The organism is Myxococcus sp. CA005 (assembly GCF_006518205.1).
Taxonomy (GTDB): Bacteria; Myxococcota; Myxococcia; order Myxococcales; family Myxococcaceae; genus Myxococcus; species Myxococcus xanthus.
In genome coordinates this window covers 1-48,338 of record NZ_SRLV01000067.1, presented here as the reverse complement: position 1 = coordinate 48,338, position 48,338 = coordinate 1, and the positions used below count along the sequence as shown (strand labels likewise).

The 48,338-nt window shown below is 69.3% G+C and carries 41 protein-coding genes and 1 pseudogene; 20 read left to right on the top strand and 22 right to left on the bottom strand.

Annotated features, from left to right (window positions below; translation table 11 throughout):
- The 5 genes from FMQ63_RS25960 to FMQ63_RS25940 all read left to right on the top strand — a co-directional run.
- Positions 1 to 1,384 (top strand): AAA domain-containing protein (locus tag FMQ63_RS25960; RefSeq protein ID WP_141276759.1); only part of this gene is annotated, 1,384 nt, incomplete at its 5' end.
- A 213-nt stretch (positions 1,385 to 1,597) separates the two neighbouring features.
- Complete coding sequence (locus FMQ63_RS25955; protein WP_225888111.1) at positions 1,598 to 1,777, top strand: hypothetical protein; 180 nt, start codon at positions 1,598 to 1,600, stop codon at positions 1,775 to 1,777.
- Positions 1,778 to 1,854: 77 nt separating this feature from the next.
- The gene (locus tag FMQ63_RS25950; RefSeq protein WP_011555923.1) at positions 1,855 to 2,709 is read left to right on the top strand and encodes an alpha/beta fold hydrolase; all 855 of its coding nucleotides are present in this window, start codon (positions 1,855 to 1,857) and stop codon (positions 2,707 to 2,709) included.
- 230 nt (positions 2,710 to 2,939) lie between these two features.
- The gene (locus FMQ63_RS25945) at positions 2,940 to 5,936 is read left to right on the top strand and encodes a choice-of-anchor D domain-containing protein (protein WP_011555924.1); all 2,997 of its coding nucleotides are present in this window, start codon (positions 2,940 to 2,942) and stop codon (positions 5,934 to 5,936) included.
- A gap of 80 nt (positions 5,937 to 6,016) precedes the next feature.
- Entirely contained in the window at positions 6,017 to 7,222 is a 1,206-nt protein-coding gene (locus FMQ63_RS25940) for a serine/threonine-protein kinase (RefSeq protein WP_011555925.1), read from the top strand.
- Between the two features lie 8 nt (positions 7,223 to 7,230).
- On the opposite strand, the gene FMQ63_RS25935 is transcribed toward FMQ63_RS25940, so the two are convergent.
- From FMQ63_RS25935 to ttcA, 4 genes are all read right to left on the bottom strand, one after another.
- Positions 7,231 to 7,593 carry a GFA family protein gene (locus FMQ63_RS25935; RefSeq protein ID WP_026114253.1) on the bottom strand — a complete coding sequence of 121 codons (363 nt, stop codon included), beginning with the start codon at positions 7,591 to 7,593 and terminating at the stop codon, positions 7,231 to 7,233.
- Positions 7,594 to 7,657: 64 nt separating this feature from the next.
- Complete coding sequence (locus FMQ63_RS25930) at positions 7,658 to 8,482, bottom strand: phosphate/phosphite/phosphonate ABC transporter substrate-binding protein (protein ID WP_011555927.1); 825 nt, start codon at positions 8,480 to 8,482, stop codon at positions 7,658 to 7,660.
- A 12-nt stretch (positions 8,483 to 8,494) separates the two neighbouring features.
- Positions 8,495 to 9,319, bottom strand: a complete 825-nt coding sequence (locus FMQ63_RS25925; protein WP_011555928.1) for a TerB family tellurite resistance protein — start codon at positions 9,317 to 9,319, stop codon at positions 8,495 to 8,497.
- The gene (gene ttcA, locus FMQ63_RS25920; RefSeq protein WP_011555929.1) at positions 9,298 to 10,152 is read right to left on the bottom strand and encodes a tRNA 2-thiocytidine(32) synthetase TtcA; all 855 of its coding nucleotides are present in this window, start codon (positions 10,150 to 10,152) and stop codon (positions 9,298 to 9,300) included. Before ttcA ends, FMQ63_RS25925 begins: the two co-directional genes overlap by 22 nt.
- 65 nt (positions 10,153 to 10,217) lie before the next feature.
- On the opposite strand from ttcA, the gene FMQ63_RS25915 reads away from it, so the two are divergent.
- On the top strand, positions 10,218 to 11,387 hold the full coding sequence (locus tag FMQ63_RS25915; protein WP_011555930.1) for a ribonuclease D: 1,170 nt from the start codon (positions 10,218 to 10,220) through the stop codon (positions 11,385 to 11,387).
- A gap of 214 nt (positions 11,388 to 11,601) precedes the next feature.
- Positions 11,602 to 14,208: a M1 family metallopeptidase gene (locus FMQ63_RS25910; RefSeq protein WP_228556494.1), complete on the top strand. Its 2,607-nt coding sequence runs from the start codon at positions 11,602 to 11,604 to the stop codon at positions 14,206 to 14,208.
- Positions 14,209 to 14,210: 2 nt separating this feature from the next.
- Here the strand turns inward: FMQ63_RS25910 and FMQ63_RS25905 are convergent, their stop codons facing one another.
- Positions 14,211 to 14,852 (bottom strand): O-methyltransferase, encoded by a 642-nt coding sequence (locus FMQ63_RS25905; RefSeq protein WP_011555932.1) that lies wholly within the window; start codon positions 14,850 to 14,852, stop codon positions 14,211 to 14,213.
- A 99-nt stretch (positions 14,853 to 14,951) separates the two neighbouring features.
- Here FMQ63_RS25905 and FMQ63_RS25900 point away from each other — a divergent pair, with 99 nt between their 5' ends.
- On the top strand, positions 14,952 to 15,305 hold the full coding sequence (locus FMQ63_RS25900) for a hypothetical protein (protein ID WP_225888113.1): 354 nt from the start codon (positions 14,952 to 14,954) through the stop codon (positions 15,303 to 15,305).
- 54 nt (positions 15,306 to 15,359) lie between these two features.
- Here FMQ63_RS25900 and FMQ63_RS25895 read toward each other — a convergent pair whose 3' ends face one another.
- The 4 genes from FMQ63_RS25895 to FMQ63_RS25880 form a co-directional block, all read right to left on the bottom strand.
- Positions 15,360 to 15,854: a tetratricopeptide repeat protein gene (locus FMQ63_RS25895; RefSeq protein ID WP_011555934.1), complete on the bottom strand. Its 495-nt coding sequence runs from the start codon at positions 15,852 to 15,854 to the stop codon at positions 15,360 to 15,362.
- A gap of 49 nt (positions 15,855 to 15,903) precedes the next feature.
- Positions 15,904 to 17,166 (bottom strand): hypothetical protein, encoded by a 1,263-nt coding sequence (locus tag FMQ63_RS25890; protein ID WP_225909495.1) that lies wholly within the window; start codon positions 17,164 to 17,166, stop codon positions 15,904 to 15,906.
- Positions 17,167 to 17,703: 537 nt separating this feature from the next.
- The gene (locus FMQ63_RS25885; protein WP_011555936.1) at positions 17,704 to 18,276 is read right to left on the bottom strand and encodes a hypothetical protein; all 573 of its coding nucleotides are present in this window, start codon (positions 18,274 to 18,276) and stop codon (positions 17,704 to 17,706) included.
- Between the two features lie 125 nt (positions 18,277 to 18,401).
- Positions 18,402 to 19,895, bottom strand: coding sequence for a carboxypeptidase M32 (locus FMQ63_RS25880; protein WP_225909496.1), 1,494 nt, complete (start codon positions 19,893 to 19,895; stop codon positions 18,402 to 18,404).
- 70 nt (positions 19,896 to 19,965) lie between these two features.
- Here FMQ63_RS25880 and FMQ63_RS25875 point away from each other — a divergent pair, with 70 nt between their 5' ends.
- Entirely contained in the window at positions 19,966 to 20,508 is a 543-nt protein-coding gene (locus FMQ63_RS25875; protein ID WP_026114254.1) for a hypothetical protein, read from the top strand.
- A 10-nt stretch (positions 20,509 to 20,518) separates the two neighbouring features.
- On the opposite strand, the gene FMQ63_RS25870 is transcribed toward FMQ63_RS25875, so the two are convergent.
- The 3 genes from FMQ63_RS25870 to FMQ63_RS25860 all read right to left on the bottom strand — a co-directional run bounded on the left by FMQ63_RS25870 (position 20,519) and on the right by FMQ63_RS25860 (position 23,996).
- The gene (locus FMQ63_RS25870; RefSeq protein WP_011555939.1) at positions 20,519 to 21,853 is read right to left on the bottom strand and encodes a cell wall metabolism sensor histidine kinase WalK; all 1,335 of its coding nucleotides are present in this window, start codon (positions 21,851 to 21,853) and stop codon (positions 20,519 to 20,521) included.
- The gene (locus tag FMQ63_RS25865) at positions 21,850 to 22,233 is read right to left on the bottom strand and encodes a hypothetical protein (RefSeq protein ID WP_225909497.1); all 384 of its coding nucleotides are present in this window, start codon (positions 22,231 to 22,233) and stop codon (positions 21,850 to 21,852) included. Before FMQ63_RS25865 ends, FMQ63_RS25870 begins: the two co-directional genes overlap by 4 nt.
- 137 nt (positions 22,234 to 22,370) lie before the next feature.
- Positions 22,371 to 23,996: a peptide chain release factor 3 gene (locus tag FMQ63_RS25860; protein ID WP_011555941.1), complete on the bottom strand. Its 1,626-nt coding sequence runs from the start codon at positions 23,994 to 23,996 to the stop codon at positions 22,371 to 22,373.
- Positions 23,997 to 24,110: 114 nt separating this feature from the next.
- Between FMQ63_RS25860 and FMQ63_RS25855 the strand changes: the two genes are divergently transcribed.
- The 5 genes from FMQ63_RS25855 (at position 24,111) to FMQ63_RS25835 (ending at position 28,693) form a co-directional block, all read left to right on the top strand.
- The gene (locus FMQ63_RS25855) at positions 24,111 to 24,506 is read left to right on the top strand and encodes a RidA family protein (RefSeq protein WP_011555942.1); all 396 of its coding nucleotides are present in this window, start codon (positions 24,111 to 24,113) and stop codon (positions 24,504 to 24,506) included.
- Positions 24,507 to 24,578: 72 nt separating this feature from the next.
- The gene (locus FMQ63_RS25850; RefSeq protein WP_011555943.1) at positions 24,579 to 25,541 is read left to right on the top strand and encodes a hypothetical protein; all 963 of its coding nucleotides are present in this window, start codon (positions 24,579 to 24,581) and stop codon (positions 25,539 to 25,541) included.
- A gap of 43 nt (positions 25,542 to 25,584) precedes the next feature.
- Entirely contained in the window at positions 25,585 to 26,274 is a 690-nt protein-coding gene (locus tag FMQ63_RS25845; RefSeq protein ID WP_043613108.1) for a response regulator transcription factor, read from the top strand.
- Entirely contained in the window at positions 26,271 to 27,662 is a 1,392-nt protein-coding gene (locus FMQ63_RS25840) for a HAMP domain-containing sensor histidine kinase (RefSeq protein ID WP_011555945.1), read from the top strand. Before FMQ63_RS25845 ends, FMQ63_RS25840 begins: the two co-directional genes overlap by 4 nt.
- Before the next feature lie 128 nt (positions 27,663 to 27,790).
- A complete protein-coding gene (locus tag FMQ63_RS25835; protein WP_171452324.1) occupies positions 27,791 to 28,693 on the top strand; it encodes a helix-hairpin-helix domain-containing protein in 903 nt (300 codons plus the stop codon).
- 12 nt (positions 28,694 to 28,705) lie between these two features.
- Here the strand turns inward: FMQ63_RS25835 and FMQ63_RS25830 are convergent, their stop codons facing one another.
- Together FMQ63_RS25830 and FMQ63_RS25825 are read right to left on the bottom strand one after the other, a co-directional pair.
- Positions 28,706 to 29,821, bottom strand: coding sequence for a triacylglycerol lipase (locus FMQ63_RS25830; RefSeq protein WP_011555947.1), 1,116 nt, complete (start codon positions 29,819 to 29,821; stop codon positions 28,706 to 28,708).
- Between the two features lie 169 nt (positions 29,822 to 29,990).
- Entirely contained in the window at positions 29,991 to 32,018 is a 2,028-nt protein-coding gene (locus tag FMQ63_RS25825) for a kelch repeat-containing protein (RefSeq protein ID WP_225909498.1), read from the bottom strand.
- A gap of 580 nt (positions 32,019 to 32,598) precedes the next feature.
- On the opposite strand from FMQ63_RS25825, the gene FMQ63_RS25820 reads away from it, so the two are divergent.
- Positions 32,599 to 33,555 carry a siderophore ABC transporter substrate-binding protein gene (locus FMQ63_RS25820; protein ID WP_011555949.1) on the top strand — a complete coding sequence of 319 codons (957 nt, stop codon included), beginning with the start codon at positions 32,599 to 32,601 and terminating at the stop codon, positions 33,553 to 33,555.
- 69 nt (positions 33,556 to 33,624) lie between these two features.
- Here FMQ63_RS25820 and FMQ63_RS25815 read toward each other — a convergent pair whose 3' ends face one another.
- Genes FMQ63_RS25815 through FMQ63_RS25805 form a run of 3 tightly spaced genes read right to left on the bottom strand, consistent with a single transcriptional unit; the run spans position 33,625 to position 36,240 of the window.
- Positions 33,625 to 34,431, bottom strand: coding sequence for an ABC transporter permease (locus FMQ63_RS25815; RefSeq protein WP_011555950.1), 807 nt, complete (start codon positions 34,429 to 34,431; stop codon positions 33,625 to 33,627).
- A 1-nt stretch (position 34,432) separates the two neighbouring features.
- Positions 34,433 to 35,236 carry an ABC-2 family transporter protein gene (locus FMQ63_RS25810; protein WP_011555951.1) on the bottom strand — a complete coding sequence of 268 codons (804 nt, stop codon included), beginning with the start codon at positions 35,234 to 35,236 and terminating at the stop codon, positions 34,433 to 34,435.
- Entirely contained in the window at positions 35,233 to 36,240 is a 1,008-nt protein-coding gene (locus FMQ63_RS25805) for an ATP-binding cassette domain-containing protein (protein ID WP_011555952.1), read from the bottom strand. The genes FMQ63_RS25810 and FMQ63_RS25805 overlap by 4 nt, the downstream gene beginning before the upstream one ends.
- A gap of 125 nt (positions 36,241 to 36,365) precedes the next feature.
- Here FMQ63_RS25805 and FMQ63_RS25800 point away from each other — a divergent pair, with 125 nt between their 5' ends.
- A complete protein-coding gene (locus FMQ63_RS25800) occupies positions 36,366 to 37,586 on the top strand; it encodes a small ribosomal subunit Rsm22 family protein (RefSeq protein ID WP_011555953.1) in 1,221 nt (406 codons plus the stop codon).
- 51 nt (positions 37,587 to 37,637) lie between these two features.
- On the opposite strand, the gene FMQ63_RS25795 is transcribed toward FMQ63_RS25800, so the two are convergent.
- Entirely contained in the window at positions 37,638 to 37,826 is a 189-nt protein-coding gene (locus FMQ63_RS25795; protein ID WP_020478821.1) for a hypothetical protein, read from the bottom strand.
- Positions 37,827 to 38,057: 231 nt separating this feature from the next.
- Between FMQ63_RS25795 and pip the strand changes: the two genes are divergently transcribed.
- A complete protein-coding gene (gene pip / locus FMQ63_RS25790; protein ID WP_011555955.1) occupies positions 38,058 to 39,026 on the top strand; it encodes a prolyl aminopeptidase in 969 nt (322 codons plus the stop codon).
- A 9-nt stretch (positions 39,027 to 39,035) separates the two neighbouring features.
- Here the strand turns inward: pip and FMQ63_RS25785 are convergent, their stop codons facing one another.
- The gene (locus tag FMQ63_RS25785; RefSeq protein WP_043613124.1) at positions 39,036 to 39,872 is read right to left on the bottom strand and encodes a YhfC family intramembrane metalloprotease; all 837 of its coding nucleotides are present in this window, start codon (positions 39,870 to 39,872) and stop codon (positions 39,036 to 39,038) included.
- Positions 39,873 to 40,053: 181 nt separating this feature from the next.
- On the opposite strand from FMQ63_RS25785, the gene FMQ63_RS25780 reads away from it, so the two are divergent.
- Positions 40,054 to 41,889, top strand: a complete 1,836-nt coding sequence (locus FMQ63_RS25780; protein ID WP_011555957.1) for a glycosyl hydrolase family 18 protein — start codon at positions 40,054 to 40,056, stop codon at positions 41,887 to 41,889.
- Positions 41,890 to 41,932: 43 nt separating this feature from the next.
- Here the strand turns inward: FMQ63_RS25780 and FMQ63_RS25775 are convergent, their stop codons facing one another.
- The 3 genes from FMQ63_RS25775 to FMQ63_RS25765 all read right to left on the bottom strand — a co-directional run bounded on the left by FMQ63_RS25775 (position 41,933) and on the right by FMQ63_RS25765 (position 47,372).
- Entirely contained in the window at positions 41,933 to 44,998 is a 3,066-nt protein-coding gene (locus tag FMQ63_RS25775; protein WP_011555958.1) for a tetratricopeptide repeat protein, read from the bottom strand.
- Positions 44,995 to 45,891, bottom strand: a complete 897-nt coding sequence (locus FMQ63_RS25770; RefSeq protein ID WP_020478819.1) for a transcriptional regulator — start codon at positions 45,889 to 45,891, stop codon at positions 44,995 to 44,997. The genes FMQ63_RS25775 and FMQ63_RS25770 overlap by 4 nt, the downstream gene beginning before the upstream one ends.
- 80 nt (positions 45,892 to 45,971) lie before the next feature.
- Positions 45,972 to 47,372, bottom strand: a complete 1,401-nt coding sequence (locus tag FMQ63_RS25765; RefSeq protein WP_026114255.1) for a M20/M25/M40 family metallo-hydrolase — start codon at positions 47,370 to 47,372, stop codon at positions 45,972 to 45,974.
- Positions 47,373 to 47,454: 82 nt separating this feature from the next.
- Here FMQ63_RS25765 and FMQ63_RS25760 point away from each other — a divergent pair, with 82 nt between their 5' ends.
- Positions 47,455 to 47,829 carry a response regulator gene (locus tag FMQ63_RS25760; protein ID WP_011555961.1) on the top strand — a complete coding sequence of 125 codons (375 nt, stop codon included), beginning with the start codon at positions 47,455 to 47,457 and terminating at the stop codon, positions 47,827 to 47,829.
- Between the two features lie 16 nt (positions 47,830 to 47,845).
- Positions 47,846 to 48,338: pseudogene (locus tag FMQ63_RS25755) on the top strand (J domain-containing protein); the annotation flags it as partial.

Genomic DNA, 48,338 nt, shown 5'->3' with positions numbered 1-48,338 from the left:
CCCCCTCAACCCCGAACAGCAGGACGCCACCGCCCGCGCGCTCGCCGCCGAGGACTTCTTCCTGGTCCACGGCCCTCCGGGCACCGGCAAGTCCACCGTGCTGGCCGAGGTCGCCGCCCAGGCCGTGGCGGACGGCAAGCGCCTGCTCTGCACCGCCGCCAGCAACGCCGCCGTGGACCACCTGTTGGACCTGTGCCTGGACAAGGGCCTGCGCGCCATCCGCGTGGGCCACCCCGCCCGCGTGGCCGCCCGGCTCCAGGAACACACCCTGGACATCGTCGTGGAGTCCCACCCGGACCGCGCCGTCTCCCGCGACCTCTTCGACGAGGCCTTCTCCCTGCTGGGCTACGCGCGCCGCCAGCGCAACCAAGGCCGCAGCCGCGAGCGCTTCGCCAACGCCCGCGCGTCCACCACGGAAGCCAAGGGCATGCTCGACGAGGCCCGCGCCCTGGAGCGCAAGGCCGTGAAGTCCGTGCTCGCCAACGCGGATGTCATCTGCGTGACGCTCTCCAGCCTCGACTCCGGCGTGCTCTCTGGACAGCAGTTCGACCTGGCGCTGCTTGATGAAGCCACCCAGGCAACCGAGCCCCTGGCGCTGCTGGGCTTCCTGCGCGCCCCCCGCGTCATCCTCGCTGGCGACCCGCAGCAGCTACCGCCCACCGTCCTCTCCCAGGAGGCCGCGAAGGCCGGCCTGGGCGTGAGCCTCTTCGAGCGCTTGCTCAAGGACCATGGAGAGGGCGTCAAACGCATGCTGCGCGAGCAGTACCGGATGAACGCGCGCATCATGGATTTCCCCTCAAGGGAGATGTACGGCGGCGAGCTTCGCGCCCACCCCTCCATCGCGGACCGCACGCTGGACGCCGTCCTCACGCCTGGCGCGGACGTGGATGCGCCCCCCGTGCTCTACCTGGACACCGCGGGCAAGGGCTTCGACGAAGAAGTCGAGCCCACCACGCGAAGCCTCTTCAACCCCGGCGAGGCTGGACTGGTGGAAGCCCGCGTGCGCGCCCTGCTCGCCGCCGGACTGGCCCCCCGCGAGCTGGCGGTGATTACGCCCTACAGCGCCCAGGCCCATCAGCTCCGCGAGCGCATCGAGGCGCTCAGCCCCGAGGTGGAGGTCGACACCGTCGACGCGTTCCAGGGCCGGGAGAAGGACGCCATCATCGTCTCCCTCACCCGCTCCAACAGTGAGGGGCAGCTCGGCTTCCTCACCGACCTGCGCCGCATGAACGTGGCCCTCACCCGCGCACGCCGTCACCTCTTCGTCGTGGGCGACTCCGCCACGCTCAGCGGGCACCCCTTCTATGCCCGCTTCGTCGAGGGGACCCAGACCCACGGCGGCTACCGCTCCGCCTGGGAATGGCCTGACGCCCAGGACACCTGACACCTCGGGTTGTAACAGGGTAAAGGCAGACCCGCCCTGGGGCACTACGCAATCTATGCGAGGCTTTCTGGCCAAAATTGTCGCAACTGTGCACAATTTTTGTCACCCCGCTCCAGAGGCGGAGCGGCGCAGTGCCGGAAATTCGGGCCTTTGAGGCCGCTCTCCTGTGCGGCATGAAACATGCTCTTCCCCGCGGCGGGGAGGAACCGCCACATGTCCCAGCAGGCGAATGTTACGAAGGAAAACGATGTCTGGGTTCTCCGTATCGAGAAGGACAACGGCAAGCAGCAGGAGTACCGCTGCGCCACCGAGAATCAGGCGCGCCAGCTCGCGATGATTCTCTCTCGGCCCGACACGGGTGGGCCGCCGCGACAACCCGCTGGACCCCGCTGAACGCGCGCCGCGTCCGGGCGTGGATGACGGTTCTCCCGGGCGCGTGAACCGGGTAAGGCACGGGGCAGGAGGCTCCCGTGTCCGACGCGCTCGAATCCCTCTCTGTTGATGCCGAAGGCCTGGCGCTGAATGTCCGGCAGCGCCCCGCGCCCGACGCGCCCGCTGTGCTTTTCCTGCATGGCTGGCTGGACCATTCCCACAGCTTCGATGCCCTCATCCCGCACCTGCCCCAAACGTGGCGGCTGGTGCTGCTCGACTTTCGGGGCATGGGCCGCAGCGCCCACGTGGGTCCCGGCGCCACCTACCAGTTCAGCGACTACGCGCTCGACGTAGAGGCCACGCTGGACGGGCTGGGCCTGGACGCGGTGCACCTGGTGGGGCACTCGCTGGGCGGCATCGTCTCACAGGCCTACGCCGCCGCCCGTCCAGGGCGCGTGAAGAGCGTGACGCTCATCGAAAGCCTGGGCCCCGCTGGCGGGCCCGCGGAAGGGGCCCTGGGCCGGCTGCGCAGCGCACTGGATGACGCGCGCCGCCCGCCCAACCGCAAGCGCTACCCCACCGTGGAAGCCGCCGCGGCACGGCTGCTGGAGAACAGCCCCACGCTGACGCAGGACGCGGCGCTGTACCTCGCCCGGCACGGGACGGAGCCCTACGAGGGCGGCTTCGCCTTCACCTTCGACCCGCGCCACCGCCGCCGCTTCGGCATGGGTTATGACGAGGCCCAGTGGATGGCGCTCCAGGCCGGCGTCACCTGCCCGCTGCAGCTCATCCTCGCCACCGGCGGGCTGCGCCACGATGAAGCCCTCATGCGCAACCGTACGCAGGCGCTCCAAACCCTCGCCCATCCACCGCTGCACCTCCCCGGCGGACACCACGTCCACATGGAGCAGCCCAAAATGGTCGCGGAGGCGCTCATTCGCCTCATCCGCTGACAGTCACCCACACTTCCTCACCGCCAGAAGGACGGGAAAGTCTTTCACCCTCCAGAGCATCGCCCTTCCTCTTTGCCAACCTGATGACACCCACATCACGCCAACCTCCTGAAATCAGGGAGACTCCCCCTCGCTCCCTGGGCTGGTACGTAAATTGATGGAGGAGCAAGGGGCGGATCACTCACCGGGCACGGGCTGGTGGGTGTGGGGAGAAGGGTGGGGAGCGGGCAATGAGGATGGGGCTGACAGGGCGTGGACTCACACTGGCGTTGCTCGTAACCATCGGGACGGCGTGCCACGAGGGGAAGGAGACCCGCGCGGTGCAGGCCACCGCGGTGGTGGACACGGACCTCCTCGACTTTGGCGATGTGCCCGTGGGCGAGTGGCGCGAGCGGAAGGTCCGCATCCGCAACGTCGGGTACGTGCCCTTCTCCGCCCTGGACGCGCTGGGTCTGGCCAACAACCCCTCCTATGAAGTGGAGCTGGGCGAAGGCGCCGAACGGGTGCTGCCGGGCGAGTCCCACGTGGTGCACGTCCGCTTCCACCCGCTCACCGAAGGCCTGGCGACGGAGACGGTGCACGTCAAGACGGACGCCAACCAAGGCGCGGAAGCCCAGGTGCAGGCGATGGGCGTGGGCACGCCCACCCCCATCGGCGTGGAGCCGCCCTTCCTGGACTACGAGACGCTCGAGGTGGACAGCGAGCGCACGCTGGAGGTCACGGTGACGAATCCCGTGGACCTGCCGCTGACGCTGACGGTGGCGGGCACGCACCCGGACCCCTTCGCCGCGGACACCATCACCATCCCCCCACTGTCGTCGCGCAAGGTGAGCACCAGGTACCTGCCCCGCGCGCTGGGGAACATGGGCGCGCGCCTGGAGATTCTCTCCTGTGAGGGCTGCACGCCGGCCACCGTGGAGCTGAAGGGCAACTCGGTGGCCTCGGCCTTCGTGTTCGACCCGGCGCCCGTCCCCTTCGACTTGATTCCCGTGCATGAGCGCACGCAGTCGTACACACGCGCGCGCAACATCACCTGGCGCCCCGTCACCATCGAGCGGCTGGTGACCAGCGACCATGCCTTCGTGCCGCTCTCCCGGCCGGAGGGCTCCTCCGTCGCCCCGGGCGAAGTCGTCGAGATGCAGATGGAGTTCGCGGCGCGCTACTCCGGTCCCAACGTGGGCGACCTCACGGTGCACTACACGTCCGACAAGGCGCGCAATTCGCAGGTGATTCTGGACGCGCGCGGCGGCCGGCCCACGCTGGCGGTGACGCCGGTGTCGCTGGACTTCGGCGAGGTGCCGGTGGGCGGCAAGGTGGAGCGCGTCATCCGCATCTCCAACGCGGGCACCAACGGCCCCCTCCAGTTCCTCGGCGTGGCGGCGGGCGGCGACAGTCCGCAGTTCAGCGTGGACGTGCCCACGCGCGGCACCGAGGCCTATCCGTGGAGCGGCGGCGTCTGGCCCGTGCTGGAGGCGACGCCCGGGCTGCCCATTGCCCCTGGCACCGACGCGCTGGAGCTGAAGGTCTACTTCGAGCCCACCTCAGTGGGCACGTGGACGGCCGCGCTGCGCGTGCGCTCGGATGACCTGTTCAACCCGGAGCGCGAAATCATCCTCACTGGCCGCTCGCGCGCCACCGCGCCGTGCGTGTACGAGTTGACGCCGCAGCCGGTGATGGACTTCGGCAACGTGACGCCAGGCCGGGGCGCGGTGCAGGGCTTCTACTTCCGCAACCCGGGCAGCGCCGAGTGCGCCGTGAAGAACATCCACATCAGCAACAACGGCGGCGGCGTCTTCTTCATGCCGGGCGGCCGGCTCACGGGCGGCGTGGTGCCGTACGACTCGGGCTTCAGCGCCATGGTGGCCTTCCGGCCGCAGGCGGAGGGTGACTTCACCGGCGAGTTGCAGTTGACGGTGAGCAACCCGGCCGCGCCCATGGTGCGCCTGCCCCTCAAGGGCGTGTCCCGGCAGAGCTGCCTGGTGGCGTCGCCATCCTTCGTGGACTTCGGCCCCATCCGCTACGACTGCGCTGCGGCGCCCCGGAAGACGTACGTGGCCAACCGGTGCAGCAGCCCCGTCACGGTGACGGGCGCGGACATCGGCAACGGCACCAGCCACCAGTTCTCGCTGGTGATGCCCATGACGGCGCCCGTCACGCTGGGGCCGGGCGCGGGCTTCGAGCTGGAGATCGGCTACGCGCGCAACGTGCACGGCCAGCACTTCAGCCCGCTGTACCTGCGCACACCCAATGAGCCTTCACCCTTGCTCGTGCCGCTGCTGGCGGAGACGAACCACGAGGGCATCCAGGTGGACCGCTACACGCAGGGCACCGACAGCCAACTGGACGTCCTCTTCGTGGTGTCCAACACCACCACCATGCAGCAGTACCAGGACCGGCTGAAGGAGGCGATTCCGCAGTGGCTGCAGGCGGCCCAGACGAACGGCGTGGACGTGCGCGTGGGTGTCACCAGCACGGGCCTGGTGGCCCGGGGCCCGCAGTGCGGCGGCGGCGCCAACGGCGGCGAGGCCGGGCGCCTCTTCCCGGTGGATGGCAGCCGGCCTCGCGTGGTGTCCAGCTCCAGCGCCACCGCGGCCGCGGACATCCAGGCCAACCTGGGCGTGGGCATGTGCCACAACCTGGTGCAGGGCCTGGAGACGATGCGCCAGGCACTCTCCGCGCCCCTGTCCGAGCAGATGGATGACCCGCGCACCCCGCAGGCCAATGACGGCAACTCCGGCTTCGTCCGCGCGGCGGCCCGCATGGCGGTGGTGGTCCTGGCCGACGAGGACGACAACTCCGGCTTCGGTCCGGAGAGCTACATCCAGTTCCTCCAGACGCTGAAGGGGACGGGCATGTCCCACCGCAGCCGGCTCTACGGACTGGTGCCCACCGACGCCGGCTGCGCGACCGCGGGCAGTGGCTCGGCCCGCTTCACCGCCGTGGCCCACGGCACGGGGGGACAGGTGGCCAACATCTGCGGACAGAACTACGACGGGCTGCTGGACCAGGTCATCCAGGGTGCCGGGGAGCCGCAGGCGGACTTCCCGCTCACCGCGGCGCCCACGGGCCTGGGGGAGATGGCCGTGCGCGTCCAGGGCCAGCCGGTGCCCGCGACGCAGTGGGTCTACGACGCGGAGCAGAACGCCATCGTCTTCCAGCCCGGGGCCGTCCCCTTGGCCGGCCAGTCGGTGGAGGTCCGCTACCGCAGCCTCTGCGCGGTCCCGTAGGCCCGGCAGGGAGGTCCGGGTCACCCCGGCCAAGACAGGGAAGTCGCGGTGTTACAGGAAATGATGCACCGTGGACTTCCGTGTTCCCACCCGGCGCGGCTATCGTGGCGGACGTCGTGGAAACATTCGGCCGCTACGAGCTGCTTCGGAAACTCGCCATCGGCGGCATGGGCGCCGTCTACCTCGCCCGGCAGAAGGGGCCGGTGGGGTTCCAGAAGCTGCTGGTGGTGAAGCGGCTCCTGCCCCACCTGTCCGAGGACGACGAGTTCATCGACATGTTCCTGGACGAGGGGCGCATCGCCGCGCACCTCAACCACCCCAACATCGCGCAAATCTACGACTTGGGAGACGTGGACGGGCAGTACTTCATCGCCATGGAGTACGTGCATGGCGAGGCCGTGGGGCCCCTGGGCGCCCGGGCCCAGCAGCACGGCATCACCATCCCGCTGGGGCTCAAGTGCCGCATCATCGCGGACGCCGCCGCGGGCCTGGACGCGGCCCACAACGCGCGCAGCCCTTCGGGCCGGAAGCTGGCGTTGATCCACCGGGATGTGTCCCCGCAGAACGTGCTGGTGGGCTTCAACGGCGGCGTGAAGCTCATCGACTTCGGCGTGGCCAAGGCGTCCGGGAAGCTGTCCCAGACGATTGTCGGCACCATCAAGGGCAAGCACGCGTACATGTCCCCGGAGCAGGCCCGGGGTGAGCCGCTGGACTCGCGCTCGGACGTGTTCGGCCTGGGGACGGTTTTCTACGAGTTGCTGACACAGCAGCGCCTCTTCAAGCGTGAGACGGAGCTGGCCACGCTCAAGGCGGTGGTGGGAACGAAGATTGTCCCTCCGTCGGAGGTGGTGCCGGAGATTCCCAAGGCGCTGGACGCCATCGTCTTCAAGGCGCTGGCGCGCAAGCGGGACGAGCGCTTCTCCACGGCCGGTGAGCTGCAGCTCGCGTTGGAGGAGTTCCTCCTCACGGAGAAGCTGCACGCGACGACGGCGCACCTGGCGGCCTTCATGCGGGACATGTACGCGGAGGAGCTGGAAGAGGACCGCTTCGCCACCGAGCCCACCGTCATCAACTTCGACCTGCGTCAGGCGGCGAGGGCCCAGTCCCCCAGGCCTCCGGCGCGCGCCAGCGGTGGCTCCTCCCCCGCGACGTCGCCCGTGAACGCCGGTCAGGCGCGGCCCGCCGCCCCGGCCCGTCCACCGGCCGCCGCGCCGGGTGCGAAACCCGCCCCAGCGAAGCGGCCTCCACCGAAGGGCCCCGGCGGACAGGGCGACGGCGGCAAGTAGCCCGCGGCCTAGAGATTCTTTCCGTCCACCTTCATCACCGGCAGGCCGTCCAGTTCGATGCCGTCCAGGCAGCGGACGTTGATGGCGCGCATCTCCTTGCCGTCCGGCATCGTGCCTTTGCCGAAGGAGCGGACCCCGCAGGTGTCACAGAACAGGTGGTGAATGGACTTCTTGCCGAACTGGTAGTCGGTGATGTGCTCGGCCCCCTTCTGGAGGTTGAACTGCTCCGCGGGGGCGAAGCCCAACAACATGCCCGTCTTGAGACAGATGGAACAGTTACAGGACACCAGCGGCTGGCTCAGGTCCAGGCTCACGTCGTAACGGACCAGACCACAGTGGCAACCACCCTCGTAGCGCTTGGATTCGGACATGCGCGCATCCTGCCCCAACGCGCACGGGATGAGCGGCACGAAACGATGACGCCTGGCGGCGCGGCTACAGGCTGGCCAGCGCCACGCGGTACAGCGCGCGGTAGCCCATGCGCGGCGCGGATTCGAAGCGCTCCGCGTTGAAGATGTCCTTCAGCAGCGCCTGCCCATCCGGCGACGTCTGGAGGCTCAGCAGCGTGGACTCCAGCGAGCTCACCAACTGCGGCTGCAGCCCCATGGCCACCGGGACACCGTCGTTGGGGGCCTCGTCGGTGTACGCAATCAGCTCGAAGCGCCGGCCGGCGCCCGCGCCCAGCACGTCCTCCACGCCGGTGGCGAACGTCAGCCCCGTGGACGCCGGCGGGCAAAAGACGCTGGTGACGTCCGCCTTGCCGTCCAGCACCGACTCCAGCGCGCCCTGGTACGAGCCCGCGAAGTGCTGCGCGAAGAAGGCCCGCGTCGGCTCCAGGCCCTGCGTCTTGAGGTAGGCGGTGGGCAGCAGGTAGCCCGCCACCGAATCCCGGTCCACCCATGTGGCGGTGGTGCCCTTCAGCCGCTCCACCGTCAGCCCCGCGCCCGCCCGGCACACCAGGGCGGACCGGTAGGACGACATGCCCCGGCGCACGCCGCGCACCACCACGCGCACGCCCATGGCTTCCATGCGCGCGCAGACGAAGGGCGGGGCCCAGGCCGCGTCCGCGCGGCCAGAGAGCAAATCCTTGGCGAGCGTCTCGTAGCTGGACGCGACGCTCACCTCCACCAGCTTGCCCAGCGCGCGCTGGAGGAACGACGCCAGGCGGTCCGCGCGCTCTCGCGCCGACTCGCTGCCCAGGGAGGGGGGCAGCCCGAACCGGAAGGAATGCCGGGGCGTCGAGGGGGCTTGCAGGGTCATACGACCCCCTAACTACCCCTCCCTGCTCAGTCGCGCCACTTCATCGTCAGCCAGGCCGAAGGTGGCCTGGAGCATATCCAGGATTCGCTGCTCGGGATGGCTCGGGGCGCCCCCCGCGTGGGCAATCTTGATGGCCAGCCGGAAGGCCTTCACCCGCTGGGCGTGCGTCGTCAGGCCGTGGGCCAGCACATGGAGTCGCTGGGGCAGGCCCTCGGCGGCCAGGGCCGTCACGGACTCGCTGACGAAGCTCTGGGCGCGCTCGGGGCTGACGTTCTCGAAGAGGGGGTCCGCCGCGAAGCTCTCCACCAGCGCCCGGGCCTCGGCCTCCTGGAGCTTCCCGTCCGCGGCGCTCACCAGCACCATGACCTCCGCGAACAGCCGCTCCAGCGGCTCGCCCAGCGCCTCCGCCAGGCTGCCGCCGTTCTCGATGACGTCGATGATTTGCGCCACCTCGTCCTCGGAGATGCCCAGCGCGGCCTGGAACGTCTTGAGCAGGCCCAGCTCGTCCCGCGTGGCACGCTGGTCCGCCAGGGCCACCGCCGCCGCCAGCCCGAAGGCCAGCATCCGGTTCTTATGGTCCGGCAGCCGGCGCCGCAGCGACGCGAGCACGTCATCCAGATTCTTCGCCTCCGACAACCGCGCGGCGCTGGTCTCCACCAGGGCGTTGAGCTCATCCGGGCGGGTGCCCTCGAACTCCGGGCGCTCCAGCACGCGGCTGAGGAGCGTCTGCATCTCCCGCTGCGAGACGCGCCCGTCGGCCATCGCGGCCAGCAGCATCGCCTCCACCAGTGCGCCGTTGCGGTCGTTCCGCGCCTTCACTGCCTGCTCTCGAGCCATGGGCTGGCGCTCCCTTGCGTGTCCTTCGGTTCGGTCGTCGTGGCCCCTTCCTCGCTGGCGTGCAGCGGGTCGGGGTTGAGCGTCTTGTCCAGCAGGTGACTCGGCCGCACGTTCGCCATGGCGTTGAGGACGCTCTGGCGGACGTTGGGAATCTCCTTGCCCAGCTCCTCCATCAGCCGCTGCATCCGCTTGCGCTGGAGGTTCTCCTGCGTGCCGCACAAGTCACACGGGATGATGGGGAAGGCCATCAACTCCGCGAACTTCGCGATGTCCTTCTCCGGCGCGTAGCACAGCGGGCGGATGACCACGTTGCGCCCATCGTCGCTGCGCAAGAGGGGCGGCATCGCCTTGATGGAGCCGGCGAAGAAGAGGTTGAGCAGCAGCGTGTGGATGAGGTCGTCGCGGTGGTGGCCCAGGGCAATCTTGGTGCACCCCAGCTCCACCGCCGCCGTATAGAGGATGCCGCGCCGCATGCGCGAGCACACCGAGCACTGCGTCTTCCCCGGAGGCGTCTTCTCCAGGACGATGCTGTAGGTGTCCTCCTTCAACAGCTTGTACGGGTAGCCCTCACGCTGGAAGTACGCCTCCAGCTTGTCCGCTGGGAAGCCGGGGTGGCCCTGGTCCAGGTTCACCGCCAGCAGCTCGAACTTCACGGGTGCGCGACGCTGGAGCTCCCGCAGGAGGTGCAGCATCGTGTAGGAGTCCTTGCCTCCGGACACGCCCACCATGATGCGGTCCCCGTCCTCAATGAGGCGGTGGTCCGCGATGGCTCGGCCCATGTGGCCAAGCAGACTCTTTTCCAGGCGCTGGACGTCGTTCATCGGCGCGGCCATCCTAGCGGCGGCCCGGGAAAAAACACCTCAATCCCAAGGCCCGGTCCGCTAGCCTGCCTCCCGCAATGCCGACCTACCCGCAAGGTGCCGTTGACGTAGTAGATGCCTCAGGAGAAGAGAGCGCGACCCGCACGCTGGAAGCCGCGCGCGAAATCGCCGTGGACCTGGAGGCGGATTCGATGCACGCCTTCCGCGCCCGGCTGTGCTTCCTCCAGCTCGCCACCGACGACCAGGTCTTCCTGTTGGACACGCTCCAACCGGGCGTGGTGCCGGGCATGCTCGCCCCGCTGATGGCCGACCCGGCGCGCACCAAGTTCTTCCACGCCGCCCAGGGCGACCTCCAGTTCCTCGCCGAGGTGGGAGTCCGAGTGCAGGGCCTCTTCGACACCCACCGGGCGGCCACCCTGCTGGGGTGGCCCAAGGTGGGCCTGGCCGACCTCGCCCGGGAACGGCTGGGCGTGGAGCTGCCGAAGGAGCACCAACAGTCGGACTTCTCCATCCGCCCCCTGCCCCCGGGCATGCGGGAGTACATCGCCAATGACGTGCGCTACCTGTGCGAGCTGGGCCGCCAGGTCCGCGACGCCTGCCGCGAGGCCGACATCCTGGAGGAGGTCCTCCTGGACTGCGTCCGCCTGTGCGACGAGGCCGCGGCGCGCCCCGACGTGGGCGCGGACTTCAAGCCCAAGCTGCCCCGCGCCGGGCTGAATCCCACGCAGATGACGCTGGCCCACGCCATTGCCCACGCCCTGCACCGCAAGCGGCTGGAGTGGGCGGAGAAGGACAACGTCCCTATGGGGCGGATGCTCTCCAACATGGCGTTGGGTGACATCGCGGTGAAGCTGCCCACCAACCCCAAGGAGTTGGCGCGCATGGCCGGCGTGCGGGGCTCCTTCATCCGCTCGCACGGGGAGGAGCTCCTGGCCGTGGTGCGCGAACTGTTGGAGAAGTCGCGCCGGGGCGAACTGGCGCCGGAGCGCGAACCCAAGGGCCCCAAGGACACCAACAAGCGCAAGCGCGAGGAGGCCCTCAAGACCTTCCGCGTGGAGAAGGCCACCGAGCGCAAGGTGACGCCCAGCGTGGTGCTGACCAATCCGCTGATGGACGCGCTGGCCTCGCAGCCCCCGAAGGACGTGGAGGCGCTGACGCAGGTGCCCTACTTGGGGGAGAAGCGGGTGCGGCTGTACGGCCCCGCGCTCGTGGAGCTGCTGGCCGCCTACCCCGTCCTCAACGCCTGAAGTGAAGGTGGGGCCGCGACCTGCTCGCGGCCCTGGCGCCAGTCATGGAGAATGTCCGCCCGCGCGCCCCTTCCTGCCGCGGATGGAGATGCTCCCGGTGCGGTGCCGACACTTCATCTATCCGCTGCTCGTCCTCTGCCTCGGCGCCTGTGCGGGCTCGCGGCCCCAGCCCGCTCCCACTCGGTCTGCCCCCGCTCGCCCCGTCACGCAGGCCGTGACGCCCGAGAAGGAGGCCCCCGTCCTCACCCCGCCGGGACTGCGGCTGTCTCCGGCCGTGCGGCCCGTGCGGCAGACGGTGACGCTGGAGCTGGACCCGCGGCGGAAGATGTTCAGCGGGACGACGGACATCGAAATCGAGCTGCCCCAGGCCACGCACGAGGTGTGGCTGCACGGGGAGGAGCTCTCCGTGAAGGACGCGGCCTTCATCGTGGCGGGCGCGCGGGTCAAGACGTCCACGCTGCCCATCGGCGACATGCTCGTCTTCCTCCCGCGTGAGGCGGTGGGCCCCGGCACCGTCATCCTGCGCGTGGCGTACACGGGCCGGGCGCGTGCCCGGGAGAGCTCAGGCGTCTACCGCGAACAGGACGCGGGGCGCTGGTACACGATGACCCAGTTCCAGCCGCTGGCCGCTCGGCGCGCCTTCCCCTGCTTCGACGAGCCCGCCTTCAAGATTCCCTGGCGGCTCACCCTGCGCGTGCGCGAGGAGGACGGCGCCTTCGCCAATTCACCGGTGGAGGCCGAGACGCACGGCCCGGATGGATGGAAGACGGTGCGCTTCCAGACAACGCCCCCGCTGCCCTCGTACCTGGTCGCCTTCGCGGTGGGCCCCTTTCAAGCCGTGGACGCGGGCGTCGCGGGCCAACACCGCGTGCCGGTGCGGATGCTGGTGCCGCAGGGCCGCGCCGCGGAAGCGGCCTGGGCCGCGCAGGCCACGCCCCCGCTGCTGGAGCACTTGGAGACGTGGTTCGGCACGTCCTACCCCTACGCGAAGCTGGACGTGCTGGCCCTGCCCGGCACGCAAGGGGGCGCCATGGAGCACCCCGGCCTCATCACCTTCAGCGCCCCGCTCATGCTGGGCCCCGTGGAGGGGGACTCCCTGTGGCGCCAGCGCTACTTCGCGCTGACGCAGGCGCACGAGCTCGCGCATCAGTGGTTCGGCAACCTCGTGACGCCCGCGTGGTGGGACGACCTCTGGCTCAACGAGTCCTTCGCGGACTGGCTCGCCTACAAAGTCGTGACGCAGTGGAAGCCCGAATGGCGCGGTGACGTGCGCCGCGTGGAAGCGCGAGGTGATGCCCTGGTGGAGGACCGGCTCGTCAGCGCGCGCAGTGTCCGGCAGCCCATCGAAGCGCCGGGAGACGTCCACTCCGCCTTCGACGGCATCACCTACAACAAGGGCGCCGCGGTGCTGGCCATGTTCGAGTCCTGGGTGGGCCCCGACGCCTTCCAGCAAGGCGTGCGGCACTACCTGGACACCCACGCGAGGGGCACCGCCACCACCGCGGACTTCTTCGAAGCCCTCACCCAAGCCACCGGCAAGGACGTGGCGCCCGCCTTCTCCTCCTTCCTGGACCAGCCAGGCGCGCCGCGCGTCGCCATGACGCTGGAGTGCCCCAAGGAGGGACCGCCCCGGCTGACCCTGGAGCAGCGGCGCTATCTCCCTCTGGGCTCGCCGGGCGGACGCGGGGAAGAACAGGCGTGGCAGGTGCCGGTGTGCGTGCGCTACGCCGCCGGGGGCACGGAGGGCCGCGCCTGCACGGTGCTCTCGGAGTCCACGGGCACGCTGTCCCTGGATGGCGCGAAGTCCTGCCCGGACTGGGTCCACCCCAACGCGGAAGGCCGCGGCTACTACCACGCGCTGCTGCGCGGTGATGCGATGGAGCGGCTGACGCGGCAGGGGGGCCGGGGGCTCAGCATCGCCGAGCGCCGCGTCCTGCTGGATGACGCCGAGGCCCTGGTGGCCAGTGGCGAGCTGGACGTGGCCCAGGCCCTGACACTGGCCACGCGCCTGCTGCGAGCGGACGACCCGGACCTCGTCATGGGCGCGGCGGCCCTGGTCGCCAGCGTGCGGGATGACTTCGTCCCGCGAGCCGCGTGGCCAAACCGCGCGCGCTTCGTCCGTGGCCTCTTTGGCGGTCAGGCTCGCCAGTTGGGCTTCGTTCCGCGCCCGGGCGAAAGCGACGACGTGCGCATGCTGCGGCCCCGGCTGGTGTGGATGGTGGCCCAGTCAGGCGAGGACGTCCTCCTGCGAACGGAGGCCGGGAAGCTCGCGCTGCGCTGGCTGGACGACCGGCGCTCCCTGTCCATGGACGCGGCGCAGGGCGTGCTGGGCGCCGCTGCGGCCTCGGGGGATGCCGTCCTCCACCAGCGCATGCTCGAAGCCCTGCGCACCACCACGGAGAGCCGCGAGCGCGACCTGCTCTTCACCGCCCTGGGAGGCTTCCAGGATGCCGCGCTCGCCAGCGCCAGCCGGGCCCTGCTGCTGGCGCCGGACGTGGACACGCGTGAGGCCCTGCCCATCCTCTTCCGGCAGTTGGAGGAGCAGCCCACCCGCGCGGGTGCGTTCGACTTCCTGCGCGAGCACTTCGAGACGCTCCGGGAGCGGCTGCCGCGGGACATCGCGCCCTGGCTGCTGGGCACCGGCGGATTCTTCTGCGACGCCGAACACCGCGCGCGGTTCGCGGACTTCTTCGCGCCCTACGCGCCCACCTTCGAAGGGGGTGAGCGCGCCCTGGCGCAGGCGCTGGAACGCGTGGACCTGTGCATCGCCCAGCGCGAAGCCCTGCGCCCCGGCTTGGAACGCTTCCTGCGCCGCTACTGACGTCAGCGCTTGCGCGCGAGCATCATCCCGTCACGCACCGTGAGCAGCACGTGCTCCACGCGAGGGTCCGCCGCCACCTTCGCGTTGAAGTCGACAATCGCATGGTCACTGGGGCCCTCCGGCTGGAGCACCCGGCCCGACCACAGCACGTTGTCCGCGATGATGAGCCCGCCCGGCCGCAGCAGCGGCAACACCGCGTCCCAGTAGGCGGCGTAGCTCGGCTTGTCCGCGTCGATGAACGCCAGGTCGAATGGCCCCTGGAGCGTTTTCAGGGTGTCCAGCGCCGGCCCCATGCGCAGGTCGATTTTCCGTCCATGCGGACTGCGCAGGAAGAAAGCGCGCGCCACGTCGGTGGCCTCGGGGTCGATGTCGCAGGTAATGAGCGCCCCATCATCCGGGAGCGCTTCCGCCATCATCAGCGCTGAGTACCCGGTGAAGGTCCCGATTTCCAACACCCGCCGCGCACCGGTCAACGCGACCAGCATGCGCAGGAAGGTGCCTTCAACGGACCCGACCTGCATGTTGGGGGAGGACATCCGCGCATACGTGACATCACGGAGTTCATCGAAGAGGGGCGCGGGTGCCGTGGTGTGAGCGTCCGCGTACGCCTCGATTTCGGGAGGAACGAGGGTGAACTTGGGCATGTCCCATCGATTAGCACGTACCGCGGGGCCCCCCACTTCAGGTTGCCGTCAGACGCCTCGTGCATAACTTTGTCGTCGCTCTGGATGGAGGAGGTCTCGATGCTGGCAGCCAGAATCGGTGGTGCGCACGCGGATGTGTCCCGGTGCATCGCCGCGAGCCTCCAGTGTCAGGTTTCCTGCGAAGAGGGCATGGCCCGCCGGGTCGCCCGAGGGGAGCCGCTGTCCGGCGAGGTGGTACGCCTGCTTCGACAGTGTGCTGAACTGTGCGAACTGAATGCACGCGCGCTCCAGAAGGAGAGCCGGCTCGCCCGGCGCACCGCGAGCCTGTGCTTCGACCTGGCCAACCTGGTAGCCCGGACCGCGTGGCTGGACGCAGAGGACCGCGATTCGTACACGCTCGCGCGGGACGCGCTGCAATTGGCCCGCGCGTGCAGGCCCCTGCTGTTCGCCTGAGTCAGAAGCGCAGGTGCGGACTGAGCACCAGCGTGGGGCCCGCGGTAGGGCCGCTCACGCCGCCTGCGGGACGGGAATCTCAGACAGCATCTCGTTGAGCGCGTCGACCTGTTGCGGCTCGTGGCCCGGCTGAGCCTGGACGATGTCGATGGCGCGCTGGAGCATGCGCCGCGCCGCTTCGGGAGCGTCATGTTGGACGTGGAGGCGGGCCAGCTCCACGAGCTGCGGCACCAGGTATGGGTCCTGCGCTCCCGCCGCCTGCTCCAACCGCACCAGGGACTCCTGGAGCAGTGAATACGCATCCGTGTGGTTGCGCTCCTTCAAATCGAACGCGGAGCTTTGCAGGACGATGGCGCTCGCGAGCCGGTCCTGCTCCTCGTCCGTCGCGGCCAGGGGCGCCGGCGCCTCGTACCCTCGCGCTTGGAGCGTGCTGTCGAGATCCCCAACGGTGTCTCGAGTTCCAGCATGACGGGCGACGACACCACCGATGCCTCCCGGAATCGGTACGCGGCCAGCGCCATGAACGACGGGGCGCGGGAGGAGAGTCACTCCTTCCGCGCCCCGGCATCACGCACCAGCACTCAAGATGACACCGGAACTACAGGTCCAGCAGGCGCGCCTGGAACCCATTGCTCCCCGTCGAGGTGAGCAGCACCAGTTGGCCGTTGTGAACGAAGACCCGCTGGGCCGCGCCCGGGTAGTACGCCGCCGAGAGGATGTCGAACCGGTGGTTGAGCACCCGCAGCTGCGTCCTGTCTCCCACGGTGTCGATGAGGTAGAGGCGCTCACCGTGGAAGGCGATGTCCACGAACGACAGGCCGATGCTGGTGCGGTACGTCAGGTCCGCCGTGTTGAAGAGGAGGCCACTCCCCGTCACGACCGCGGAGCCATCCGGCCACAGCCGCAGCGGCGCCCTCAGGTTGTAGGCACCATGGTAGGGCGAGTCGATTTCAGCGCCCAGCGTGCCCGCCTCCATGTCCACCTGCACCCGGTTCAGATCCTGTGGCGAGACGCCGCTGTCGGCGAAGTAGATGGTGTTGTTCGCCTCCGAGAACAGCAGGCTCACCGCACTGTTCCTCCAGTCCGCCGCCGCGACCCGAGCGCCCGTGGCCCGCTGATAAAGCGCATGCGTACCCCAAGCCCCGGAGCCATCAATGGTAAACAGGTATCGGTCCGCCACCACCATGCGCGACACCGACGCAGGCGCCGCGGCGAAGAAGCGGGCCGTGCCCCCCTCCGTCGAAGTGAAGGCGTCGATACGCCCTCCCGTGTAGGCCAGGTATGCGGTCTGACCGTCCGAAGCGACCGCCATCGATGTCGCATCACCCGTCCCGACGTAGGCGGACAGGAAGCTCCGGGTCGTCAGGTCGAGTCGACGGATACGATTCGCGTTGCCGTCCAGGAAGTGGATGACGCCATCGTGCGTCAGCGTCGCGTCCTGGTAGGAGAAGGCGAACTCGGCCCCGCCCAGCACGACGCCCGCATCCGGGTCCACGCCGCCATCACTGCCACCATCCGGAGTGGGCTCACCGGTCTCCAGTTCGCCCGTGATGTCGATGCCACCATTGGTCGTGCCCGGGCAGTTGACCGGGTTGCGCTGCAGCACGAGGCCCGCCGAAACCACCTCGCCGGCCACGACGTCGACCACAGCGCTGCCCGCGTACACCTCCAGCATGGACGCGTTATACGCAATCACACGCACTGCCCGACCGGCTCCCGCAGGCACCTCGGACACCTGCCCCCGGATGGCCGTGCCGTCCACGTGAAGCGGAACAGGCCCGATGACAGGCATGCCCAGGCCGGAAACAACGGCATCGGCGGACACGACGCCGCAGACATCCCCCGCCAGGGAGATTTCCATTCGGACGGACTCGGTTTCACCTGCGTTCTCGGACGATCCCTCGCTGTTGCAAGCCGCCACCAGCGCGCAGGCCGCCCACATCAGCCCAACTCGACTCAGAATTCTCATGAATGTTCCCCCTCCGCGCGGGCCCAATACGACAAGTGCGACTCCCACGCAATGCGTTGCAAACGTGGACTCGGAACTCCCGAGCCCACGGTCACGCAATGACGGCAGCCCCTGCAAAGCCTGACACACCCATTGAATTCGCGGCGACCGCCGATGCGCTGGGACGCAAGAAAGCGTGCCACGCATTAGCAATGGGTCACGACGACCTCATGCATTCATTGATGCAAGGCCACTGCGGACATTGCCCGCGCAACTCCATGAATGCGATTCGCGTCACGCCCCCTGGCACACGTCTGTCTGCAGTAGGAACTCCCCTGAGCCATCGCTCCTCCCGCCGCTACAGTCGCTTCGAACGGCGGCGGGCACTGAAACGGCGACGCCACGGCCCGCTCCGGCAAGAGCGGGAACGCAGGGTGTGCCCATTCCGGACTACTCCCACTGCTTCGCGATGTCCGCCTGAGTCGGCTGCGCAGGTGGCGGAACGTAGTAGCGCGCCGGGTGGTAATCCCTGTCCGACCAGGTCACCTTCTTCCCGAACTCGCCCACCGCGCCACGAACCTGGCCGACCGGATACTGACGCTCACGCCCGTCCGTGAAGGCCTCGGCGACACGCCCATCCTTGAAGACGGCCCGGTAGATGAGCGTCGCCTCGTGGCACCGAATGCCCGTGTAGATGCGCTCGTAGCGGACACCGTCGGTACGGAGCAGGTGATACTCCAGCTTGTTGTACTTCTGGCCCGGCTCGAAACGCCCCTTGCTGCACCGAGCCACCACCTCCGAGACTTCCTTCAAGAACGCCCGCGAATTGGCCGCCGCTTCCGGAATCAGCCCAGGGGAATGCGTGGGATTCATCCTCTCGATGGCCGCGTCGATGCTCTCATTGAGCAGCTTCGCCAGCGTCGGACTCGAGATGTTCCCTGGCTCCGCGGGTGGCGACAGGTACGGGGACAAGAAGATGTAGGCGCCCACGCCGATGGCACCCGCGCCCCAGCCCAGCAGCATGATTTTTCCAGGTTTGATTTGCGTCCCCCTTTGCCGTGTTGCTCCTCAGCTATCACAGAACAGACAGCCCAGGCACGAGGCGGCATGAATGCCACCTCCTGACTGACGCACGCGCTATCAGCCTCTCAAAGCGAGACACCGTAGAGCGCGCCGTACTTCTCCTTCAGGTACGCCAGGAAGTCCGTGTCGGTGAGCCCCTGCCCCGTCACCTGCTTCACGCGCTCCTCCGCGGAGTGGCGGAAGCCATGCTGGTGCACATGTGTGCGCAGCCAGTCACGCAGGGGCAGCAACTCCCCCCGGCCCAGGTGCGCCTCCAACTCCGGCAGGTCGCGCTTCGCGGCGCGGTAGAGCGACGCGGCGTACAGGTTGCCCAGCGAATACGTGGGGAAGTAGCCCAGCTCGCCCCAGGCCCAGTGGATGTCCTGGAGCACGCCCTGCGTGTCGTCCGGCGGCGTGATGCCCAGGTACTTTTCCATGCGTGCGTTCCACGCGGCGGGCAGGTCCTCCACCGGCAGCTCGTCGCGCACCAGGAGCAGCTCCAGCTCGTAGCGCAGCGCGATGTGCAGATTGTACGTCACCTCGTCCGACTCGATGCGGATGAGCGACGGCCCCACCGCATTCACCGCGGCGTGGAAGGTCTCCAGGTCGGTGCCGGACAGCGCCTCCGGGAAGGCGGCGCGCAGCACGGGGAAGTAATGCCGCCAGAACGGCAGGCCGCGGCCCACCATGTTCTCCCACAGGCGTGACTGCGACTCGTGCAGTCCCATGGAAGGCGCGGCGGCCAGTGGGGTGCGGTAGAGCTCGGGAGCGAAGCCCTGCTCATACAGGCCGTGGCCGGCTTCGTGGATGGTGCTGAAGATGGACGGGAACGGCGTGGCCGTGTCCACGTGCGTGGTGAGCCGCACGTCCAACGGGTGCGTGCCCCCTGTGAAGGGGTGGATGCTCAGGTCCTGCCGGCCCGCCTCCAAATCGAACCCGATGTCCTTCAACAGCCGCAGGGTGAAGGCCCACTGCGTGTCCTTGTCGTAGTGACGGCCCATCAGGAAGGGCGCCACCGGCCGGCTCACCGCGGTGAGCTTGCCCACCATGGGGATGAGGTGCTCGCGCAGCGCCGACAGCACCGGCGTCAGGCGCGCCACGCGCATGCCCGGCTCATGGCCTTCCAGCAGCGCGTCATAACGCTCCCCGTCATGCCCATACGCGTCCGCCTGCTCCCGGCGCAGCGACAGCAGGCGCTGGAGCGCGGGCTGGAAGACGGTGAAGCGCCTTGCCTGCCGGGCTTCCCGCCAGGCCTGGATGGCGTCGCTGATGGCTCCCGCGAGCGCCCGCACCAGCGGCGCGGGGACGCGCACCTCCCGCTCCCGCTCCCGCGTCAGCACCGTCACCATGGCCCGGGCGTCGTCGGACAGGTCCGCCTGCGAGGCGGCCTGGGCCAGGGCCTCCCCCAGCCGGGGGTCCACCAGGCGCTCGTGGTGCAGCCCCTGCAGGGTGGAGAGCTGATGGGAGCGCGCGGGACCGGCCTTGGAGGGCAGGTACGTCTCCATGTCCCACGTGGCCAGGCCGATGAGGCCCTGAAGGTCGCGAAGTTCCTGCATCCGGGTCAGCAGCCAGGTATCCATGCCCGGATTCATAGCCCGCTTCGCGCCGCACTATCGCGAAAGACGCACTCGGGAGTATGAGGGCTGCGCGATGGCCAACGTCATTCAGTTCTTCATGTCCCCCGACGACGAACTCGCCTTCTTCCGCTTCCTGGAGCGCTTCGTCCTGGAGGTGTACCCCCGGCGCGTCCCACAGGATTGGGAGACCTTCCGCGCGAACACGGAGAACCTGGAGCGGCTGCCCCCGGAGGACCTCTACATGGTGGCCTCCGAGCTGGGCGCGGCCATCGTCGACAAGGTGAAGCGCGGCCCGGACAAGGGCTACTGGCGCATCGACGAGGTGCGCTCGCCCGTCATCTTCATGGAGCGCTGTCGCACCAACGAAGAGGGCGAGCTGCTCAGCGGCAAGATGTGGGCGGAGCTGGACATCACCGCGCAGACGGGCCGGAAGAACGCGGCGCCCGACAAGTTCCGGAGCCTGTTCCTCGAGGTCGAGGAGTACATCAAGAAGACGTACCGCAAGGGCGATCCCAAGGGCTTCTTCGTGGGCCCCAAGACGGCGCGGCTCTGCAAGGAAGGGCTCGTGCTGCGCGACTCCGCCTTCCGCGGTGGCACGGTGTTGCCCTACAAGTAGCCGCGGCGCCTCAGGGCAGGGCCACGGGCAGGGTGAAGGAGAAGGTGCTCCCCTGCCCTTCGTGGCTCTCCACGTTGAGCGTCCCGCCGTGCGCGGCCACCAGACTCCAGGCGATGCTCAGCCCCAGCCCCGTGCCGCGTCCCGGTGAATGGCTGGCCCGCCAGAAGCGCTCGAAGAGGTGCGGTGCGTCCTCGGCGGGGATGCCGGGCCCGGAGTCCTTCACGAAGACGCACACCTTCGCCCCCTCCACCAAGCGGGCCCGTACCTCAATGACGCCGCCAGGGGGCGTGAACTTGATGGCGTTGCTCACCAGGTTGGCCAGCACCTGGAGGATTCGCTCGCGGTCGGCGAGCACCGGCGGCAGCTCGGGCGCCTGCGCCACCGTCAGGACCTGCCCCTTCTCCAGCGCGAGCGGCCGGAGCACCTCCAGCGACTGCGCCAGCAAGGCGTCCACGGGAAGGGGCTGGAGCGTCAGGGGAATGGGCATGCCGCGCAGACGCGCCCGGTCCAGCAGGTTGCCGATGAGGCTGCTCATCTGCTGCTCGGCGAGGACGATGTTCTCCAGGTAGCGGCGCCGGCGGTGTTCCTTCTCCGGCGCCGTGCCCGCATTCAGAATCATCTCCGCGTTCATCCGCACCGCGAGCAGCGGCGTCTTGATGTCATGGGAGACGACGGTGAGCAGCTCGTCGCGCCAGCGCACGGCCTCCTGGGCCTGAAAGAACAGCGCCTCCGCGCGCTCACGCCGGCGAACTTCGCGGCGCAGGACATGCTCCTTCGGCAGGGCCACGGCCAGAAGGTTCGCCACCGCGTCCAGCAGCACCAGCCCGTCCTCCCCCAGCCCCACCGACTCCACGTGGAGCACGCCCAGGACGCCTTCCTTCGCCACCAGCGGCAGGGTGACCACCCCGGGAACCCGGGCCGGTTCCGCCTTGAACACGCCCTCGATGACGTCACGCCCTTGCAGCGTCACACGCTCCAGGCCCACGAGGTACGCGTACGCGGAGGCGGCATGCGCCACGGCCTGGGACGGAGGGGACTCCATGCCCACGGACGAATGCCACGCCATCAGGCAGGGCCGCTCCGGAACGGGCACTCCGGACGCATCCACCCCCTCCAGCAGAAGCGCGACGCGGACCGGCAGCCATCGGGAAAGGCGGTCCACCAGCGCGGGAAAGCTGGCCGCGACACCCTCGGAAGCGCAGAGCAGCTGGCCTACCTCATGGAGCTGCGCCAGATGGCGGTGGGCCTGCCCCCGCTTTCGCCAGGCGCGACGGGGCCGCCGGCGGGAGGCTGGGACGTCCGGGTGGGCGGAGTCATCCCCCGCTGGGCTCCGCGGCGCCTTCATCGGGGGGGCCTCGTCCCTTCCACGGCCAGCAGCTCCTCACGGAGCGCGGCGGAGAGGACCTCGCCCGTCAGCGCCCCGAGGACGCGCAGCCACTCCTCGACCAGGACCACCAGCGACTCCTCCAGCCGTTCCGGGTCGAATTCAGCCACGACCGGATGCAGCCCCTCGAAGCGAAGACCCTCCGATGTGACGACGAGCGCCGACAAGTGAGGATGGGCCTGGACCACCCGCTGGAGCACCCGCTCCAGGATGACCACCAGGGTGACCTCCCCCAGGGCCGAACGGCCACGGCGCCACAGCGCCTGAAAGCCACGCTCGAACAGGTCCAACAGCGCGGGAGAGGATGGGCGCGGCAGCTGGCATTGACGCCAGGCACGCACGACCTCGTGAGGTAGGGGGTGCCGCTCTGACATGCAGTGGGCCGGCTGCGGTGCGACGCGGAAAGCCCCCTTCGCTTAATGAAGCCCCTGGCGAAAGTCCATTCGCCCAGGGGCTGGTACTACCCGGCCGGCGGGCCTCAGCCGCCCGAAGCCAGGGGGGTGGCCTGCCGCAACTGCGGGGCCTCCGAGACGAACTTCAGCTCCGGGTGCTTGTCCTCGGCGTGCTGGAGCGCCCAGTCATCCCGGAAGAGCACCAGGGGCAGTCCGTCCCGGTCCTGCACCGTCTGACGGTTGCCTTCCCAGTCGAACGCCTTCGGGTCGAAGTTGGCGCCCACCACCCAGCGCGCATGGCTGAAGGGCAGCCGGTCCAGCGCGATCTTCGCGCCGTACTCGTGCTCCAGGCGGTACTGGAGGACCTCGAACTGGAGCGCGCCCACCACGCCGACGATGGGGTCCTTCATGCCCATCTGCAGCTGCTGGAAGATTTGCACCGTGCCCTCCTCGGAGAGCTGCTCCAGGCCCTTCTCCATCTGCTTGCGGCGGAGCGGATCCCGGCTGCGGACGACGGCGAAGAACTCCGGGCTGAAGCGCGGCACGCCCTCGAACTCCACGCCGGTGCCCTCCGCCAGCGTGTCGCCGATGCGGTACAGCCCCGGGTCGAACAGGCCGATGACGTCCCCAGGCCACGCGTCCTCGATGGAGGTGCGCTCGGCGGCCATGAACTGGCTCGGCTTGGCCAGACGGACGTCCTTGCCCAGGCGCGAGTGGAAGGCGCTCATGCCCTTCACGTACCGGCCGCTCACCACGCGCATGAAGGCGATGCGGTCGCGGTGCGCGGGGTCCATGTTCGCCTGAATCTTGAAGACGAAGCCGGCGAACTTCGGGTGGGTGGGCTCGCGCGGCCCCTGCGTCGTCAGGCGCGACGTGGGCGCGGGGGCCAGGTCCAGGAAGGCATCCAGGAACGGGCGCACGCCGAAGTTGGTCATCGCGCTGCCGAAGAACATGGGCGTGAGCTGCCCCGCATCGCTCTTCTCGCGGGTGAACTCGTCGCCGCCGATGTCCAGCAGCTCGATTTCCTCGTGCAGCTTCGCCAGCTCCGTCTCGGTGAGGACCGTCTTGATTTCATCCGAGTCGATGGCGACCGAGCGCTCGCTCACCTCGGACTCGCCGTGGGAACCCTCGGTGGAGAAGACGTGGACGACGCGGGCCTGCCGGTCATAGACGCCGCGGAAGTCCGGGCCCATGCCGATGGGCCAGTTCATCGGATAGGAGCGGATGCCGAGCACGTGCTCCAGCTCGTTCATCAACTCCAACGGCTCGCGGCCGTAGCGGTCCAGCTTGTTGACGAAGGTGAAGATGGGGATGCCCCGCAGGCGGCAGACCTTGAAGAGCTTCTTGGTCTGCGGCTCCACACCCTTGGCGGCGTCGATGAGCATCACCGCCGCGTCCGCCGCGGCCAGGGTGCGGTAGGTGTCCTCGGAGAAGTCCTGGTGGCCCGGCGTGTCCAGCAGGTTCACCGAGTGGTCGCGGTAGCTGAACTGGAGGACGGACGAGGTGACGGAGATGCCGCGCTCCTTCTCCAGCTCCATCCAGTCGGACGTGGCATGCCGCCGCGCCCGCTTGGCCTTCACGCTTCCAGCCAGATGGATGGCGCCGCCGTAGAGCAGCAGCTTCTCGGTGAGGGTCGTCTTACCCGCGTCGGGGTGGGAGATGATCGCGAAGGTGCGCCGCCGGGCGACCTCCCTATGGAGCTCGTTCGTCATGACCCGGGGCCAACTATCACGGGCGGTATTTCCTTGCAGCTTGCAAGCGGCGCTTGCCGGCCGGGCAGGGTCCCATGCAAGGCTGCCGACCCACACCTACCCTCGGAGCCCCCCATGAAGCGCACCCAGCATTCGACTGGAACCCCGTGGGAGCCCCAGGTGGGCTACTCGCGCGCCGTGCGTGTGGGCCCCTTCGTCTCCGTGTCCGGGACGACAGCCACCGATGCCCAGGGACACATCGTGGGCGTGGGGGACGCCTACCTGCAGGCCCGGCAGACGCTCCAGAACATCCAATCCGCCCTGGAGGCCCTGGGCGCCCGGCTGGAGGACGTGGTGCGCACTCGCATGTACGTCGTGGACATCCAGCAGTGGGAAGCGGTCGGCCGGGCGCATGGAGAGTTCTTCGCCCACATCCGCCCCGCCACGTCGATGGTGGAGGTCAGCCGCCTCATCTCCCCCGAAATCCTGGTGGAGATTGAAGCGGACGCCGTCGTCGCGGACGGCGTCTGAAGGCGCGCTCCACAGTCCCTCAACACTTCTCCCGCAAGGTGGGTCCCTCAACGCAGCCGAGGGGGTCCTCACATGTCGAGCATCAGCAAGTCGTTCAAGAAAGCGGTGAAGAAGGTCAAGAAGACGGCAAAGAAGGCGGGTAACACGGTGGTGGATACCGCCAACAAGGCGGCCGATACCGTCACCGATACGGCGGGCACCGTGACGAACCAGGTGAGCCGCGAGGCCGAGCAGCTCGCCCGGGAGGTGGACACCCTCACCCGCGACACCGCGAAGCTGGCGGAGCAGGCGTATGCGGAGTCCCTGGCCGCCGGGGAGGCCGCCTGGAACGAGATGGTGGAGCTGTCCACCCGCTTCCTCACGGACGCGCTGAGCGACGTCGCCGAGGCGCTGGCCGAGGACGTCTACCGCAAGCACCTGGCCCTCCTCGAGAGCATGGCCGAGACGGGCTCCGCGCTGCTGACGAATCCCACCCGCCGCAAGGAGGTGGACTTCCTCGTGGGCCAGTCCTCCCAGAAGAAGAAGGACGAGGACACGAACAAGACAGTCAGCTCGCTGTCTCAGGACGAGTCGGTCCAGCGCACTGGTAACGAGGCCCGGAGCAAGGGGCTCGGGACCCTCTCCATCGGCAGCGGCGGCAGCGCGACCTTCGGCCTGGGCCCCGAGGGAAACGTCGGCATCGCCTTCGACCACCCAGGGCAGACGCAAGTCCGGGGCTTCTTCGGCATCGGGGGCGTCGCAGGCGCCACCAAGGGTATCTCGATGAACTTCCAGTTTGGCGCGTGGGCCGACATGCCCTCCAAGCTCGCCGGCCCCGTGCTCACGGTCAGCCTCGGCGCCGGCGTCGGCAAGTTTTGCGGCAGCGCCCAGGTCGTCTTCAAGATGCCCATCACCGAGAAGGAATGGACGGCCTTCGCCACGAGTGGCAGGCTCGACCTCGCGGGCCTCGTCATGTGCCTCGGCGCGGAAGTCAGCACCTTCGCCAAAGACGGCGTGAGCGCCACGGTCGGCGGCGGCTACACCTGGGTGTACTGAGCGACAGCGCTGACACGACGAGACCCACCTGGGGACCGTGTCCATGAACCCATCGGCGCGCATCCTGGTCGTTGAGGACGATGCCCCCATCGCCGCGGGCATCGTTCGTGGATTGAAGCTCGCGGGCTTCCAGGTGGTGCTCGCCACGGATGGCGTGCTCGCGCTCGAGATGGCCGAGCGCGAGCACCCCGACCTGGTGGTGCTGGACCTCAACCTGCCCGGACAGGACGGCTTCGAGCTGCTGGAAGCCTGGCGCTTCCGGCTCCGTGTCCCCGTCATCGTCCTCACCGCGAGACAGGAACTGGAGGCCCGGCTGCGCTCCTTCGGCCTGGGGGCGGTGGACTACCTCCCCAAGCCCTTCTGGATGGAGGAGCTGGTCGCCCGCATCCGCGCACGGCTGCTTCTCCAGGAGGAGCGCCCGCGACGCGTGCTGCACTGGGACGACGTGAGCCTGGACCTCGACGCCCGCGAGGCGAGCCGCGAAGGCACCGGCGCCCTGCCCTTCACGCGCCACGAGTTCGACGTGCTCGCCTATCTCGCTGAGCGCCCGGGACGGGCCCTGACACGCGCACAGATTGCCCAGCACGCGCTGCCGCCCAGCGAGGAGCGCGATGACCGGACCGTGGACTCTCACATCGCGCGCATCCGCAAGAAGCTGGGGCCAGCGGGCGCGCGCATCCAGACGTCCTGGGGGATTGGCTACCGGTTCGTCCCCGACGAGGAGCCGCGGTGAGGCTGCGCAACCGCCTGGCTCAACGCATCCTCGTGGCCTCTGCGCTCCTGGGCCTGCTGGGCACGCTGGGCGCGTCCTTCCTCGCGATTGTCCTGGGCGTGGATGCCGCGCTGTCGCATGGCGTACGGATGTCCGCCGCCCTGGCGCTCGCGCCCCAGGCGGCGGAGTGCCGGACGACACCGGGATGGCGCTTCCGGAGCCCGGACGGAGTGGAGGTGGAGGCGTACGACCTTGCCCAGGTGGGGGCGGGCTCGCCCGGCGCACGGCCGGACCCCGAGCTGCTCGCGCGACTCGCCCAAGGAGAGCGTGAGCCCACCCTCTTCTACCTCCCGCTCTTCCATCCGGACTCCGCGTGGGCGGGGGCCTCACTGCTGAAGCTCGCGGAGTCCGGCCCCTGCAGCCTCCTGGAGTTCCGCTGGCCGCTCATGGACGAGCGCGCCACGGTGGGCGGGTGGGTCCTCGTGGCCGCCGTCCTCTTCACGATGCTCGCGGCGACGCTGTCCACCTTCGCCGTCGTCCATCCCCTCCTCCAGCGCCTGCGCCGTCTGCATCGGGCGGCGGGGATGCTCGGGGCGAGCCGGTATCACTCCGCGGCGGATGGCCAGGACGATGAGCTGGGCGAGCTGTCACGGGTGCTCGACGCCACCCATGCCCGTGTCCAGGAGGACGCCACCCGCATCGAGGCCCAGAAACACGCGCTGGAGCGACACCTGGCGGACGTCGCGCACGACCTGAAGACGCCCATTGCCTCGCTTCAATTGTCGCTGGAGCTGGCCTCGACGACGCCCACCGAGCCGACCGCGGCGCTCCTCCGCCAGGGCATCGAGGACACCGTCTATCTCACCTCCCTGGTGGACAACCTCCATCTCGCCTGCCAGCTCGGAGAGGGCATCGACCCGACGGCGGGCGACCCGCGCGTGGAGCTGGGGCTGACCGTGGAGCGCGTGGTGCGCAGGCTCCAGCAGCTCGCGCGGTTGCTGGGGCTGACCGTGGAGTGCTCCCGGCCCGACGAGGCGCTCTGGGTGCGCTGCAATCCCACGATGCTGGAGCAGGCCCTGGGCAACCTGCTCCACAACGCCGTCACGCACGGCGAGGCGGGGGGCCACGTCGTGGCGCTCCTGGAGGATGCGGAACCCGGGCGCTTCCGGCTCACCGTGCTCGACGACGGGCCAGGCCTCTCTGCCGAGGAGCTCGAGCGCCTGGGCGAGCGCGGGTTTCGCGCGCAGGCCACGCGGCGCCGGGCGACCCGGGGCAGCGGGCTTGGCCTGTCCATCGTCCGCGAGTTGTGCCACCGCGTCGGCTTCTCACTCGCCTTCGCGCCCAACCCGCCGCGCGGCCTGAAGGTCGTCATTGAAGGACCTCGCGCCTCCACGAGCGAGCCAGGCTGAGCGCTTCGGTCGTGAGCGCGGGCTGCAAGCCGGCCGCCTTGTCGGCCGCCCGCCGAGCCGGTGCCACTGCGCGACCAGAGCGACAGGGGTGGCCACCGTCTTCGGCGCACCCCACCTTGAAGGCAGCCATGGGCGTTGCCTGGAAGGACAACATTGACGTCGCGGACGCGCTGGAGCGCGTCGCGGACCTGCTGGAGGAGCAGGACGCGATGCCCTTCCGGGTTGGCGCCTACCGGAAGGCCGCGGGCACCATCGCGCAGTGGCCTCAACCCGTGGCGGAGCTGCTGGCCGAGGAAGGTGAAGCAGGGCTGCGCAAGCTCCCCGGCGTGGGGAAGAGCATCGCCGCGGCGATGGCGGAGCTGATTCGCACAGGACAGCTCTCCCTGCTCCAGCGGCTGGAGACAGAGCACTCTCCGGAGCAACTCCTGGCCAGCGTGCCGGGCATCGGCGCGGGGCTGGCCCGCCGCATCCATGACGAGCTGAGTGTGCGGACGCTGGAGGAGTTGGAGCAGGCCGCACACGACGGACGGCTGGAGCGCGTGGAGGGCTTCGGCCCCCGGCGCAGCGAACAGGTGCGCGAGCTGCTGGGCGCACGGCTGGGCAGGGAGCGGCGCAGCGCCGCACGCCGGAGCGAAGGACGGGATGAAGGCCCCCGGCCGGACGTGGGCGTGCTGCTCCAGGTGGACGAGGAGTACCGGCGGCGCGCGGACGCAGGCGAGCTGCGCCGGATTGCACCGCGCCGGTTCAATCCCTCTGGCGAAGCATGGCTGCCCGTGCTCCGCAAGAAGCTGGCGGGATGGAACTTCCGCGCGCTCTTCTCCAACACCGCGCTGGCCCACCAGCAGAACGCCACCCATGACTGGGTGGTGCTCTACTTCGACCAGGAAGGCGACGAGGGCCAATGCACCATCGTCACCGCGCATGGCGGTCCGCTCGACGGCCGACGTGTGGTGCGCGGACGCGAGGTGGAGTGCCTCGCGTACTACGGCGTGGAGTCCGAGGAAGTCGAAGCCCCGCAGCCCGGGGCCTGACGCGCCGGCACGTCAATCATGCAGTGAGATGTAATGGATGAGGGCGGCGTAGAACTCCGGCTCATCGAAGGCGTCCGGCCCGACCCCCACCACATCCACATGGTCCTGAGGGACCACGCTGGACATGGACGTGCTCTGTAGGCGCGATGGCGCGTTCAAATCATTGAGCGTGGGAATGGACGCGTCATCCGTCACCGAGTCGAAGCCGAAGAAGGCGTCGTGGTAGCGCAGCCGACGCCCCATCTGCTGAGAGTTGATGCCCACCATGCCATCGTCATCCGCTTCGTTACGTACGCCGTCGCCGCAGCCGGCCGCGCCGTCGTTGTCCCCATCTCCCACGCAGTAGCCATTGCCGTCGATGTCGAAGAGGAACTCCTTCAACAGGTACAGCGCCGGATTCACATTTCCCCCGAACTGCGCGGTGATGAGTGACACGTAGCGCTCCGCGTAGTTGCTGCTCACCGGATACTTCTCGTTGAAGGCCTTCATGCCCGTGACGACACCGTCCGAGGATGAGTAGTCATTGAAGACGAGCTGCTTCGCCGCCGCATAGGCATCATTGCCCGGCGCATAGACGGAGTCGCCGTAGTAGCGCGCCAGCGCCGCGATGACGCTGGTGACGCCCGGTTTCTGGTCGAGGATGTACTTCGCCACCGGCGAGCCGCGGTGCGGCGAAGACACACTGGCCAGCACGGCCACCGACGTGGCGCCCCTTCGCTCCCGCAGCACGCGTGCCGCCTTCCGCGCGTCGATGCCCCCTTGAGAGTGGCCGATGATGCTCACCTTCGAGACACCCGTCGTCGCCATGAAGCCTTCGATGTCGTCCGCCAGGTCCAACCCGCGGACCTCCGAGGACTGAAACGCCGCCACCTGTGCAACGAAGGCGCGCTGTCCCGGGTCGAGGTCGCTGTTGCAGTTCGTGTCGAAGCGCGACTCACAGGCCTCACCCACGAAGGTGCCGAAGTCGTTCCCCCAGTAGTCGTAGCCGAGCAGGTCATCGAACCCGCCCATGCCGTGCGCGAACACCACGGGGAATTGCGTCTTCGCTGCGCCGGCCCAGGACGCGGGAGCCCCTCCCAGCACTCCGGCGAACAACCCCGTCATGACCACCCTTTGAATCCGATTCATGCGTCCCCCTCGAATGCACCGCTGGGAGATTGGAGCAGTGGAGACGCGGCTCGGGTCACCCGAAAGCGCGCCGCCATCACCCAGGCGACACCCCAAACCTCGAGCTGTCTTGCGGGCCGCATCCGAAAGCCCGCCCCGGTGACACAAGCCCCCGGGGCGGGACGTGGAATCAGGGCGCGGGCGAATACAACCCGGCGGAGGACAGTGAGCCGCTGGGGCCCAGACCTCCCGACACCAGCACGCGGCCAGAGCCCACCAGCGTCACCACGCCCGCGCTGGTGAGCGCCGTAGGCAACGTTCCGGCGCTGTGCCATTGGCCGCTGGCCGGGTCATACACCTCGGCCGAGGCCAACAAGCCCACGGTGCCGCCTCCATCACCGCCCAACACCAGCACGCGGCCGGAGGGCAGCAGCGCGGACATCGGTCCGTAGCGGGAGTGCTGCATGGACGTGAGTGAGGTCCAGGTGCCCGTCGCCGGGTCGTAGAGTTCGGCCGTGGCGAGCGCCCCCCGCGCGCCCCAGCCTCCGGCCACCAGCACCTTGCCCGACGGCAGCGCCACCGCCATGTGGCCATAACGCGGGCCGGACAGGGAGCCGGTGAGCGTCCACTGCCCCGTGGACACGTCATAGAGTTCCGCCGAGGACGTGTCTCCATCCTGCGTGTTGCCTCCCACCACCAGGACCTTGCCGGACGGCAGTGACGTCGCGGTGTGGTACTGCCGACGGCGGCTCATCACCCCGGTGGCGGTCCACGTCCCGGTCGCCGCGTCATACAACTCCGCGGTGGCCAGCATGCCAGAGAAGCTGGAGCTCATCCGGCCTCCCGCCACCAGGACCTTGCCGTTGGGCAGCAGCGTCGCGGTGTGGCGCGCACGCGGCGCAGCCAGCGCCCCCGTGGAAGTCCACGTGCCCGTGGCCGCGTCATAGAGCTCCGCAGAGGGAAGATAGCTGGACGACGTGCTCTGGCCTCCCGCTGCCAGCACCTTGCCATTGGGCAGTAACGTCGCGGTGTGGAGATAGCGCGCGGTGAGCAGCGTGCCCGTCTGCAGCCAGTGGCCCGTGGCCTCGGAGTAGCGCTCCGCGCCCGTCGAAGCCGTGCTGCCATTCGCGGTGCCACCAGCCGCGAGGACCTCGCCCGAAGACAACACCGTCAATGAATGGTGGTACCGCGCGGACAGCATGGCATTCGCCGCGCGCCAGGGGAGCGTGGGTGGGACGTAGCGCTCGGCGGAAGCGGTGCGCAGGACGCCGTCCGGGCTCCCGCCCGCGACCAGCACATCCCCCGTCCCCAGCAGCGCGGCGGTATGGCCCAGCCGGCTGGTGCCCATCGAAACCGTGGAGGTCCAGAGCGCGTTGACAGGGTCATACAATGCAGCGCTCTGGAGGTAGGGCTCGCTGCCGTCCGAGCCACCGGCGATGAACACCTCGCCGGAGTGCAGCACCGTCGCGGTGTGGTGCGCGCGCTCGACGGGCATCAGGCCCCCCGCGGAACCCCAGACACCGGTCTCCACGGTGTACAGCTCCGCGCTGCGCGTCGCGGTGATGTCATCCACCAACCCGCCGGACACCAGCACCTTGCCATTCAGCAGCGCCGTCGAAGCATGCCCCGTGCGCGGCGAGCTCATGGAGGCGGTGGAGGACCAGGTTCCCGTGGCGGGGTCATAGAGCTCCGCGGTCCGGAGGACGGTGCCCCACGAACTGGAGCGCCCGCCCGACACCAGCACCTTTCCATTGGGCAGCAGCGTCGCCGCGTGTCCCATGCGCGGGGCGGTCATGCTGTGGGTGGCGCTCCAGGTCCCCGTGTTGGCGTCATACAGACGCGCCGTCCTCAACGCGGTTCCCGTGCCGTCCTCGCCGCCCATCACCATCACCTTGCCGTTGAGCAGCAACGTGGCGGTGTGTCCCGAGCGAAGGGAGTCCAGGCTGCCGGTGGAAGACCAGGTCCCGGTGGCCACGTCGTACAGCTCCGCGGTGCCGGTGGTCGCGGCGGCGACGTCGCCGCCCACCACCAGCACCTTTCCATTGGGCAGCAGCGTCGCGGTGTGACGCCGGCGGATGACATTCATGCTCCCCGCGCTGAGCCACCGCGCGGTCGCCACGTCGTATTGCTCGGCGCTCGTGGAGGACTGGCCACCGGCGACCAGCACGCGGCCATTGGGCAGCACCGTGGCCGTATGGTCCAGCCGCTGAGTGGACATGCTGGGGGTGCCTACCCAACTGACGGAAGCGAGCTCTTCGTCCTGGGTCCATGGCTCATTCAGCGCGTCTGCAAAATCCTCGTGTGAGCATCCTGCGAACACGAGCGTCATCAAGAGCGCGGCCTTCCGGCCGAACCCGACAGGTTCAAACATAAGTGGGGGTCCTTTGTGTGACGGGGGGATGCGCGGCGGGACCGCGTCCGGCGCCTTTACCCCAGCCCTGCACGGGCGGACCATCGCACCACCCAAAACTGAACACATCAATACGTGGGGCCTTGGGTACCCACCCGTGCGGGGTAAAGCCAAAGGCCGCCGCGCCAGTCCATGCAATTCAAGCAACCGCAGAATTGCTCGCCACGCGAACGACGACCGCCTTCTTCAAATCCTCCCGCCCTGTTTCGGAGGGCGCAGCGGCGACAAATGCGCGACGCTGCCGATAATGCAAACTAATCTCAAAATGAAAATATGAACCATCCAGAGCGCCTTGACTCGCCCAGCGCCGCTGTCGAGCCGAGGAGCGACGTGGCATATCCGCCGGAACGTCCCTCGGTTTTCGCGGTCACGTTTCGGAGAACCTCCCATGCGCCGTTTCCATCGCCCGCTCGTCGCGGCACTGTTCGCCTCCGGTCTGGCCACCGCTGTCCCCGCCGCTGCGTTCGAGCTGAAGCATGAGACTGGCACGCTGAGCGTGCCCGCCACGCCGTCCCGCCTCGCCGTCTATGACCTCGGCGTGCTCGACACGCTGAACGCGCTCGGCATCCGTGCCGTGGCCGTGCCGAAGGCCACCTTCCCGGCCACGCTGTCCGCCTACAACAGCAATGGCGTGCCCCAGGCCGGCAGCCTGTTCGAGCCCGATACCAAGGCCCTCGCGGAGCTGAAGCCGGACCTCATCGTGGTGGGTGGGCGCTCGCGGAAGCAGGCCGAGTCCCTGAGCGCGCTCGCGCCCACCGTGAACATGTCCGTTCGCGCCGACCACTTCGTGGAGGACGTGACGGGCCAGACGCTGGCGCTGGGCAAGGCCTTCGGCAAGCAGACGGAAGCCGACACGCTGGTGAAGAACTTCGAGAAGGAGCGGGCGGCGCTGAAGAAGCTGACGGGCGGCAAGTCCGCCGTGATGCTCTTCACCCTGAATGGCAACGTCATGGTGCACGCGCCCGGTGACCGCTTCGGTTATCTCCACGAACTGACGGGCTTCAACGCCGTGGTCCCGAAGGCGGAGGGCAGCAACGACGGCCCGCGACCGCCGGCCGGGTCGCCCGAAGCGAAGGCCCGTCAGGAAGCCGCGGCCGCCCTGCTGAAGAAGGCCGTGGCCGCCAACCCGGAGTGGCTGGTGGTGCTGGACCGTGGCGCCGCGACCGGCGGGGGTGAGAACAAGGCCCTGGAGACGCTGGCCAAGCACCCGGAGCTCAGCCAGACCCGCGCCTTCAAGCAGGGCCGGGTCATCGTGGTCGACGCCCCGAGCTGGTACATCGTCGGTGGCGGTATCGCGAACGTGACCCGAATCGTCCAGGACACGACCCGCGGCCTGAAGAAGTAGGCCCTGGCGGTCATCCTCTCCTCGGGGCGGCGCGAGTCACCGCGCTGGGGAGAGGCGTTTCATGCCGCGTCAACTGCTCGCCGATGTGTACCGGCGGATGGAGCGGAGCCACACCTGACGTGAGCCCCAGGCGAAGAGCCCCGCGCCCACCACCGCCCCCACGAGCGACTGGGGCGGCAGCCGCCCCAGCATGGCCTGCGCCGGGAAGGTCGTCATCAGCGCCAGCGGGATGACGTACGTGAACACCATCGTCAGGACGCCGCGCCCCACGCCCTGGAACACGGAGGACGGCCAGCGCGCGAAGTCGAAGATGGAGGTGAACAGGTACGTCAGGTTGTCCACTCGCACGACGAAGAACGCCGCGCTCACTGTCAGAATCCACAGCGAGTAGAGCAAGAGCGTACTCGTCCCCAGCAGCAGCACGGAGGCCAGCAGCCCCGTCACCGACGGCCACCGTCCCAGGTGCATGAAGGCGTAGACGAACAGCCCGATTCCCGTCAGCACGTTGAAGGCCCGCCACGGCTGGAAGCGCTGCGTGGACACCAGGAACTGCGCGTCCGCCGGCTTGAGCAGCACGAAGTCCAACGTGCCCTTGCGGATGTGCTCCACCACCCCCGTGAGGCTGGGGTTGATGGCGCCCTCCAGGATGCCCTGCAGCAGCGTGAACCAGCCCACCACGAGCAACGCCTCGCCGAAATTCCAGCCCTCGATGTTGGGCCGCTCACCGTAGACGACGAACAGCGGCGCCAGCGCCGTGAAGGTCCAGAAGAGGGACGTCAGCCCCTCCGTGAAGAAGTCCGCGCGGTACTGCAGGGACAGCAGCCCCGACGCCTTGAGTTGAATGCCCAGCAGCCGCAGATAGCGCTTCACCTTCACTTCAGCCCCCGAACGCCGCGAAGCGCCGCACGCCCTGCTTCCACGTCACCGCCGCCAACGCCCCCAGCACCGCCACCCAGGCCCACTGGGCCGCCAGCAGCCGCAGGGACTCCTCCCAGCCATAGGCCCCCGTCAGCATCTCCACCGGGACGCCAATCTGATAGCGGAAGGGCAACCAGTCGATGATGGTGCGCAGCGTGGGCGGCAGCAGCTCCACCGGGTACATGTAGCCGGAGCACACGAAGAAGAGCACCAGCCACACCTCCAGCACCTTCTGGCTGCTCTCCAGGAAGAAGCACAGCGCGCCAATGGCCACGTTGGCCAGGAAGGCCACGGCCCAGCCGCCAATCACCGACAGCACGACGAAGCCCCACTGCCACGCGTGCTGGGGCACCGCCTTCTGCCCCACCAGCGCCACGCTCAGCAGCATCACCGGCACCGCGACCATCAATCGCATGGGGAAGGCGGCGATACTCTCCACCGCGTAGGCCCACAGCGGGGAGATGGGACGCAGCAGGCGCATGGCCAGCGTTCCCTGCTTCACCTCCCAGTTGATGAGCCACGCCGCCCACGACGTGGCGAGCTGCCGCACCGCGAAGGTGGCCAGGAAGTAGCTGATGAAGTCCGCCTCGCCGAAGCGGCCCACGGGCGCCTCGCGAGACACCGCCATCCACAGCACCATGTTGACCAGCGGCATGGTGGTGGACAGCACCCAGATGAGCATCTCCGCGCGGTAGGCCACCGCCTCCGCGAACCCCACCCGCAGCAGCGTGGGAAAGGCGCGCAGTGTGGTCCGGGCGCTCATGCGGGCACCGGCTCCGACACCGCCGTCCGGCGCGCCTTCGACTCCGCGAACAGTTCGCTCATCACCTCTTCCAGCGGCGCGTTCTCCACCGTGAGGTCCATCACCGGCAACGTGGACAGCGCGCGGGTGATGGTGGCGTTGACCGCCTCCTGCTGGACCTGGAGCACCGCGGTGCCGGGCTCGTGCGTCACCACCCGACCCAGCGGCGACAGGCGCCCGGCGTCCACTTCCTCCGACAGGCGCAGCACCACGCGCTTCTCCGGCCGCACCCGCTGCACCAGCGCGTCCAGGCCGCCGTCGTACGACAGGAGGCCCTTGTCGATGACGATGACGCGGGGGCACAGCGCCGCCACGTCATCCATGTAGTGGCTGGTGAGGATGAGCGTGGCGCCGTACTTCTCGTTGTACTCCTTGATGAACGTCCGCATGGTGGCCTGCATGGCCACGTCCAGGCCGATGGTCGGCTCGTCCAGGAAGAGCACCCGGGGCTGGTGGATGAGCGCCGCGGCCAGCTCGCACTTCATCCGCTCCCCCAACGACAGTTGACGGGTGGGCTTGCCGATGAGGTCCCCGATTTCCAGGAGCTCAATCAGGTCCGAAATCGTCTTCTTGTACTGGGCCTGGGGCACGTCGTAGATGGCGCGGTTGAGTTCGAACGTCTCCGCCGGAGGCAGGTCCCACAGGAGCTGCTGTTTCTGCCCCATGACGAGCATGATTTTCTTGAGGAAGGCCTCCTCCCGCTTCTGCGGGACATGGCCGTCCACCGTCACCTCGCCGTCGGAGGGATAGAGCAGGCCGGAGAGGACCTTGAGCGTCGTCGTCTTCCCGGCGCCATTGGGGCCCAGGAAGCCCACCCGCTCTCCGGGGCGGATGTCGAAGGAAATCCCATCCACGGCCTTCACCGTGGTGTAGCTACGGTGGATGAGCGAGCGGAGGGCCGCCTTCAAGCCCGGCGGGCGCTTATGGACTTTGTAGTGCTTGCGAAGGCCGCGAACGGAAATCATGTGCGACCAGGATTTAACGCGGTCTCCCCCTCCATGGCGATCTCGCCGTTGACGGCTTGGCGGGACGACAATCGGTTGGCAACGGCCGCGGCGGGACGCGGCCTCACAGGTGAAGGCTGGGTTCGATGAGCAACGCATACAGCAAGGACCTGGAGCGATGGATGCCGCGGCTCATCGCCGTCTGGCGCGCGTCACGCGGCCGGGGCGGTGGCGGCGGGCCGGAGACGCGCCTGACGCCCCAGGAGGTGAAGGAGGTGGCCGCGGGTGTCCGCCAGCTCTCCCTGGGCCTCACGCGGGAGCGGCAGCTCGCCGGTGCGCGGTACATGGACGACCCGAAGCTCCTGGGCGCCTATCTCCTCTTCTACTGGCCGGTGTCCTATGCGCAGGCCCGGCAGGTGCTCGGTGAGCTGCCGAACCGCCCCCGGCAGGTGCTGGACCTGGGCAGCGGTCCGGGCCCGGTGGCCTTCGCCGCCCTGGACGCGGGCGGGGGCCAGGTCACCGCCGCCGACCGCAGCAAGGCCGCCCTCACCCTGGCGCGAAACCTGGCCGCCGAGGCCGGTGAGGCCCTGGCCACCCGCGACTGGGACCCGACGAAGAAGGGCGCCACGCTGCCCGACGGCCAGTTCGACCTGATTACGATGGGCCACGTCGTCAACGAGCTGTACGGCACGGGAGACGCGGCCACGGCCCCCCGCGCCGCGCTGCTGGAGACGATTCTGGCGAAGGTGAAGCGCGGCGGCAGCCTGCTGGTGATGGAGCCCGCGCTGCGCGAGACGAGCCGCGGCCTGCTGCACGTGCGCGACGCCATGGTGGCCAAGGGCTACGCCGTCCGCGCGCCCTGCATGTACCGCGGCCCCTGCCCCGCCCTGGTGAAGGAGACGGACTGGTGCCACGCCGAGCGCGCCTGGCCCATGCCTCGCGTGGTGGAGGAGCTGGCGCGCGCGGCGAGCCTGCACAAGGAATCGCTGAAGATGAGCTACCTGGTGCTGGCCCCCAAGGACGAGGCGTGGCCGGAGCTGACGCCCGGGCGGCTGTTCCGCATCGTCTCCGAGCCCCTGGAGGGCAAGGGCCGGCACCGCTACATCGGCTGTGGCCCCGAGGGCCGCGTGGGCCTGGCGATGCAGGAGCGCCACCGCAACGAGCGCAACGAGCGCTTCCTCAAGCTGAACCGGGGCGACGTCATCTCCGTGACGGAGACGGAGCCCAAGGGTGACGGGCTCGCGCTCGACGAGCGCACCGAGGTGCGGGTGGTGGCTCCCGCGGGCAAGGGCGTTCCACCCCCGCCTCCGGAGGAGGACGCGCCTTCGAGCCCGGGAACCGGCCCGCGCCCGGGCGCGCCCTCCTGAGTGAAGCACCCGGCCCCTGACTCCCCGGGGCCGGAAGACGCAGGGCCTGGCTCAGTGCCGGGCCTGGGCATAGCCTCCCGTGAGGACGTCGCACATGTGGCGGAAGGCCTTCACGCCGTCCTTCATGGCGCCCACCGCGCCCTGCGCGAGGACGGTGGCCTGCACGCGGACCAGCCGCAGCCGGCGCGGCGCGGGCGTGTGAGGAGAAGTCGCAGGACGGATGAGCGAAGCGATGTTCATGGCGTGCTCCGTGGGGTGTGGGAGACAACCGGCAGTCTCCACCCCGTCCGCGAAGCCCGCGTTGCGGCGCGGTGAACTCGCCGTCACATCGTCCGTGGCCTGCCTGACAGAGCGCCCTCCGGGCAGGAAGTCCGCCGCACACTCCAGACGCCCTGCCACCGACGGACGGAAGGCCCACGGCGGGGCCCCTGTTAGGGTCGGCCGCTCCCACCGCTACGGAAGGCCTGCCCCGTGTCCGTGTCCAACCGGCCGCTGCGTTCGCTGTACCCGCCCCTGGAGCCCTACCGCACCGGACGCCTGCGCGTCTCCGGTGGGCATGAGGTGTACTTCGAGGAGAGCGGCAATCCGGAGGGCAAGCCGGTGCTCTTCGTCCACGGGGGGCCGGGCGGAGGAACGGACCCGCGCCAGCGCCGCTTCTTCGACCCGACCGCGTACCGAATCATCCTGTTCGACCAGCGCGGCTGCGGACGCAGCACCCCACACGCGAGCCTGGAGGAGAACACCACCTGGGACCTGGTGGCCGACATGGAGCGGCTGCGCGAGTTCCTGGACATCTCCCGGTGGCAGCTCTTCGGCGGCTCATGGGGCAGCACCTTGTCCCTGGCCTATGCCCAGACACATCCCGAGCGCGTCTCGGAGTTGGTGCTGCGCGGCATCTTCCTGCTCCGCAAGCAGGAGATTGACTGGTTCTATCAGCGAGGCGCCAGCGCCCTCTTCCCGGATGCGTGGGAGTACTACCTGGAGCCCATTCCTCTCGAGGAGCGTGGGGACCTGCTGGCGGCCTACCACCGCCGGCTGATGGGTTCCGACGTGAAGGCGCAGCAGGAGGCCGCGCGCGCGTGGAGCGTGTGGGAAGGACGCACCAGTTGCCTGTACCCCAACGCGGAGCTGGTGGCGCGCAACAGCGGGGACACCTTCGCGCTCGCCTTCGCCCGCATCGAATGCCACTACTTCGTCAACCGGGGCTTCCTGCGCAGCGACACCCAACTGCTCGACGACGTGCACCGCATCCGCAAAATCCCCGCCGTCATCGTCCAGGGGCGCTATGACGTGGTGTGCCCCCCAGAGAGCGCCTGGGCCCTGCACAAGGCGTGGCCGGAGGCGGAGTTCGTCATGGTGTCCGACGCGGGGCACTCCGCGAACGAGCCGGGCAACACCTCCGCGCTGGTGGATGCCACGGACCGCTTCCGCGGGCGCTAGAGCGCCTGCTCACTCCCGTGCCGGAACCGCCGCCGTGTCGCGCTCCGCGTCCACGCGGCGGAAATAGAGGATGACCCACAGGCTCACCAGCGCGGCCACCGTCACCATGGCTTCGCCCGCGAACGCCCCTGCCTGCGGTCCCCACGCCGCGGTGGCCAGCTTCCCCACCACCACCGTCAGCGCGTTGAAGAAGGCGTGGGCGCCCACCGCGAGCCAGTACCACTTCACCTCGCCACGGATGAAGCGCTGGAGCACCACCACCGACAGCGCGATGTGCACCACCATGGAGCCCAGCCGCTCGTAGGCCCCCAGCAGCGGCATCCACCAGTCCAGCGCGGCGATGGTGGCCTTGGCTTCCACCACCTGCGCCACCTGCTCCGGCTTCAGCGGCAAGGTGGAGGGGTCCAACTTGGACAGGGCGATGACGTTGACGAGCCCCAGCGCCGTCAGCCCGCCCACCAGCAGCGCCGACTCCAGGCCGCCGTGGCCCACGCCGAAGCCCACCGCGTCGCGCCAACGGCGGAAGTCCTTCAGCGGCTTGCGGAAGGCCCACAGCCGCGCCGTCTCCTCGAAGAGGCCCGCGGTGAGGGACAGCACGACAATCCAGACACCCAGAAGCACCGAGGACGTCTTCAGCGCGTCGCGCATGAAGTACTGCGCCACCTGCACCATGGGCAGCCGGGTGAACAACTGCGACAGCGCGAACGCCGCCGCGCCCCAACCCACCACCTTCCAGGCCACGCCCAGCCGCCGGCGCGCCCACAGCACCATGCCCACCGGCATCAGCACGTCGAAGGTGATGGCGACCGCGTAGCTGGCGACCAGCCTCGTATCCACAGCGTCCACGCGGTCTCTCCCCTCCAGGAAGCACAGGCTCTTGAAACCCAGCCTCGAGGACACCAGCGAAGCGCCGCCCGAATCCAGGGGAAATCGCCGAACCGCCAGGATTTTCCGGTTTTGACCCGAAAAACAGGCGGAGCCTCTCTCTGAGGGGTGGAGCTTCTCCCCCAGCCGAAAGGCAGACGCCATGCAGCTTCCTGGACACCTCCACCGAACGGGCCTCGCCGCCCTGGTGGTCCTCACCACCCTGCTCAGCTTCCTGCACCCCGCGTATGTCCTGGCGGCGGACCGGGGCGCGTGGGCGCCCAACACCTCGTACACCGTGGGCGACATCGTCTCCCACGGAGGCAAGGGCTACGACTGCCGCCAGTCGCACCAGTCCCTCGTCGGATGGGAGCCGCCCAACGCCCCGGCGCTCTGGCTGGAGCGGACAGGGAATCCGCCGCCGGATACCCAGGCGCCCTCCGCGCCGCCGTCGCTCACATCCACCGCGAAGACGCATGAGAGCGTGTCGCTGTCCTGGGACGCGTCCACGGACAACGTGGGCGTCACCGGCTACGAGGTCTTCACCAACGCGGGCACGTCCGCCTCCGCGTCGACGGCGGGCGCCACCCACGTCACGGTGACGGGCCTGGCCGCGAACACCACGTACACCTTCACCGTGAGGGCGCGCGACGCCGCGGGCAACCACTCGGCGGCAAGCAGCGCGCACAGCGTGACGACCTCCCCGCGCCCCGCGCCCGACACCGTGCCGCCCTCCGCCGCCAGCGCCCTGCGCGCCACTGGCGTGAGCAACAGCAGCGTGTCGCTGTCCTGGGGCGCGTCCACTGACAACGTGGGCGTCACCGGCTACGAAATCTTCGTCAACGGGAGCGCGTCCGCGTCCGCGACCACCTCGGGCGCCACCAGCGCCACGGTGACGGGCCTCGCCGCGAACACGACCTACGCCTTCACCGTGAAGGCGCGGGATGCCGCGGGCAACCGCTCGGCGGCGAGCAATAGCGTCTCCGCGACGACGACGGGGACGCAGCCCGTGGGGAACAAAATCATCGTGGGCTACTGGCACAACTTCGACAACGGCTCGACGAACATCCGGCTGCGGGACGTCTCCGCGAAGTTCAACGTCATCCAGGTCGCCTTCGCCGAGCCCGTGGGTGGCCCGGGCTCCGGACGCATGGCCTTCACGCCGTACAACGCCAGCGTCGCGGACTTCAAGGCGGACATCGCCCTGCTCAAGAGCCAGGGCCGCAAGGTGCTCATCTCCATTGGCGGCGCGAATGGCACCGTCCACCTGGATGACGCCACCGCGCGGCAGGACTTCGCCACCACCATGCAGGCCCTCATCGACACCTACGGCTTCGACGGGTTGGATTTGGACCTGGAGGGCAGCTCGCTGTCACTCAACGGCGGCGACACCGACTTCCGCAACCCCACCACGCCGCGAATCGTCAACATCATCCAGGCCACGCGCCAGCTCCTCAACCAGAACGGCCCGGGCTTCATCCTCACCATGGCGCCCGAGACGGCCTACGTCCAAGGCGGCATGGCCGCGTACGGCGGTCCCTGGGGCGCGTACCTGCCCGTCATCCACGCGCTGCGAGACAGACTGGCGTACCTGCACGTGCAGCATTACAACACCGGCACCGTCATGGCGCTCGACGGCCGGGCCTACGCGCAGAGCACGCCGGACTTCCACGTGGCCATGGCGGAGATGATGCTTCAGGGGTTCCCCGTCGGCGGCAACACCGGCGCGATGTTCCCGGGGCTGCGGCCGGACCAGGTACTCATCGGCCTGCCGTCGTCACCGCAGGCGGCGGGCGGCGGGTACACGACGCCGGCCAACGTGCACAAGGCGCTCGACTACCTGCTCAAGGGACAGTCCTTCGGCGGAACCTACGTGCTGCGCAACCCCGCCGGCTACCCCGGCTTCAAGGGCCTGATGACCTGGTCCATCAACTGGGACGCGTTCACGAACTTCGAGTTCTCCAACAGCCATCGCGCGTACCTGGACACCTCCCCCTAGCGCGCCCCGGCGCGAGGGCAGCGCTCCTCCATGCAATCGATTGTCATCCGCGACAGTGCCCCAGCTCGGTCCGCGCGTCCGCCGTCTCCTGGACATAGGCCTTGCGCCACACGGACAGCTCCTCCCAGGCGCGGCGGGCCTCTCCGCAGGCCTCTTCCACCGCGCCCGTCAACCGAAGCGCCCGCGCGAGCCGGCGGCGCAGCCTGGGAACGCGGGCGGAGACCACCTGCCGGGCCGTGAGGTCCGCCAGCGCGGTCCGCAGTGGCGCCAGGGCCTCGGCGGGCTGACCTCGCGCGAGATGGACGTCCCCCAGCACCAGCAGCGCCTCGATGCGCTCGGACGACGAAGGCCCCAGGTCCCGCTCCATGGCCACGAGCGCCTGGTCCACATGACGACGGGCCTCGTCCACCTGCCCGAGAAAGAGGAGGGCATCCGCCATGTAGCGCAGTCCCGAGCCATCCATCTCTCCCTTGTCGGCCAGGGGCCGCTGGAGCGAGACGCCGCGAGCGTGGAAGCCACGGGCCTCGTCCGGACGCCCCAGGAGACGCAACAGCCGGCCCACCTCGTGCGCATCCAGCGCCACCTCAGGGTGGGTGGCGCCATAGGCACGCTCGCGATGCGCCAGGAGGCCTCGGGCATACTCCAGCTCCGGCAAACGCTCGCCCTGCTCGCCCAGCACCCCCAGCCGATTCGACTTCACCCCTATCAACACCGGGCTGTCGGCGGCCACGCTCTTGAGCGCCACGGCCCAGCTCTCCTCCGCGGCCTCCCGCGCCTGGGCCGCATGCCCCCACTCGACGTAGACGAGGGTCAGGTTGGACAAGGTCCGGGCCACCGACAGGTTCTCCGAACCCAGCGTCTGGCGAAGGATGCCCAGCGCCCGCTTGAGGACGGCCTCGGCGCTCGATAGCTCCCCCAGAAGGGCCAGCGTGCCCCCCAGGTTCGACAGGGCCCGTCCCGTGTCCCGGTGCGCCGGCCCGAAGTGCTTCTCATGGACGCGCAGCGCCTCCTCCTGCCAACGCTTCGCCTCCAGCAACCGTCCCTGTTGCCGAGCCAGCAATCCCAGCCGGCCGTTCAGCTCCGCGCGCGTGAACGTCTGGCCCCGGGCGCTGGCGGTTTCCAGCAAGGCACGGAGCAGCGACTCGGCCTCCGAGAAGCGGCCCTCCTGCTCCAGGAGCTCCGCCTGCACCTGGTCCAGCAGGATGTCCAGCTCGGCGTCTCGCAGCGTCTCCGCCAGGGCCCGGGCGCGATGGAGGAAGGGCCATGCCTCCTGGGGCCGTCCCATTCCGTACCCATGCAGCCAGGCCTGGAAGTGCAGCACCCGCGCGAGCACGCCCAGATGCCGCCCTGCCTCGGCCGCCAGAGCACCCTGGACCAGGGACTCGCGCGCGTCCTCGAATGCCCCCGCGTCCTCCTGCAATCGCGAGCAGAGGTGATGCGCCTCGGCTTCCAGCGGCCGATGATGGGTGGCGAGCGCACGCGCTCGGGCGGCAAGCGCGATTCGCAGGCCCTCGGGGGTATGCCCCGCGAGCCTCTTCGCGTTCGCCCGCGCGAGCTCCGCGCGCACCGCGTCCACCTCCACACGCGCCTTCGGGTCCTCCGGCGGAGACACGGCCTCCTGCAACGTGCGCACGTCCGCGCACCCGCCCACGCCGCCGAGCGAGGCCCCCAGCGCGAAGCCCCGCTCCACCGTCCGCGCGTCCGCGCCCTGGAGCGCCGCCGTCAGCCGCGACAGCTCTCCCAGCCGTTGGTCCAGGCACGTCATCCGCAGCCCCAGCGCCGCTTCCGACTGCTCGCCGAAGACACGCGTCGCCTCGCACGCGGACTGATGCGCGCGCGTCCAGTCCTGCGTCCACTGCTCCAGCGTGGAGGCCACGGCCTGGAACGAGGCCTCGGCCGCGGGGTCTCCCGTCCCCAGAAAGGCCTGACGCGTGGACTCACGCACGGACGCGTCCCAGATGCCCTCGAGGTGCCGTTCACTGCCCTGGCAGACTTCGCTCGGCGCCGCCGCGGAAGGCCCCAGCACGAGGAACCCCAGGCCCACCAGTCCTCCCGCGAGCACCGCCGTGGCCGCGCTGCGCTTCCAGGCCCCCACCTCCCGCGCGAGGCGGGCTCGCAGCACCTGCATGGACTCGAAGCGCCGCGACGGGTCCACGGAGAGGCCCCGCCGCACCACGGCCTTGAGCCACGAGGGCACGCCCCGCTGCTCCGGCCGCACCTCCTGGCGCTGCATGGATGCCAGGAGCTCCTCGCGCGTGGCACCCGCGAAGGGCCGCTGCCCGTTGAGCGCCTCGTAGAGCGCGACGCAGAAGGCGAACTGGTCCGAACGGGCATCTCCCCGCTCTCCGCGAAGCTGCTCCGGCGCGCCATAGGCGGGCGTCCCCAGGAACGCGCCAGTGACGGTGAGTGGCGCCTCGCAGGAGTCGATGGCCGCATCCTCCCGAGGAGGCCCCATTCCCACCGCGGCGTTGGCCAGGCCAAAGTCGGTGATGCGCACCTGACCGTCGCGCGTCAGCAGGACGTTGTCGGGCTTGAAGTCGCGGTGGATGATGCCCAGCGCGTGCGTGGCCGCGAGCCCATCCGCCGCCTGGGTGAAGCGCGCCAGGATTTCCCGGCGCGTGCGCGGCTTCTCCGCCAGCCACCGCCGGAGCGTGCCGCCCTCGACGAGCTCCATCACCAGGAAGAGCTGTCCCTGGAACTCGCCCACGTCATGCAACTGGGCGACATGGGGATGCGACAGGCGGGCCATCGTGCGGGCCTCGCGCTCCAATCGCTGACGTGCCTGGGCCAGCGAGTCCTCCCCAAGCCTCGCGAGGTTCAGCAGCTTCAGCGCCACCTTGCGGTCCAGCTCCGGGTCATAGGCCGCATGGACGCGCCCCATGCCACCTTCGCCGAGCAACCCGAGCACCACGTACCGTCCCACCCGCGCACCGGAGACGAGCAGCCCCGTGTCGACCAACGGGGGAGGACTCTCCAGCCCCCCCAGCGCGGCGAGCACGCTCCGGCACTCCGAGCAGGCGGAGACATGCTGGCGCACCGTCGTCATGCCCTCGGGGTCCAACGCGCCGTTCGCGAACCCCGAAAGCGCGTTCTCATCCGGGCAGCTCACTCGCGCCCCTCCAGCAGGCCCGAGAGGCTCAAGTCCAACCGTCCATGGATGGCGCGCATCACGCTGTCCACTTCCGGCTCGGGCAACGACAGGCGTTCAGCGAGCGCGCGCCGCGTCCGTTTCTCCAGCAGCGACTGCACCGCGGTGAGCCGGCGTGAGAGGGTGGACTTGTGCAGGTCGAACAGGGCGCCCATGCGCTCCAGGGAGAGGCGCTCGACGAAGTGCAGCCGCAGCAACTCCCGGTCTTCATCGTCCAGCGAGGCCACCGCCCGGACGAAGGCCGCGCGCACATGCCCCCGTGCCTCCTCCCGCACGAAGCCCAGCTCCAGGCCGCCCGGCGCGGGGTGTTCGGCGAGCACCTCGGCCTCGACGTGGGACGCTTCTCCCAGCGCCTTGCGCATCCGCAGCGCGAGCCTTGTCGCGGAGATGCTCACCCAGTGCAGCAGCGGGCCCGCGCCCGCGTAGCCGAGCAACCGGGACGGAGCCTCCGCGCGAGGCATCAGGAGGTTGGCCCGGAGCGCTTGCAACACCTCGTCCGCGAACACCGGCGAGGGGTGGATGCGCGCCAGGGGGACGCGCAACTTGAGGAGAACCTCCTGCTCCAGGAGCGCACGAGCCGCTGGCAGTCCCTGCGCGCAGGAGAGCGCGAGCGCGACGTCCCTGGCATGCAGTCGCTCCAGCGAGAGCACCGGGTCCACCGCTCGCGAAAGCAGCGTCCCCAGGTGGTGAGCGAAGGCCTTGGACTCGGGCGCGGCGGCTTGGAGGGCGGCGGCCAGGGAGACGGCGCGGTCCACGGCCTCCCTGGCACTCGGCGCCGCACGGAGGCGAGCGGAGGATGGCTCGCCAGCGGCCTGCAACACCCACTCGAAGAACTCCGCGTTCGCCCCATGCATCCCAAGCGCTCCTGACACCACGCTGACGATACATCAAGCCCCTGATTCAACGAGACCAGGGCCCCGGAGTCACGGGGTGCTCAAGCCTTCCGCGCGCTCAGGGCCTCGGCCAGCTCCGCGTAGAGGTGGATGGCGCTGCGGATGGACTTCTCCCAGTCGCCCAGGTGCAGGCTTTCATTCTCCGAATGGGCATAGGTGTACGGGTCCTCCACGCCGATGAGCAGCGCGGGCACGCCGCCCAGCTCCTTCGCGAAGGGCTCCACGAAGGGAATGGAGGCGCCGCAGCCAATGGCGACCGCCTTCGTGCCGTAGCCCTTCTCCAGCGCGCGGAAGGCCGCCTGGAACGCGGGGTGGGACGGGTCCGTGTACCACCAACCGGACGCACCCTCCGTGTCGAAGTGGACCTCCAAACCCCACGGGCACACCTTGCGCAGGTGCTCCTTCAGGCGCTGCTCCACGTCGCGCGCCTCCAGGTCCGGGACGATGCGGATGCCCACCCGCGCCCAGGCCGAATCACAGATGATGTTGCGCGCGTCCTTGCGGCTGCTGGCCTGGATGGCATTGATGGCGATGCTCGGCTGACGCCAGTTCATCTCCCACGGATGCGCCCCGCCTCCCAGCACCTGCGCGCCCGGCAGAAGGCCCGACTGCGCGCGGAAGTGCGCCTCGTCTCCGGGCAGGGATTCGATGCTCTGGCGCTCTCCGTCCGTCAGCGGCTTCACGCGCTCGCGGATGCCTTCAATGGCGATGGAGCCATCCGCGTGCGTCAGCGTGGCCAGCATCCGGCACAGCGCCATGACGGGGTCCGGCACCGGCCCGCCCCACATGCCCGAGTGCACCGCCTGCCGCAGCGCCCGCACCTCCACGTCCACCGTGACGAGCCCGCGCAGCGCGGTAGTGATGGACGGCAGGCCGGTATCGAAGTTGGACGTGTCGGTGAGGACGATGGCATCCGCCTTCAGGAGCGCCGCGTGCTCCTGGAGGAAGGCGCCCAGGAAGTTGCTGCCAATCTCCTCCTCGCCCTCGATGATGACCTTCACGTTGAGCGGCAACGCTCCCGCGCCCTTCAGCCACGACTCCACCGCGGACGTGTGCACGACGATGCCCGCCTTGTCGTCCGCCGAGCCGCGGCCGTACAGCCGGCCGTCGCGCTCCACCGGCTCGAACGGAGGGCTCTTCCACGCGGCCTCGTCACCCGCGGGCTGCACGTCATGGTGAGCGTAGAGCAGCAGCGTGGGCTTGCCCGGCGCCTTGAGCACCTCGCCATAGACGTAGGGGTGCGTGCCCTCGATTTCGAGTAGCTGAACGTTTTCAAAACCACGGTCTTTCAACAGCCGTGCAGTCGCTTCCGCGCTGCGTCGTACCTGCGTCGCATCGAAGCCAGGAAATGAGACACTGGGAATGCGGACCAGGGACTTGAGGTCCTCCAGGTACGTCTGCTTCTTCGACTCGAAGTGTGAGAGAGCATTGTCGGTGGACATGCCCACCCCTTAACCCAAAAAGGCGGGCAGGCGTGCCATGTCCCCGCGCGGATGTTGCGCGGTCCAAGTATCATCCGGAGCCATGTCCGACACCCCGACCCTGCTGCTCGTCGATGACGACAGTTTCGTGCGCCGTATCCTCAAGGACGTCATCGCCGACACGGGCATCGAGCTGCGGCTGCTCGAGGCTGCGGACGGTGAGGAAGGCCTGGCCGTGGCCGCGCGGGAGAAACCCGCGGTGATGTTCCTGGACCTGTTCATGCCGAAGAAGAGTGGACTGGAGGTCCTGGGCGCCATCAAGGCGGTGTCGCCCACCACGCGTGTGTTGGTCATCAGCAGCATGGACGCGGAGCCCGTCGTGGAGCAGGCCATGGCGGCGGGCGCCGTGGGCTTCGTGGGCAAGCCCTTCCATCCGCTCGAGATCGCCTCGGCCGTGCGCCAGGCGTTGGCTCACTGACCCCCGGGGTGTTTTCGTGTCGTCTTCTGCTGTCGGTTACTGGGTCGCGGACCATCTCGGACGTGTGCTGGGGCCCCTGGCGCTCCAGGCCCTCCGGGAACTGATTTCCTCCGGACGCTTGAAGGCCGCGGTGCGCGCCTCGCGGGACGGGACGAACTGGGTCGCCCTGCCGGAGCTGCCCGAGCTGAGCGACTTGTTCGCCAGCGCGCGCCCCACGCCCTCCCTGGAGCTGCAGCAAGCCGAGCGCCTGCGCGCGCAGATGCGCGCCATGCAGAGCCTGCCGGCCCACGAAGTCTTTGGCCTCAAGCCCACCGCCAGCCTGGACGAGCTGCGTCTGGCCTACTTCCGCATGGCCAGGCGCTTCACGCCGGACCACGTGTCCCCGGACACGCATCCGGAGCTGAAGAAGGTGTCGGCGGAGATCTTCGACTTCCTGTCGCGCCGCATGCGCGATGCGGAGGCCAACTGGACGCAGGCGGCGCAGGCGCCCCGCCCGCCGCCGCCCGTCG

Excerpts from the sequence above, each read along its gene's own strand:
- FMQ63_RS25875 (WP_026114254.1), top strand. The coding sequence starts at position 19,966 with ATGGCCAACGTCATTCAGTTCTTCATGTCCCCCGACGACGAACTCGCC.
- FMQ63_RS25900 (WP_225888113.1), top strand. The coding sequence starts at position 14,952 with ATGCTGGCAGCCAGAATCGGTGGTGCGCACGCGGATGTGTCCCGGTGC.
- FMQ63_RS25805 (WP_011555952.1), bottom strand. The coding sequence starts at position 36,240 with ATGATTTCCGTTCGCGGCCTTCGCAAGCACTACAAAGTCCATAAGCGC.
- FMQ63_RS25820 (WP_011555949.1), top strand. The coding sequence starts at position 32,599 with ATGCGCCGTTTCCATCGCCCGCTCGTCGCGGCACTGTTCGCCTCCGGT.
- FMQ63_RS25860 (WP_011555941.1), bottom strand. The coding sequence starts at position 23,996 with ATGACGAACGAGCTCCATAGGGAGGTCGCCCGGCGGCGCACCTTCGCG.
- FMQ63_RS25885 (WP_011555936.1), bottom strand. The coding sequence starts at position 18,276 with ATGCTGCTGGGCTGGGGCGCGGGTGCCATCGGCGTGGGCGCCTACATC.
- FMQ63_RS25780 (WP_011555957.1), top strand. The coding sequence starts at position 40,054 with ATGCAGCTTCCTGGACACCTCCACCGAACGGGCCTCGCCGCCCTGGTG.
- ttcA (WP_011555929.1), bottom strand. The coding sequence starts at position 10,152 with ATGGCCGCGCCGATGAACGACGTCCAGCGCCTGGAAAAGAGTCTGCTT.
- FMQ63_RS25870 (WP_011555939.1), bottom strand. The coding sequence starts at position 21,853 with ATGAAGGCGCCGCGGAGCCCAGCGGGGGATGACTCCGCCCACCCGGAC.
- FMQ63_RS25850 (WP_011555943.1), top strand. The coding sequence starts at position 24,579 with ATGTCGAGCATCAGCAAGTCGTTCAAGAAAGCGGTGAAGAAGGTCAAG.
- FMQ63_RS25855 (WP_011555942.1), top strand. The coding sequence starts at position 24,111 with ATGAAGCGCACCCAGCATTCGACTGGAACCCCGTGGGAGCCCCAGGTG.
- FMQ63_RS25810 (WP_011555951.1), bottom strand. The coding sequence starts at position 35,236 with ATGAGCGCCCGGACCACACTGCGCGCCTTTCCCACGCTGCTGCGGGTG.
- FMQ63_RS25880 (WP_225909496.1), bottom strand. The coding sequence starts at position 19,895 with ATGGATACCTGGCTGCTGACCCGGATGCAGGAACTTCGCGACCTTCAG.
- FMQ63_RS25795 (WP_020478821.1), bottom strand. The coding sequence starts at position 37,826 with ATGAACATCGCTTCGCTCATCCGTCCTGCGACTTCTCCTCACACGCCC.
- FMQ63_RS25930 (WP_011555927.1), bottom strand. The coding sequence starts at position 8,482 with ATGACCCTGCAAGCCCCCTCGACGCCCCGGCATTCCTTCCGGTTCGGG.
- FMQ63_RS25830 (WP_011555947.1), bottom strand. The coding sequence starts at position 29,821 with ATGAATCGGATTCAAAGGGTGGTCATGACGGGGTTGTTCGCCGGAGTG.
- FMQ63_RS25825 (WP_225909498.1), bottom strand. The coding sequence starts at position 32,018 with ATGTCCACTCAGCGGCTGGACCATACGGCCACGGTGCTGCCCAATGGC.
- FMQ63_RS25760 (WP_011555961.1), top strand. The coding sequence starts at position 47,455 with ATGTCCGACACCCCGACCCTGCTGCTCGTCGATGACGACAGTTTCGTG.
- FMQ63_RS25905 (WP_011555932.1), bottom strand. The coding sequence starts at position 14,852 with ATGCCCAAGTTCACCCTCGTTCCTCCCGAAATCGAGGCGTACGCGGAC.
- FMQ63_RS25925 (WP_011555928.1), bottom strand. The coding sequence starts at position 9,319 with ATGGCTCGAGAGCAGGCAGTGAAGGCGCGGAACGACCGCAACGGCGCA.
- FMQ63_RS25835 (WP_171452324.1), top strand. The coding sequence starts at position 27,791 with ATGGGCGTTGCCTGGAAGGACAACATTGACGTCGCGGACGCGCTGGAG.
- FMQ63_RS25890 (WP_225909495.1), bottom strand. The coding sequence starts at position 17,166 with ATGGAAATCTCCCTGGCGGGGGATGTCTGCGGCGTCGTGTCCGCCGAT.
- FMQ63_RS25770 (WP_020478819.1), bottom strand. The coding sequence starts at position 45,891 with ATGCATGGGGCGAACGCGGAGTTCTTCGAGTGGGTGTTGCAGGCCGCT.
- FMQ63_RS25915 (WP_011555930.1), top strand. The coding sequence starts at position 10,218 with ATGCCGACCTACCCGCAAGGTGCCGTTGACGTAGTAGATGCCTCAGGA.
- FMQ63_RS25955 (WP_225888111.1), top strand. The coding sequence starts at position 1,598 with ATGTCCCAGCAGGCGAATGTTACGAAGGAAAACGATGTCTGGGTTCTC.
- FMQ63_RS25845 (WP_043613108.1), top strand. The coding sequence starts at position 25,585 with ATGAACCCATCGGCGCGCATCCTGGTCGTTGAGGACGATGCCCCCATC.
- FMQ63_RS25765 (WP_026114255.1), bottom strand. The coding sequence starts at position 47,372 with ATGTCCACCGACAATGCTCTCTCACACTTCGAGTCGAAGAAGCAGACG.
- FMQ63_RS25945 (WP_011555924.1), top strand. The coding sequence starts at position 2,940 with ATGAGGATGGGGCTGACAGGGCGTGGACTCACACTGGCGTTGCTCGTA.
- FMQ63_RS25800 (WP_011555953.1), top strand. The coding sequence starts at position 36,366 with ATGAGCAACGCATACAGCAAGGACCTGGAGCGATGGATGCCGCGGCTC.
- FMQ63_RS25935 (WP_026114253.1), bottom strand. The coding sequence starts at position 7,593 with ATGTCCGAATCCAAGCGCTACGAGGGTGGTTGCCACTGTGGTCTGGTC.